Consider the following 57,671-nt stretch of genomic DNA (forward strand, 5'->3'; position numbering starts at 1 on the left):
TGGGGCTGGAATGCTCCAAATTTTGACTGCGCTCCATTTGCGTTCTTATTGCCTGTGTCTCGAATTTCTTGCCTTTCATTTTCTAAACTTTATTTGGTGGCTGAGCGTAGTCGAAGCCACATTATTTTTTCTCCTTATAATATTTAAAATTCGTCTCGTTTTTGCACTCGGACAAATTTGGTAGCGCATCAAAATCTCCAGTTATCAATGCTTTCTTTTTTGATCTGGAGCATCCTTGAATCTGCTTTTCACGTTCGAAAGCCGTTGCAATACTCAAATACTCCTCAACATATAACAACTTAACAGGTAACCTTTTTTTGGTATGGTTTGCTCCGCGACCATTTTGATGCTCATTTATACGCTTCTCCAAATCAATGGTACTGCCAGTATAGTAACTTCCATCTGAACATTCCAATATGTAGACAAAACCAATCATCCTTTACTTATAGTGGCTTCGACTACGCTCAGCCACCAAAATTCCAAATATGATAACTGGGCATGGTCGAAGTCATATCTTCTCTGCTATTCTTAAAATGTCACCAAATACACCTCTTGCGGTTACGGCGGCTCCTGCACCAGCTCCTTGAATCACCAAAGGATGTTCTCCGTAGGATTCTGTATAAATCTCAATAATGGAATCGGACCCTTTTACCTGTCCCAAAGCACTTTCTTTGGGCACGGAAACCAGTTTTACCTCCAAAATTCCTTTGTCTTGCTGCAAATCTCCATGCAAATCGCCCACATAGCGTAGCACGTGACCTGACTCTTGGTTCTCTTTAATTTCCTTGTAAATATCATCCATTTCCTCAATTCGTCCCATGAATTTTTCAAAATCCAAGGTTTGCAACTCTCCAGGAATCAGGTTGTGGACATCAATATCCGAAAATTCGTTCTGAAGATCCAATTCCCTGGCCAAAATCAATAGCTTCCTCCCTACATCGTTACCAGACAGATCTTCTCTTGGATCGGGTTCGGTAAAGCCACTTTCCATCGCTTCCTTTACAATTTCTGAAAAAGAAATATCCTTCTCCGAAAAGGTATTGAAAATATAGCTCAGCGATCCTGAAAACACTCCTTTGATCCGGGTAATGTTCTCCCCTGAAAGATGCAACAATTTGATAGTGTCAATAAGTGGAAGACCTGCTCCCACATTGGTTTCGTAGAGATATTGTTTTTGATTTTTATCCAAAAGTTTTCGTACCGATCTGTATTTCTCAAAACTCAACGTATTTGCAATTTTGTTTGATGAAACCAAATCAAAACCATGCTCGATCAATGGTTCGTATTGCTCTACAAATGTTTGGCTCGCCGTATTGTCCACCGCGATCAAGTTTTCTAGATGATGCTGTTTGGCAAATGCGGTAATATCCTCAATTTGATAGGGCCGTCCCTCCTTTTCCAAACGCTCTTTCCAATCAGGACCCACTCCCGAAGCATCCAGAAGTACTTTTCTTGAGTTTGCGACCGCAAACACTTTTAAATCGATACTTTTTCGCTCTTCAATGCTTTTTTCAGAGTCCAAAATCTGACTGATCAAGGTACCTCCCACATTACCATGACCGAACAATGCCAAATTGATTTTTTTGGCAATACCGAAGATTTGCCCATGAATCACATTAATGGCTTTGTGAAGATCGGATTTCTTCACCACCATGCTCACGTTCTTGCCCGTAACCGTGTTGTTGAAAAGCAAAGGAACTACCTGATTCTTGGCCAAAGCATTGAACGGCTTGTGAAAGCTGCTCAAGTCCATTCCCACAATGGATATAACCGAAACATCTTTCACCACAGTAATTTGGTTAATATCCTGTGAAGAGTAATCGGTCTCGAATTCCAGGTCGAGTACTTTTTTGGCCTTGTCCGCTTCAGATTCATCCACAACCAAACCGATACCTCGCTCGGATGAACCTTGAGAAACAATACCCACACTAATTCCGTTTTGACCAAGGGCTCTAAAAATTCGCATATCCACACCAACTTTACCGAGCAATCCCCTACCCTCCAAATTGATCAGGGCCATATTATCCAGTACCGATAAGGACTTTATGCCACCATTGTTGGTTTTTGGACCAATCAAGGTTCCTTCATTTTCATCGTTGAAGGTGTTACAAATGCGCAAAGGGATATTTTTCTCTATCAATGGTATTATGGTCTTGGCGTGCAAAATATTTGCTCCAAAATTGGCCAACTCGTTAGCCTCACTGTATGATATTATATCTATCACCTTGGCATCTTTCACCAAATCGGGATTGGCGGTAAAAATACCATCGACATGGGTGTAATTGATCAACTCGCCAGCATCCAAAAAGTTGGCCAACAAGGCAGCGGAATAGTTACTTCCATTTCTACCCAAGGTAGTGGTTGTACCGCCCCGGTTGGAACCAATAAACCCAGTAATTATTGGAATGGTATCCTTTTCCAGTTCATGGAAATACCGAAGCACATTTTCCTTGGATATGCCTTGATCTACTTCCGCATTGCTGAAATTATCATCTGTAGTGATCAATTTTCGAGAATCTAAAAGCTGTGCTTTTAATCCAGAGGCGTTAAGGGCAGCCGTCACATATTTAGCCGACAATAGTTCGCCAAAGGACAAGACCTCATCCTTGGTCTTAAGACTGTAATCGCCCGTTAAGGAAACCCCGCTCAATATTTTTTCAATGGCGGCCAGTTCTTCCTCAATATTCAAACCATCAAAATTATTTTTTTGATAGTCCACGAACTTCTTCAAGTCAGCTTTGAAGTCAGCCCCCTTGGCTGCCTTTTCCAATAAATTCTCCAGCTGGTCGGTAGCCTTGCCACGAGCAGAGACCACTACGGCAAAATGTTCTCCCTCTTCAAACCTTTTCTTGATGATGTTCAATACATGGTCAATACCTTCTCCGTTGGCCAAGGATTTTCCTCCGAACTTCAAAATTTTGATTCGTTCGGTATTCTTATGAAAAACAGTCTCCAACAATTTTTCCAATTGTTCAAACTCCATCAAAAAGGCATCATGTCCATGCACGGATTGCACCTCACCATAAGTTACGTTGGTGTTGGCCTGTGCCAATCTTTTAAAGGTTTCTTTATTCTCCTCAGCGGTAAAAAACAAATCGGAATTCACACCTATAATGTGAATCTTGGTATCACTTTCCTGCAATGCCTTGAAGGCTTCTTCCCCATTTCTAGTTATATCGATGGATTTAAGCAGTTGGTTCATCAACTTATAGGCCGAAAGCTGAAAACGCTCCTGCAATTTTTTACCGTGGTGCATCAACCAAGATTCCACATTAAAAACCTTGAGTTCCTCGTTGGTACTTCTTTTAAATCTTTCCTTGAACGATTCTGGCGTGCGGTAGCAAAGCATTGCATGCATACGCGCATCGTGTACGGGCTGTTTGGAATTGACCAAGAATTGTTCTTGAATCTGACAGTTGGCAATCAACCAATCTGTCGATTTCCAATCGGATGCGACGGGAATCAAATGCTCCGTAATATTTGGGTCGATAGCTGTCATTTCCCAAGCAATGCCACCTCCCAAAGAACCTCCAATAATGGCAAACAGTTTGTTGATCTCCAATTGCTCCAATCCCCAGAGAAATATTCTAGCGATATCCCCTGCAACAAAATCCTTGTAGTTTTCAATGATAAATCCATCAAAACCATTCCCTGGAATATTAAAGGATAAAATGGTATACTTCTCGGTATCGATGCATTTTCCGTCCCCGATCAAATCGGACCACCATCCATTTTCCCCTGCCACGTTGGAGTTACCCGTAAGCGCATGGTTCACCAAAATAATGGGCGCGGTGTGCAAGGGTTTTCCAAAAACTTGATACGACAATTTTATGTCCTGAACGGACCCGCTCAACGTTTTAAAATCCGATATGGCCAAATGCCTTAAATCCATATAAACAACTATAGACCCACAGCGGGTCAAAAATTAATAAATAGTAAATGTTATAAGAAAGAAGAGGGCAGAAACTACCTGAGATGTTATCTATTCCCAATGGGATAGAACGTAGCACCTTCTTGACATGCGCCAAGGGTTGCTAAGGCTTCATCGGGTCTATTCCCTCCACCTTTCTTGATAACTAACAATACGTGTTTGAACTTCGTGGGACAAATATACTGATGGAAAAGTTGATTTTCCTAATCTTTTGGAAAATTTTCATCAATAAGGATTGCCCCACGAACCCACATTATTTTATTTCAATACCGTGAATTCAATGTTGGAGTCGGTAAAAACGGTATGTGTCTGTGTTTTGAAATCCGATTCGTCCGCCTTAAAAATATTGTCCACATACGTTTGTGGATTCAAATCGATAAGTGGGAACCATGTACTTTGTATCTGAATCTGCAATTTGTGCCCTTTTTTAATAGTATGGAACACATCCTGAAGCTTGATGTCCACATCGGTCTTTTGGTTGGGCGTAAATGGTTCAGGTTCGGAAAAGCTATTTCTGAATCGACCACGAAGCACTTCACTACGGACCATTAAATGGTAATTGCTCATTTTAAGGTGGTCCTGCATTTCTTCGTTGGTCTCCGCGTCCCCTGGGTGTACATCAATTACTTTTACGATCCAATCGGCAGCTGTACCCGTGGTGGCCACTTTTAATTTGGCCATAATATCACCGGCCAATGTCAAATCTTCATCCATTACCTCGGTCTCAAAAATGAGCACATCAGAACGACGTGCTGCAAAACGTTGATCATCCGTCATATATTTTCTCGGGGTAAAAACGGTCTTTACATCTTCGGAATATGGAACGGGTTTCTTTACGTTACTAATAAACTGAATTCCTGTAATTGCTTTGGGTTCGGAAGTGAGTTCTTGGTCATCGGACAGGTACATAGTCTTCCTCACAGCATTTTCCGGAGGCCAGACATCATATTTTTTCCATTCTTTTTTACCTGTATCAAACACATAGGCTTCGGGCAACCCAGAATTCATATCACCCTCTTCTTTTAGGAAATGGTTAAAGAACTTGGTTTCAATATCCTTCTGGTAAAACAACGAAATGGAGTCCCCGAAATAGTAGTTGCCCACTACATTGCGTTCTTTGTCCCGCGCCCAACCGCCATGGTCCCAAGGTCCAAATACCATGGTATTGTAGTTGCCTTCATTGTATTTTTCGATGTTCTTATAGGTTTCCAGCGGTCCGTACAGGTCCTCGGCATCAAACCATCCGCCTACGATCATAGTCGCCACACTGCTCTTCACATTTTTCAAATGCTGAATGAGCCCTCTGCTCTGCCACATGGCATCATAGTTCGGATGTTCTTTGAGCTCGTTCCAAAAATAATCGTCGGTCACTCCCTCCGGACGCATGGTCGGGGTATCGGCCGTTTCGTATTCAAAAAAGTGGTCTAGATTTTCCAATGGTCCGGCATCCAAAAAGAATTGGTACTGGTCTTCCGTTGGTAAATTGGGCAAGGTATACCAAGCTGTATCAATAGGTGCATCTCCATTGGGACGCGGTGTTCCAAAAAGGGATGTTGCCCTGAAATAACTCAACAAATACGCCCCGTTATGGTGAAAATCATCAAAAAAGAAATCTCCGATACAAGCCTGGGGTGAGGCAGCTTTTAAGGCCGGATGTGCATCTATAGTAGCATAGGTGGCATAATGTCCAGGATAGGAAATACCCCATATTCCAACATTTCCATTATTATTCTCCACATTGTTTACCAACCATTCAATGGTATCGTAGGTGTCCGAACTTTCATCTACTTGTTCATCCGAGGTTTTATTGGGAATGTAGGCTCGCATATTAACGTAATGGCCTTCACTGAGCCATCTGCCCCTAACATCTTGGTAAACGATGATGTTTCCCTCCTTCATCAAATGTTCGTTCGGACCTATTTTGGTCCTGAAATTACCTTCACCATAAGGTCTGGAACTGTAGGGAGTACGCTGCATGATGATCGGATACTCTTTGGAAGTATCTTTGGGCGAATAAATAGTGGTGTGCAGTTTTATCCCATCGCGCATTTCAATATCCACCTCTTTTTTGGTGTAGTTGTCGGCCACATAGGTATCGACTTCCTTTACTTCTGTCTTGACGGTTTTTTTACAGCTGACGGTAACCGTCAACATTAAAATACTCAACAACAGGACTCTAACTGAACTTCTCATTTTTACTCTTTTTTGATACGCTAAAGCTACTAAAGTTCATGATAGTATACCAATAAAAAAAGGAGCTAAAAAGCTCCTTTTAAATCTGATTTATACCGATATGTTAAAGGCCAAAAGCTTCTTTCACTTGATCTACCATATCCAATTTTTCCCAAGTAAAAAGTTCCACTTCTTTTTCGATTCTTCCATTGTAGGGAGATTCAAAAACCTTGGTCATGGTTCTGGGCTCTTTGCCCAAATGGCCATAGGCTGCCGTTTCCAAATAAATAGGATTGCGCAGCTTCAGACGTTCCTCAATGGCAAATGGCCGCATATCGAAAAGTTCGGCCGCTTTTTGTGCAATCTCACCATCTGTCATGTTCACATTGGAAGATTTATAGGTATCCACAAAAATGGATGTGGGTTCCACCACCCCAATGGCGTAGCTTACCTGTACCAGAATCTCGCCCGCAACTCCTGCAGCCACCAAATTCTTGGCCATATGCCGAGCAGCATAAGCAGCACTTCGGTCCACCTTGCTAGGGTCTTTACCGCTAAAAGCACCTCCTCCGTGAGCACCTTTGCCCCCATAAGTATCGACTACAATTTTTCTCCCTGTTAGTCCTGCATCACCATGTGGTCCACCAATCACGAATTTTCCAGTTGGGTTAATGTGATATTTGATATGGTCCGTGAAGAGTTTTTGAATGCTCTCGGGCAATAACTTTTTCACTTCTGGAATCAATATATTGATGATATCATCCTTGATCTTGGCCAACATTGCCTCATCAGCATCAAATTCATCGTGCTGAGTGGAAACAACAATGGTATCAATCCGTTGTGGCACATTATCATCGGAATATTCAATCGTTACCTGGGCCTTTGCATCGGGACGTAAATATGGGATTCGTGTTCCCTCTCTTCGCAAATCGGCCAGTACTTCCAAAATCTTGTGCGAGATATCCAATGCCAAGGGCATATAATTCTCCGTCTCCGTGGTTGCATAGCCAAACATCATTCCTTGGTCGCCCGCACCTTGTTCTTCTTTGGTACCGCGATCGACCCCTTGGTTAATATCCTGCGATTGTTCGTGGATCAAAGAGATCACTCCACAGGAATCACCGCTAAACTTATATTCCCCTTTGGTGTAACCAATTTTGTTGATGACTTCCCTAGCAATACTTTGTAAATCCACATACGTATGACTTTTCACCTCTCCGGCCAACACAACCTGACCTGTGGTCACAAGGGTTTCGCAGGCTACTTTGCTCTCTGGGTCAAAAGCCAAAAAATTATCCAACAATGCATCACTGATTTGATCCGCGATTTTATCTGGATGTCCCTCACTAACGGATTCTGATGTAAACAAATACGCCATTTCTCTTTTTTAAAATGAAGATTTGACAAAAGCGCTAAGAAGTTCCAAACCCTTGGTGAAGAGATGCCGGCGTTAGCTGACAAGAACTGCTTTAGCATTTTTCGTATACCTTTTAAGGTAACCGAGGTTGCAATCAGTCAAATCTTTCCTCGTTTTGAAGCGCAAAAGTACATATTTGCAACATATTATAAAACTTTGTTCCAAGCTAATATTGGATAGGTCTTTTGAGCCGGTTTTTTTTCAATAAGTGGATATACTTTGTATATTGCGACGATTAGATTTCCCTGGTACAAACACTTAAAAACAATCACATCTTATGCATATTGCTGTGGCAGGCAACATTGGGGCCGGAAAGACGACGTTGACCAATTTACTTGCAAAACATTACAGGTGGGAGGCCCATTTTGAAGATGTGGTGGACAATCCCTATCTGGATGATTTTTATACACAAATGGAGCGTTGGAGTTTTAACCTCCAAATCTATTTTTTGAACAGCAGGTATCGCCAAATTTTAAAGATCAGGGAAAGTGGCAAAAATGTGATCCAGGACAGGACCATTTACGAGGACGCCCATATTTTTGCGCCCAACCTGCACGCCATGGGCTTAATGACCAATCGTGATTTTGAAAACTACAAAGGTCTTTTTGAGTTGATGGAGAGTTTGGTACAACCACCGGACCTATTGATTTATTTACGGAGTACCATTCCAAACCTGGTAAAGCAAATACATAAGCGTGGTCGCGATTATGAAAACTCCATTTCCATTGATTACCTAAGCCGCTTGAACGAACGCTATGAAGCCTGGGTGAACACATATGAAAAGGGTAAACTGCTCATTTTTGATGTGGACAATCTTGATTTTGTGGACAATCCGGAAGATTTGGGCGAAGTGATCAACCGCATCGATGGAGAAATCCACGGGTTGTTCGAATAATCCCGCTCAAGAACCCGTATTTTATTTTCAAGTTTTACATACTATAGTTTTTTTGGTTCAGCAATTGAACCCCGGAATTCCATTTCCCTCACTTAAACCGGCTTTTCACTCATTGGCGGTTTACTTCGGAGCTTTTTCAAGGTAGTTTAAGGTCGGGATAAGCCCACTACTATTAACTACACCTTTATAAAGGTGAAAAAACTTGAAAATTATGGAACCGAAAAAGAATCCACAACTGGATGTAAAGCGGAACAGCCTACTTTACTTTTTTGTAGGAATGACATTGGTATTGCTCATGGCCTATTTGGCATTGGAATGGAAAAGTTATTACCCATCAGCAGATTGGGAGACAAGTCAAGTTAACCCTGACCTTTTGATTGAAGAGGAGCCTCCAATTACATTTCAAAAGTTAGAGTTGCCCAAACCAAAAATTCAGACTCCACCCATTATTGATGTTGTGGAGGACGAAAAGGATATTGAAGAAACGGTAATAGAAGCATCGGAACCGGACCAAAATACTGAAATTGCACCCATTGAAAGTATTGATGTGGCTGAAGATGATGTACCCGATGAAATCCCTTTTGTACTTATTGAAAATGCCCCCGTATTTCCGGGGTGTGAAAATGAAAAAACGGAAGAGGACAAAAGAACTTGTTTTCAAGAGCAGATACTGAACCATATCCGTAAAAATTTCCGATATCCAGAAGTTGCCAAGGAGATGGGACTACAAGGCAGGGTCAGCGTTATTTTTACGGTACAAAAAGATGGCAGCATTGGCAATGTTAGGCTTAGAGGACCACATGAAAGTTTGGAAAAAGAAGCTGCCAGGATTATTTCGAAATTACCGAGACTAACACCTGGAAAACAAAGAGGCACGCCTGTTAAGGTCCCCTATTCCATTCCAATAACATTTAAATTGAACTAAGTACGCATCTCGACTGCACTCGATATGATATTTTATCCATCATAGAAATAAAAAAACCACGCCAATGGCGTGGTTTTTCCAGCTTTGCCTTAAAGCGAGAGCTAATTCTTTGCCTCAGCACTCTTATATTCTTGTATCTTTTTTTCCAATTCTTCTTTGGTATCGGCAGTAAACTCATCTGTTTCCTCTACTACCTCTCCATTGCTATTGGTACTGGATGTAACAATAGCTTTGTATGTTCCATCCGCTGTGTTACTGACCTCAACCCTAATTTGTTTTTCAACCGCCTTGGTTTCTTTCATTCCCTCTTCGGTAATGGTGATCATGGTACCATCTTGTTTCAACATTCCCATTTCATCCGCAGGAGCTAAACTCACTAAACTAGGCGCTATTACCAAAGCAACAACAGACATCAATTTAAGCAAAATATTTAAGGAAGGACCCGATGTATCCTTAAAAGGATCACCAACAGTATCCCCTACAACGGCGGCCTTATGGGCATCACTACCTTTACGACCTTCGCTTTCGATCGTTTTTTTGGCATTGTCCCATGCCCCACCAGCGTTGGATTGGAATATGGCCATCAGCACACCGGCTGTTGTAACGCCGGCCAAAAGGCCTCCTAACATTTCAGCGCCGCCAATAAATCCGACAGCAACTGGCACGGCGATAGCCAATAAACCCGGAAACACCATTTCTTTAATGGATGCTTGCGTGGAAATTTCCACACACTTTTCATACTCTGCTTTACCATCGGCAGCTTCAAAGATTTCCATATCCTCTTTACTGGCTTTGGAAAGGTCTGCATCGTGTTTACGCATGATTTCCAATGCAGCTTTTAGTTCAGGTATGTCTTTAAACTGACGACGTACTTCTTCAATCATGGACATTGCTGCCCTACCTACCGCATTCATTGAAAGTGCAGAGAATACAAAAGGAAGCATACCGCCTACCAAGAGCCCTGCCATAATATCTGGCTGGGAAACATCGATGGATTTAACACCAGCTGTTTTCATAAAGGCGGCAAATAACGCTAATGCCGTTAATGCAGCAGATGCAATGGCAAATCCCTTACCAATGGCTGCTGTAGTGTTTCCTACCGCATCCAATTTATCGGTTCTATCACGAACTTCTCCAGGCAATTCCGCCATTTCAGCAATACCACCTGCATTATCCGAAATAGGTCCGTAGGCATCAACGGCAAGTTGAATACCCGTATTGGCCAACATACCTACAGCGGCAATCGCAATTCCATACAAGCCAGCAAAATAATGGGAAACCAAAATAGCCGCAGCAATCAATATGATCGGTATAGCCGTGGACATCATTCCCACACCAAGCCCTGCAATAATGTTTGTTGCCGAACCTGTTTCGGACTGACGTACAATGGAGTTAACCGGTTTTGTACCTGTACCTGTATAATATTCCGTTACTTTTCCTACTAGCAATCCAGCTACCAGACCAGCAATAGTTGCCCAGAAAACACCCATGGCCGTAAATTCTTTTCCACCTTCTACCCAAGTTTCAGGTAACATGGCGTTGATTATAAAGTATGATGCAACCAACATTAAAGCTGCAGACCCAAATTCACCTATATTCAATGCGGTCTGTGGATTTCCACCATCTTTTACTCTTACAAAAAATGTTCCGATGATTGACATTATAATCCCTACGGCAGCCAATGCCAATGGTAGATATACAGCTCCAAGCCCATCAAAAGCAGCCTGAAACTCTGGTAAACCAGCAAAAACGGCACCTAAAACCATAGTACCTATTATGGATCCCACATAAGATTCGAAAAGGTCGGCCCCCATTCCTGCTACATCTCCTACGTTATCACCAACATTATCCGCAATGGTCGCTGGGTTCAATGGGTGATCCTCAGGAATTCCAGCTTCCACTTTACCCACCAAATCTGCTCCAACATCGGCAGCTTTCGTGTAGATACCACCGCCTACACGTGCAAAAAGTGCTATGGACGATGCTCCAAGTGAGAAACCTGAAAGCACATTGAGCACTTCGGCGATTTCCCAACCTTGTCCGCTATAAATCATGAAGAGTCCGCTCAATCCAAGAACACCTAAACCTACAACACCAAGCCCCATGACCGCTCCTCCGGCGAATGCAACTTCAAGTGCCTTACCCAAAGAAGTTCTGGCGGCATTGGTTGTTCTTACATTAGCCTTGGTTGCGACCTTCATTCCGATAAATCCGGCAAGGGCCGAACAAATGGCACCAACAACAAAAGATACGGCCACCATTCCATTTGAGCCAGCCTCATTACTTCCTTTGAAGAAAAGCAGTACGGCCACAGCAATAACAAAAATGCTCAGTATTTTATATTCAGCCTTTAAGAATGACATCGCACCATCTGCAATGTTCTTGGCAATCCTTGCCATTTTTTCGTCCCCGACCTCTTGTTTAGAAATCCATACGTTCTTAATGAATACATAGAGAAGGCCCAAGACACCAAATACGGGCAAAAATTTTACGATTAAATCCATAGATTAGATTGTTTAGAATTTTTTAATGCCCGCTAATGTAGTAAAATACGAAGTAATAAAAAAAATGCGCCTTTAATTATTAAAAGCGCATTTTTTTAAAGTTATTGTTGTGTAATCTATATAGTGTAGGCACGTCTCTTTTTATGATCACTTTCATCATAGCGTTTAACACACTCATGATAGATTTGGACCGCTTCATTAACGTCTCCCCAACCACCGGTATCTACTTTCTTCTCCTCCAGGTCTTTATATACCTGAAAGAAGTGTTCAATCTCTTTTAATCTATGTGGGTTCAACTCACTGATGTCATCCCTTTTACTCCAAATCGGGTCCGAAACAGGTACACAGATTATCTTTTCATCCGGACCTTTTTCATCGGTCATATGGAAAACGCCGACCGGTTTTACTTCCACTACCACCATTGGATAGGTTGGCTCGGTGCAAAGAACCAATACATCCAATGGATCTCCGTCCAAAGCCAAGGTTTCTGGAATAAAACCATAGTCCCCGGGATACATCATCGAAGAAAATAAGGTTCGGTCAAATCTAATTTTGTTAAGCGTAAAATCGTATTCGTACTTGTTTCTACTACCTTTGGGAATTTCTACTAGTACATCAAAGGTTATACGTGGTTTTTTAGACATGTTAGTGATATATTTATAATGCAAAAATAACCAGTATAACTGGAATAGGCCCCATAAATTGGAGGTTTCGTGTGAATTAAAAATTAAATCCGAAGGTTCCGGTTATCCCAAATGCCCTGGCATCTGGATTTTGAAGATAATTTCCTCTAAAATTGAAGTCTATCCGAAGTATTTTAAAAATGTTCCCTATACCAAAAGAATATTCCCAATACACCTGATCTTCTGGTGCCATGAGGGGAATATTGGTAGGGGTACTCAAAGCGATATTTTCTTCGGACAATTGCCCCCATGCCCCTCTTAAACCTACAATTTCCCTAAGGTTGAGTTTACGCAACAATGGAATTCGAGAAAATAACCTCCCATTAAAGTTGTGCTCCAAGTGAACCGTAGCATATGTATCGGTAACGAATTCATAAAAATCCAGATTTGGAAATACATTGTAAAGCGAGAACAGTGTTTGGTTTCCGGGAACAACACTCAAGAGCCCCAATGGCACGGTTCCAAAAGTTTTACCCAATTCAACACTGCTCGTCAATCTACCAAAACCACCGATTTGCCATGGTTGTTGGTACGAAAACTGGATTTTCTCATAATCAAAATCACTCTCTAAAAATCCATCTACACCTTTGGTGTATTTAAGTACCAGGGTGCTGTAATCATCGTTGATATTGGAGCGCTCCACGCCATATCCAATGGTACGTTTGCCCGGGGTATACACCACTGTGGTATTGAGGTCGAACTGTCTTATTTCTGATGAAATACCGGATGGTGATGCAGGATCTACATAATCCAAACTGAAAGCTTCCGGCAATGCCGAGCTCAAGGTACGGAACGAGCCACCTACATTGATCTTAAGGTTTTTTACCGGTTCCATTTCCACGTTTAGGGTAGAGAGATTAATATTGGTCAAACGATTGTTGGAGCCCACGGTAACCAAAGAAGATGAGGCGATGCTCCTGCCCATCACATCATTGGTACTGGTAAGGCTCAGCCCCAATTGTTCAATATCCCGACGATTTCCTCCAGAGATGATCAAGCGGTTTTTTCGATCCAATAAAAATCTACCTGAAAACCCATGCTTGAACTTCCTATCATCAAAACCATAGGCCATATAACCCTCCAAACGCCACATATCATTCTGACCATAATAAGTTCTTGCGCCAGCTCTTAATCGAATGCCTTCGGCATCGTTATAACCAAAAGTACTGTAGATATCCCCAATGTCGATATTCCACTTATCGATTTCGACATAGCCCGAGCCCAAAATACTGACAATATCGTAGTAGGTCCTGAACTTGGGAACGGTCTTTAAGGTATCCAACAGCTTAAAGATCCCCGATTCATCCTCATTCAAGCTTTCCAATCTTGCATTTTTCCAGAAAACACTGTCTTGCGAGAACACTCTGGGATCGTATGGATCTGCTACCGCTTTATAAAAATCTTCAGAACGCGGATTGTCAAAATTATAATTATCAAAAACCGTGGTTCGTTTGCCATACACTCCCCGGGAATCTTCCTTTTTGGAGAAACTGAAATCGCTTAACATATAGTCCCGCTTCAACAAAAAGACCGAATCGCTGACCACATCAAAATCCTGTTCAATATAAATTTCCTTTACCCAGTTGATGTTGGCACTCTTAGTGACCTGCATGTTGATTTTTTTGATGGCAAAGGTGGTATCGTTTACCCAAAAGTCACCTTTAAAGGTGAGCTCGTTCTTTCTCCTTGGGTAATAAATGATATTATAGCACCATTTGTTGTCAATAAATGTACTGTCGGACAGTACATAATTGTATACATCTACCCCTGTTTTGGACAATGGACTTGTAAAACTCTTATCAAAAAACTTGAGGTAATTATCGTAAATGTTGTAATCTGAATATAGATCTTCCACAAATGCAGTGATTGACTGATTCCCGCTAAATCCTGAATTTTTGTTACCTAGGACATCCTCTTTCTCCTTATCCAGCACATTATCGCCGTAAACTTTGGAAAAGGTTTCGTTCAGAAACATGGGCAAATAGGTCTTCCCCGTGATTCTTGAGGTATCGAGGTCCTCGAACATAAATTCCAGCCCCTTAAAGAGTTTACTTTTAATCAGCGCACTATCTATGGTATTTAGATCAAACTCGATTTTTTCATACTTATCATATTGGTACTGTTTGAACTTGCGCACCCCGTTCTCCCGCTTTTTAGCCCATATTTTCCGTAAAATATCTATGGCCGGATTATTCCTTTTGGATTGTTTCCCTGTATATATGACCACTTCCTGAAGCTGCTCGGCAGATTCCGTCAACACGATTTCCATACCGTAGGTCACCTTTTGTTCCAATGGGATTTCCTTGGTTTCATAGCCAATGAAGGATACTTTTATAGCATCATAGGTTTCATCCGACTCCAGATAAAAATGTCCATTGTCGTTGGTTATGGTACCCTCAGCGGAGTTTGCAAAAATTATGTTGGCAAAAGCGATGGGCATACCTGTATCATCGGTAACCACGCCTTCGATTTTGGTTTGTGCAGTTACACTAACAATAAAGAATAGAAAAAAAACAGAAAAGATTCTTTTCATAGGCAGGTATATGGGACAATGGGCAAGTCTTAAAAGTTCACCCACTAAACTTAGGTCAAATTTGGTTCAAAGTAATTTCTAATCAAAAAATATTCCCTAAAAAAAAGCCCCATCAACAAAGTTGACAGGGCTAATATACCTTACAAATGTGGTTTTATAGCTTATATAACACTTTCTTAACAGCCTTGATAACATCTTCATGATTTGGCAACCACTCTGCCAAAAGCACCGGTGAGTAGGGTGCAGGGGTATCTGCAGTGTTCAATTTTACAATAGGGGCATCCAAATAATCGAATGCTTTATCCTGAACGTGGTAAATAATTTCAGTGGCCACATTGCCAAAAGGCCATGCTTCTTCCAAAATCACCATTCTATTGGTTTTCTTCACGGAAGCCAAAATAGTGTCGTGATCCATTGGACGAACTGTTCTCAAATCAATGATTTCACAGCTAATTCCATCTTTCTCCAATTCATCGGCAGCCTTGTAGGCTTCTTTGATGATTTTTCCGAAAGAAACTATGGTCACATCCGTACCTTCTCTTTTAATATCGGCAACACCTAGTGGAATAGTGTATTCCCCTTCAGGAACTTCTCCTTTGTCTCCGTACATCTGCTCAGATTCCATGAAGATTACGGGATCGTCATCACGAATGGCGGATTTCAATAATCCTTTTGCGTCGGCTGGGTTTGATGGAACCACAACCTTAAGACCGGGAGTATTGGCATACCAGCTTTCAAAAGCTTGAGAGTGGGTTGCGGCCAATTGTCCTGCAGAAGCTGTAGGGCCTCGAAATACAATAGGACAGTTGAACTGTCCACCGGACATTTGTCGAATTTTGGCAGCATTGTTTATGATTTGGTCAATTCCAACCAAAGAAAAGTTGAAGGTCATAAATTCTATGATAGGCCTATTGCCGTTCATTGCAGAACCAACACCAATACCGGCAAAACCAAGTTCTGAAATCGGGGTATCGATCACCCGCTCTGGCCCGAATTCATCCAACATACCTTTGGACGCCTTGTAAGCACCGTTGTACTCAGCTACTTCCTCGCCCATTAAATAAATGGTATCATCTCTTCGCATTTCTTCGGACATAGCCTCAGCTATTGCCTCCCTAAACTGTAATGTTTTCATTAAATCGTACTAAATATTTATAGTCTGCTTAAAAACGCAAGCAAAAATAGCAAAAACTACCCGAAAATAGCTTGGGGGAAATCCAAAAAAAGAACAAAATTTATTATGCATGCATAATAAATTTCGGATTTTATAACTATATTTGGGCACATAAAGCTTAAGTATATATGAAGATTTTAGTTTGCATAAGCAACGTACCGGATACTACTTCCAAAATCAATTTTACGGAAGGCGATACCCAGTTTGACACAAACGGGGTCCAATTTGTTATTAATCCAAACGACGAGTTTGGGTTGACACGTGCCATGTGGTTCAAGGAAAAACAAGGAGCTACCGTCCATGTGGTTACCGTAGGAGGCCAACAAACCGAGCCGACCATTAGAAAAGCGTTGGCCATTGGAGCCGATGAAGCCATTCGGGTAAATGCAGAACCAACCGATGGATTTTTCGTAGCCCAACAATTGGCCGAGGTGGTCAAAAGCGGTGATTATGACCTTGTGATTGCCGGACGGGAATCCATAGACTACAATGGTGGAATGGTTCCAGGAATTTTAGCCACGCTGCTGGACATGAACTTTGTGAACACCTGCATTGGGCTGGAAATCGATGGAGACACGGCAACCGCAGTTCGCGAAATTGATGGAGGTAAAGAAACCATAAGTACATCGCTTCCATTGGTAATTGGCGGACAAAAAGGATTGGTAGAGGAAAGTGACCTTCGCATTCCCAATATGAGAGGTATTATGATGGCTCGTAAAAAAGCATTGAACGTGGTTGAACCAGTTGATGCCGTACAGCCCACACAAGACCAAAAGTTTGAAAAACCCGCGGCCAAAGGTCCCGTTAAGTTAGTGGATGCCGGAAATGTTGGGGAATTGGTCGAATTACTGCACAACGAAGCAAAAGTCATCTAAACAAGATTAAAAAATTATGTCAGTACTAGTATATACAGAATCCCTCAAGGGAAAATTCAAAAAAAATACTTTCGAAGTGGCCTCTTATGCACATAAAGTGGCCCAAAATCTAGGCACCACCGTTACAGCGGTATCTTTTAACGCCGAGGACGATGCCTCACTGGGAACCTATGGGGTTTCCAAAGTTTTGAAGGTATCGGATGACTCGTTGGCCACCTTTAATGCCAAGGCCTATGCCAGTGTATTGGAACAGGCTGCCAAAGCAGAGGACGCCAAAGTAATTATATTGAGTTCCAGCGCGGACAGTAAGTTTTTAGCCCCTATTTTAACAGCTAAATTAGCCGCTGGATATGTACCCAATGTAGTAGCTGCTCCAGAAAGCACTTCTCCTTTTGTGGTAAAGCGAACAGCTTTCAGTAATAAAGGGTTTGCCATGACCGAGATTTCGGCAGACATCAAAATCATCGGTGTTTCCAACAATGCTTTTGGAGTAGTGGAAAACAATGTATCCGCTGCAGTTGAAGATTTCAGCCCATCGTTGGGTGATGATGCATTTACCACCAAATCAGTGGAAGTGGACAGGGTAGCCGGAAAAGTAACCATTGCCGATGCCGATATCGTGGTTTCTGGAGGACGTGGACTTAAAGGACCGGAAAACTGGGGCATGATCGAAGAGTTGGCCGATGTATTGGGAGCCGCAACCGCATGTTCCAAGCCAGTTTCCGATATGGGATGGCGCCCACATAGCGAACACGTGGGCCAAACGGGAAAACCCGTGGCCAGTAATCTATACATTGCCATAGGTATCTCGGGAGCCATTCAACATTTGGCAGGAATCAATGCTTCCAAAGTAAAAGTGGTCATCAACAACGACCCCGAAGCACCTTTTTTTAAGGCAGCAGATTATGGAATTGTCGGAGATGCCTTCGAAGTAGTGCCCGAACTCATCGAAAAATTAAAGGAATTTAAAGCACAAAACGCTTAAATTTTGTTAATTTGCCCATTGCAAGGGGCTGTTCAGATAACTGGTAAAGCCACTTATTTGAATGGCCCTTTTGCTTTAGGAAGAGATTATGAGTTTAGTACGATTAAAAATAAAGGGAATATCATACAGCCAAACACAAAATGGCGCGTACGCCCTTATTTTAAATGAAGAGGAGGGAGACAGAAAACTTCCCATTGTTATCGGTGCATTTGAAGCACAGTCCATTGCCATTGCCTTGGAAAAAGAAATAAAACCGCCCAGACCTTTGACCCACGATTTGTTCAAAAATTTTGCGGACAGATTTAAAATTGTGGTCAAACAGGTCATCATCCATAAATTGGTCGATGGGGTATTTTATTCCAGTATTATCTGTGAGCGTGAAAATGAAGAAGAAATCATAGATGCCCGAACCAGCGATGCCATTGCCCTTGCTCTTAGGTTCAACGCTCCCATTTTTACCTACAAGACCATTTTGGACAAAGCAGGTATCTTTCTAAAATTCTCTTCCAAAGAAAAGGAGGAAGATGACGATGATAGCATTATGGTCGATGAAATCCTTCAAGAAGGTGAAGCAGTGGAAATAGAATCCGGTTCTGACACACATGGGTACCGGGAAATGTCCCTGCAAGAGCTTCACAAAGAATTAGACAAGGCAGTAGCCAGCGAAGACTACGAAAAGGCTGCCAAGTTGAGGGATGAAATTTCCAAGCGCAAATAAACAACCACTTACATGGCGAAAAAGACCCAAAGTTTACTGATACTTTTATTCATTTGTTCGGTCGCTTTCGGCCAAAGTTCATTGCCCGCAGATTCCCTTAACGTAGCCATTGGCTCCACTATCACAGATACCATTCCACAACAGGAAGTGGCAGAGATAATACCCAACCAGGGGTTTTCCATCACTACATTGTTACGCGGGGCTTTGGGAATGGCAATTCTTATATTGATATCATTTTTGTTCAGTTCCAATAGAAAAGCCATCAACTGGAAAACTGTGGGAATTGGAATATCCTTACAGGTTTTGATAGCCATCGGAGTGCTCAAGGTTCCCTTTGTGCAATATATTTTTGAGCAAGTCGGGAGCATTTTTGTCAGCATCTTGGACTTTACCCGTGCGGGGAGTCAGTTCCTATTCGAAGGACTTGTGGTGGACATGGACACCTTCGGCTATATTTTTGCTTTTCAAGTACTGCCTACCATTATATTTTTCTCAGCACTTACCTCCGTACTTTATTATTTAGGAGTGATTCAAGTAGTGGTAAGGTGGATGGCATGGCTGCTCTCCAAAACATTGGGAATTTCCGGGGCGGAAAGCCTTTCGGTGGCCGGTAATATATTTTTGGGCCAAACGGAAGCTCCATTGCTGATAAAGGCCTACTTGGAAAAAATGAACAAATCGGAGATCCTATTGGTGATGATCGGTGGGATGGCCACAGTAGCAGGAGCTGTTTTGGCAGCTTACATTGGGTTTTTGGGAGGCGATGATCCCGAACTGCGATTGATATTTGCCAAGCACCTTTTGGCTGCTTCCGTAATGGCTGCTCCCGGTGCTATCGTAATTTCTAAAATATTATATCCACAGACAGAGAAGGTCAACACCGATGTGGAGGTGTCCTCCGAAAAAATAGGTGCCAATATTTTGGATGCCATTGCCAACGGAACTACCGAAGGTCTTAAACTTGCGTTGAACGTGGGGGCCATGCTACTTGTTTTTGTTGCCTTTATCGCCATGATCAACGGAATTTTGGGCTGGTTTGGTGATGTAACCACCTTCAATAGCTGGATAGCCGCCAACTCTCCGTATCAAGAGTTTTCATTGGAAGCTATCCTGGGAACTGTTTTTGCCCCGCTTATGTGGCTCATTGGTGTCGCCAACGAAGATATTATGCTGATGGGGCAATTACTTGGAATTAAATTGGCCGCGAGTGAATTTATTGGATACATTCAATTGGCCGATCTTAAAAATGTGGCGAGCGGCGTACATTTCACTTACAATAAATCGGTAATCATGGCCACGTATATGCTTTGTGGTTTTGCCAACTTTGCTTCCATCGGCATTCAGATTGGCGGTATCGGCTCCTTGGCGCCCGGTCAACGTAAGGTTTTATCTTCTTTCGGAATGAAAGCCGTATTAGGTGGGTCTTTGGCCTCATTGCTGTCCGCAACCATTGCGGGGATGATTTTGGGGTAGACGGTTGATTGGTTAAAGGATAAAAAATTAAAGGTGAAAGGTGAAGGTTAAAAGGTGAAAGGATAAAAGGCAAATGGTTGAGGGCAAGGCATGAATACCGTGTCCTGAAATCCAAAAAGTAAATTATCAAAAAGTCAACCTCGAAATTTTAAACATATATTATTTTGAGAAATTTTCGAGAGTTGAACGTCTGGAAAGACGGACGCATTTTGGTCAAAGATATTTACGGACTTACCAAACTATTGCCGGAATCTGAAAAATTTGGGCTGACTCCCCAAATACAAAGAAGTGCCATTTCCATTCCTGCCAACATCGCCGAAGGTTGCAGTAAATATTCCCAAAAAGATTTTGTTCGATTTCTTCAAATAAGTTTGGGGTCGGCATACGAACTTGAAACCCATCTTATTCTTTGTCAGGACCTGAATTTCCTTTCCCCAGATATTTCAAAAGTCACCATCAAAAATATTCAGAAGCTTCAAAGAAGAATTACGTCGTTAATAAAATATAATAAGTCAAACCAGTGACCTATTGTCCTTTTAAGCATAACCATTTACCTTTAACCCCATTATGAAACAGTACCACGACCTTCTTAAACACGTATTGGAGCACGGCAACCAAAAAGGGGACCGTACGGGAACAGGAACCTTGAGCGTTTTTGGCTACCAAATGCGATTCGACCTCTCCGAGGGCTTTCCGATGGTGACCACCAAAAAGCTGCACCTTAAATCCATCATCCATGAGTTATTATGGTTTTTAAAAGGGGACACCAATATTGCCTACCTCCAAGAGAACGGTGTGCGTATTTGGAACGAATGGGCCGATGAAAACGGTGACCTTGGTCCTGTTTATGGTCATCAATGGCGAAATTGGAACAGCGAGGAAATCGATCAGATCAAAGAAGTGGTGGATACGCTAAAAAACAATCCGAATAGTCGTAGAATGTTGGTTTCTGCATGGAATCCCAGCGTTTTGCCGGACACTTCGGTTTCATTTGCTGAAAATGTGGCCAATGGTAAGGCCGCACTCCCACCCTGCCATGCCTTTTTCCAGTTTTATGTGGCCGATGGCAAACTTTCTTGCCAATTGTACCAACGTAGTGCCGATATCTTTTTGGGTGTGCCCTTTAATATTGCTTCCTATGCCTTGTTCACATTAATGATGGCCCAAGTTTGTGGCTATCAACCCGGGGAGTTTATCCACACCTTTGGTGATGCCCATATCTACAACAACCATATGGAGCAAGTGGAACTGCAATTGAGCCGTGACCCACGCCCCTTGCCCACTATAAAACTAAACCCCGAAGTAAAGGACATTTTCTCTTTTACCTTTGATGATTTTGAGCTTTTGAACTACGACCCACATCCGCATATTAAAGGGGTGGTTGCTGTATAATATTGTCAGGTTTTCAACTTTAAGACCAATCTAGTTAGTCAACTTTTATTTTCAAACACAAACTTGAATCCTATGAAAAATATTGCCATTACCCTTTTCGCAGCTTTATTATTTGCCAGCTGTGGGAACCCAACCAAAAAAGAAACCACCGAAAAAGAGGAAGTTACCGTGGGAAAAACAGTAGAAGAAACAGGTCCACAATTGCGTCATGTGGTGTTGTTCAAGTTCAAAGAAACGTCCAGCGATGAGGATGTCAAACAAGTGGAGGAGGCATTCAACGCCTTGCCATCAAAAATTTCCGAAATAAAAGGGTACGAATGGGGGATGAACAACAGTCCGGAAAACCTGAACAAAGGGCTTACCCATTGTTATTTATTGACATTCAACAGCGAAGCCGACCGTGACACCTACCTAACCCACCCAGACCACGTTGCTTTTGGCGATGTTGCAGGACCACACATAGACGATGTATTGGTGGTGGATTATTGGACGAAATAGGTTCCAGGTAAAGTAAACCACCATCGGCATGGAGATCCGATGGTGGCTAAAAAAATTTACACTTCCAATACCGCATTTTCTGCACCGGCATAATCGTTCCATTGGAAACCATCAGCCTCGGCATCATTGGTATAGTTGCCATCGATCAAATATCTGAACTCGTAGCTATTCGCTACAGGTAGATCGAACGTTCCTTTAAAGGTTCCGTTCTTCAATTTCTTCAAAGTGCTCTTCTTGGGATTCCACTTATTGAAATCTCCAACTACAGCCACTGTTTTTGCCTCATCCGCAGGAACGGTAAAAGTAACCTTGCAAACAGGCTTGCTCTTTAAGTATTGCTTTTTAATTGCCATGGTACCGAAAATTTTAATTTCAGGACAAAACAATACATAAAACTATTTATTTACAACATGTTAGAATCGATTTATCAATTTGATAAAATCCACCTAACTACATGATTGTTTTTATCAAATAAGATTGCCGTTTTTTATCATTTATTACTTTGACGACCAACGTTTTAGAAGTGTTGCAACAACATCTATTTCTTCTTCTGTATTATAAAAATGAAAACTCAATCGAATACCACCGCCCCTCGGTGATGCCACCACATTTTCCTCCGTTAATTTAGTAAAGAGTTTTTCATCTCCCTTAATATTAAAAATGGTACTGTGTTGCTTTCTTTTGACAACGGCCGGTTCCAACAGATCCAATTCCGAAAAAGCCGACATGGCTCTTTTGGACAATCTTTGAAGTTGGGCCTCTACATTTTCCAACCCTATTTCATCCAAAAAATTGAGTGCAAATTCCAAACTTCCAAAATTGAAAGAGTCCAAATGACCTGGTTCCAAAAACTTACAGAAGGTGATGCTGTTGCGTTTGGATGCATCGTTATCCACCGAGCCGTTACCGATACCCTTTAGCTCAAATTGGTCCATTACCCCATCCTTTACAAGATAAAATCCGTTACCGTAACCTGCCAAGAGCCATTTGTAAGCACTGGTTCCCAAAATATCGATTCCAGAATCTTCAAAATCAAAAGGCTCCGTGCCACAGTATTGGGTCCCATCTGCCATGATCATCAGGTTGGGAAAATCTTTTTTTAATTTTTTCAGAAAATCAAAATCAATACGAACCCCATTTACCCACTGCACCAGACTGAGGGCCAAAATGTCGACACCTCCACTTTTTACCTTGGCATGGATGTTTTCTTCCATGTGCTCATCGGCATCCACATAATCCCGGTCAAAGCCCCGGGTTTCGAATGGCCAGTTGACACTTGGGTAATCTTTATTGACCAGCAGCACTTTTTTGTCCTTAGGCAAGCCCTCGAGCAACAAGTTGAATCCCAAGCTAAAATTGGGCACCAACGCTACATTCTCTGGCTTGCAATTAAAAAACTTCCCCACTGTTTTTTTTATTTCGGGCATGTGTGCAAAGCCTTTGTTTTTCATTTCGCTCCCACCAATTAGATAATCGAGGTCGTGCCCTTGGCGCCACTCCATCAAATCCTCGCTCAGCAAGCCAGCAGAGGCGGTATTGGCATAAATACATTGATTAAGAACAGGGAATTTTTTTCTTAGGTTTTGCATGTCGGGATTTTTGGATACAATTCAATTATATTTGTTCATAAAGATAGCCATTCCATGTCGTCATTTGGTAAAAAGAAAAAACAGGAAATAGATTTGGAGCAGCACGAACTTTTGGAGCATGCCCATAAACGCATCAAACAAAAGAAAAGGTTGTACTACCACTTAGTGATTTTTTTGATTGGCAGTATTTTTCTGATTCTCGCCAACAAAGTCCTAAAGTATGGTGAAGCCTATGATTGGTCCATCTGGATTGTTTTGGTCTGGACCTTTTTAATCGCGCTGCACACCTATACTGTTTTTGTGACCAACAAATTCATGGGACAGAATTGGGAGCGTGAACAACGTGAGCGATTGGTGAATCTTCAAAAAAAACGTATCGACGAAATCCAAAAAGAAATAGAAACGGATTTCCCACTTTCCAAAATCAATAAAAAAAAAGATCAATGAGAAAATTGGTCATTATTGCCGCGGCGGCGGAAAACAATGCCTTGGGAAAGGACAACGAGCTGGTATGGCACTTACCCGATGATTTTAAGCGTTTTAAAAGTTTGACCTCGGGGCATAAGATCATTATGGGCCGAAAAACCTTGGAAAGCTTTCCCAAACCTTTGCCCAACCGTACCCACATCGCAATTACAAGAGATGAGGATTATACACCAAAGTTCCCTTGTACCATAGTGCACTCTTTGGCAGAGGCCATAGCTTTGGTAAAGGAAGATGAGACGGCCTTTATAATTGGTGGGGGCGAAATTTACAAGCAGTCCATGGACCGTGCCACGGATATTGAACTTACAAGGGTTCACGGCACTTTTGATGCAGATGCCTTTTTTCCTGAGATTGATGAAGAGCTTTGGGAGCTGGTAAAGGAGGAATATCATCCAAAGGATGATAAGCACAAATATGATTTTTCTTATCTCTCTTACAAAAGAAAGTAACAACTAAAAGTCCAGAAAGGATACTTGAGCACTTGTCCGGTCGATCAACTCCTTGATCACCGAAACATCCGTATTGGTATAAAACATATACTTGGGATTCCCCTGCCCCTTTTCAAGTAAATGGTTACGTTCCAAGACCGCCTTGGTCTGACGCGCCACAGCCTCGCCTGAATCTATAATATTGATATTGCTGGGCAGCATCTCCTTCAACACAGGGATCAGATATGGGTAATGGGTGCAGCCCAACACCAAACAATCGATATCCTGATCGAGCATAGGCTGTAAAAAGCTGTTCAACAGCGTTTTCATCTCTTTGGATCTTATCTTACCCGCTTCAATGAGCTCCACCAATCCTTTTCCTTCTTGCTCCAGAACAGTTATCCCTTCAGCATAGAGTTTTGAGGTATTATGGAACAAACTACTGGAAAGGGTTCCCTTGGTGGCCAAGACACCGACTTTTTTTGTTCGGGTATGTAGTGCTGCAGGTTTGATCGCCGGTTCGATGCCGATAAACGGAACATCGTAATGTGACCTAAGATAATCTATGGCATTGGTAGTAGCGGTATTACAGGCCACAAGAATTATTTTACAACCTTTATCGAGCAACAGCTCCGTGTTTTTGATGCTCAACCGCAAAATTTCTTCTTCGGATTTTTCGCCATAAGGGGCATTGGCGCTATCGGCCAAATAGATGGTGTTTTCATAGGGGAGCATTTTCACGACTTCTTTCCAAATGGAAGTACCCCCAACGCCTGAATCAAAAATTCCGATTGGTTTTGCCATACCTAAAAATAGCTCCTTAAATTTTTAATGCATAAAAAAAACCGCTTTTAAATAAAAGCGGTTTTTCAAATATTGTAAAATCACGGTTTAGAAACCAAGCTCCTGCTTAACTGCTGGCAAAAGATCTTTTCCTTTGGCCACGATCAAGCTCAATCCAGGGCTAGCATCGATCACATAATCGTACCCTTCCGCAGCCGCTACTTTTTCGATGGCAGCTTTTGCTTTTTCGGAAATAGGTGCAAACAACTCTTGTTGCTTTTTCTGCATTTCCTGCATGGCAGCTTGCTCAGCTTCCTGAATGTTTTTTTCGAACCCTTGAAGCTCTACCGCTCTTTGTTCGTTCTCTTCCCTTGTTTTGGAAGTAGCTTCATTTTGGTATTGTGTATACTTGTTTTGAAGCTCTGTCATGGAGCTTTGGATGTCCGCTCTGTAAGTTTCTTGTAATTTCTTCAATTCAGCCTGTGCAGCCTTCATCTCCGGCATTTCAGACAATAGTTGCTGTACATTGATGTGTGCAACCTTGCTCTGCGCGTTTACAAAACCCGTAGCCGCAACAAACAATACTAGGGCTACAGCAATCCTTTTTACATTTTTCATGATTCTCAACGTTACTTTTTTACTTTAAATTTAGTGTTTCAATATAATCTATCCTATTGAATCCTTTTGTTGTTCTTGCGCTTTTTTTCGTTCTTCCAATTTGGCTTTTCTCTTGGCTTCGCGCTCTTCCAATAATTTTTTTCTTCTTTCTTCGTATGCTTTTTTACGCTCTTCGCGTTCCTTTAACTTTTTTGCTCTGGTTTCCTCGGCTGCCTTTTCCCTTTCTTCCAAGGCTTCTGCAGCTTGCTCCTGTCTTTCCCTGAGCGCATCGCTAATTTGGTCTTCCTCTTCTTTAAACTGCTCCAGGCGACTTTGTTCCTGTTGTTTTTTATTGGATGCACTGATTTTTCTGGTGCGTCCTATCTCTCTTAAGACCAAGTCACTGATATCGTGTCTTTTTTCGGAGTACAACATTACAACATCTGCGGATTTATCAAAAATAAAATCGTATCTTTTATTGGCTCCGATTTTTTGTACCTCGTTGAAAACTTGGTCTTGAATTGGCTGCATCAACAACTGTTTTTGCAACACCAAATCTCCCTGTGGTCCAAAACGATCTTGCTGGTAGTCCAACATTTCCTTTTCAAGAATTTGGATTTCCTCTTCCCTCTCCAAAATAAGCTCATCGGTCAAAAGCACCTTTTCTGCCATCAAATCTTTTTTCATTTGATCAATGACACTTTGCTTTAGCTCAATTTCCTGTTTCCACTTTTGAGCCTTGACATTCAATTGTTCAGTGGCGTCACGATACTCTTCAACATTTTCGAGAATGTACTCCATATCCACATATCCAATGCGCACCCCCCTTTGGGAAAACCCATAAAGGGAAGACATTACAACAACTAATGATAAAAGAACTTTGGTATTCATCTTTGATTCCGCATTTTACATAGAAAATATCGTGCCAAAATTACTAATTAATTTAAAATGAACTGTTTACAAATTAACCGTGCACGTTTTTTCCATTAATTAAAACTGCTGCCCGATGATGAAGTGCGTTTGCCAGCCACTTGGTCCGACAGATCCTGGACGGGCATCGGTATCGAAGCCATAACCAAAATCAATCCCCAAAAGTCCGAATGCCGGCATAAATATACGTAGCCCCACTCCGGCAGATCTTTTTAATTGAAACGGATTATAGTTGTTAAAATTGTTGAAAGCGTTACCAGCTTCCAAAAATGATAGTGCATAAATAGAGGCTGATGGCTTTAGAGTAAGCGGATATCGCAGTTCCAAAGAGAATTTATTGTAGATGGTTCCCCCATCCTGTTCCAACCTGTTGGTAATTGGGTTGGTGCTATAAGGTGTGAGTGATTGGTTCTCATAACCACGTAGCTGTACCACATCCCTACCATCCAAAGTAAAGTTTCCTAGACCATCGCCACCTACATAAAACCGTTCAAAAGGCACATCGCCTATATCGTGATTATATGCACCTAAAAATCCAAATTCAGCATTGGTCCTTAAAGTCAGTTTACCTACTATGGACTGGTACCAATCCCCTTTAAATTTTATCTTGTAATACTCCAACAACTTGAATCGTTCCTCCTCCAAGCGCTCCAATTCATCGCTCAGTTGGGCAAACTCAAGTTCCTCCTCTGCAGATCCAGGCTCACCAATCTCAAAGAGGTCGCGGGTTATGCCGTCAATATCGTCCTTAAGTTGTCCGTAATCCTTGTTGCTGAACAAAGAATAGGGCGGTGTGAACTTGGCCGTCAATTCAAAGTTGGAACCAGAAGTTGGAAATATTCTGTTGGGTCCTTGGGAACTTCTTGAGATGCCCAAGGTGTAACTCAACGAATTGGAACTTCCGTTACCAAAATTGAACAGTCCACTGTTATAATCGTTAAAATCATATAGCTGGTAACTCAATGAATGCGAAATCGTAAAAAAATCGTCGGGCCATTGCACCCTTTTGGCCAAACCTGCAGAAACTCCCGTTATGGCAAAACCACGGGATTTATCCACATCCAATCTACCGTTTCGGCCGTAGCCAGTAGCAAATTGTTGTGTTCTGGAAAGGGACAGATTAAACCTAACAGGTTTTTTACCGCCCAACCAGGGTTCTGAAAAATTCAAGCTATAAACCCGGAAAGTCCTACTGGCCTGCAAACGTAATGCAAATGTTTGACCATCTCCCATAGGAACCGGCTTGTAAGCTTCTTTATTAAAAATATTCTTAAGTGAGAAGTTACTGAAAGAAAGTCCCAGGGTTCCAATGAAGCCTCCTCCACCAAAACCACCTTGTAGTTCAATTTGACTGGAACCTGATTCCACAAGACTGTAGTTTATATCCACAGTCCCAGCATTAGGATCAGGGTTTTGTATATCAGGAACGATCTGCTCTGCATCAAAAAATCCTAGTTGACCCAATTCCCGTATGGTCCTGACAATATTGGATTTACTATATTTTTGTCCGGGTCTTGTTCGAAGTTCCCTAAAAATGACATGGTCGTTGGTCTTGTCATTACCCGAAACGGTTATATGGTCCAAGAAGGTCTCCTTACCTTCAATTATTCGTATTTCGAAATCGATAGTGTCATTTACAGCAGAAACCTCAACGGGATTGATGCTTGAGAACAGATAACCATTGTTCTGATACAAATTCGTCAAATCTAGTGCATCTGGATCGGAATCGTCTGCGATTCGCTCTTTAAGCAAAACACCGTTATAGGTATCTCCTTTTTTGATTCCAAGATATTGGCTCAACATCCTGTCGGTATAAACAGAATTACCAACAAAATCGATGTCACCGAAATAGTACCTATCGCCTTCTTCTACCTTTATAAAGAGTTCAATGTTTTTCTCATCCAATTTCACAAAACTATCGGACAGCACCCTTGCATCCCTGTATCCCCTTTCTGCATAGGCGTCCACCAAATTGGAAAGATCTTCCTCAAAGTCTGCTTCAATATATTTGGACTTTTTCCAAAAACGATAAAACTTTTTCTTTTTGGTATTCTTCAGGGACTTCCTGAGTCTTTTGTTCGACAACTTTTCGTTACCGATAAAGTTGATGTTCTTTATTTTTACTTTATCGCCTTTGCTCACATTAATGACCATGTTTTGAACATTGGCACCTGTTGTATCCGCAGCTGTTGCGATACTTACCTTGGCATTGAGGAAGCCCTGCTTTTTATACTTGTTCTGAAGATAGTTTTTGGTGTTCGCAATTAAACTTTCGGTGATTTTCTTGCCCTTTTTAAGGTCGGTATCATCTATAATATCCTCTACCTTACGTTTTTTAACCCCGTAAACCGTTACATTGTTCAAGGTGGGACGTTCTGTAATATTGAGTTCTAAAAATATCTTGTCATCCTCAATCTTGGTGTAATACATTTCCACATTACTGAACAAATCAAGGTTCCACAACTTTTTGATCACCGCACTTATTTCATCACCTGGCACCCTAATAGGCTGACCAACACGCAAACCTGTATAACTCTTTACAGTTTGTTCGTTATAGCTTTGCAGGCCGGTAACGGTTAATCCACCCAATATATACTGCTTGCCCTCCTCAAAAGAGGTTTCTTGGGCAATACCCTGGACTGAAAATAATAATAAGGGGATAATAAGGGCTGAAAGTATGTAGTTTGTGATACCCTTAGTTAAGTTGTTCGCTCGTTTTTCCAAATCGTCGTTCTCTATTTTGGTAACTTAATATGGCCTCTACCAAATGGTTTTCTCTAAAGTCGGGCCAAAATACATCAATAAAATATAATTCGGCGTATGCTATCTGCCAAAGTAAAAAATTACTTATCCTACATTCGCCACTAGTGCGAATAAGTAGGTCTACATCCGGCAAAAAGTGCGCATAAAGATGTGTATTTATAACTGTTTCATCAATATTTTCGGGGGAAATTATGTTATTTTTAACTTTGGTCGCTATCTCTTGAACCGCTGTTTTTATCTCTTCTCGGGAGCCATAGCTCAATGCCAGCGTAAGGGTCATCCCCGAATTATTCTCAGTTTTGGACATCACCTCGGTAAGTTCTTTGTACACTTTTTTGGGCAGTGTATCTATCCTACCTATGGCCCTCAACCTAATATTATGTTTGTTCAAGGTCTTCAATTCCCGTTTAAGGGCATTCACCAAAAGCCTCATTAAAGTATCTATCTCGGTCTTGGGACGATTCCAGTTTTCTGTGGAAAAAGCATAAAGGGTTAAAAATGGTATCTGGAGTTTTGCACAGCTCTCAACAGTTTGGTTTACGGATTCCACCCCGTTCTCATGTCCGAACATACGTATTTTACCGCGCTGTTTGGCCCATCTGCCATTACCGTCCATAATAATGGCCACGTGCTGTGGTAGTTTTTCTTTGTCTACGTCCTCTAGTGTGTGCATTTTACTGAAAACAATCCTGGCAGGGCTTACGTCCAAAGGTATACGTTAATGTTATACCTGAAAAAACGTACCAGTCATCGCTCAATATGTTCCCGAATCGGAATTGCTCAAAATTGGAACCTTCTGGGTTACTTGCGTCCAAATTGTCCGTAAAAGTATATCTGGCCCCAATTTCGGCACCAAGAATCAAGAATTGATTTAAACGATACTTAGCCCCAACCGTCATTGGAATTGCAAAACTACCTTCTTTTTGGTTAATATCCTGCATCTGAAGGGCATCAATATAATTAAAATCGTATCTAAAGTAGGTTACACCCGTGTATAAGTAAGGCGTGAAGGCGGGTCCGAGCTTATGAAGATTATATTCAACAAAGTTAATTTCCAGTCCAGCGGAGAACTCAAGGATTGAATTATCCACCAAATACCCCCTTTGTTGTCTGGATTGCATATGCGATTTGGTATCATCCGCGGTTACTTGGCCATAAAGAACGCTGGCCCTCCACGCATAGCGTTTTCCCTTGTTCCATTTAAATATTCCACCAAAGGCCGGGCCCGAAGGTAAAATGTAGTTGGTTCTTCCCACATCGCCTATCATATTGGCTCCACCGGCGAAAACCCCTATCTCGTAGGTCTGTGCACTTACCTTAATCACACAGCATAGAAAAACAGCCAAAACTATTCGCATACTTTCCAAAAAGTTTCAAGAATTAAGAGTAAAGGAAGGTCTATAGATTTATATTTAAAGTTGCTCTCCCTTGTTAAACAGTTTTTCACCCCTTTTATTGTTTTTGACGGCATCAATTGCGCCTATCTTCTCCCCAAAGCAATTTGTTGCGCAAGGTTTTCAAGAAGCTTTCAGATTTATACTCGATCATTTTGATGGTAAAGTCCGCTTTTTTGATCCTGATTTCCTTATCGTTCGGAATATCGGCTATTCGCGAATCCAAGGATACCAAATGGGTTTGTTCCCGACCTGAAACCTTTAGTCTAATTTGGGTATTATCGGAAATCACCAAGGGGCGTGCATTTAGGTTATGCGGCGCAATGGGAGTGAGCACCAATGATTTTGCCGAAGGAGCAATGACCGGACCACCACAGCTCAACGAATATCCCGTTGAACCGGTGGGGGTGGAAACAATTAATCCATCGGACCAGTAAGAAGTTAAATATTCATCGTCAAGCCAAGTTTCCACGGTAATCATGGAGGTTGTATCCTTTCGGCTAACAGTGATTTCGTTCAAAGCAAAGTTGAGTCCGTTGAATTCGTCCAGTTCGGAATTGAGCTCTACCTCCACTAAGGTTCGTTCTTCAATGGTATAGTGACCGGCTTCGAACTCTGTGACCAACTTACGGACATTTTCCTTTTTAAAAGTGGATAAAAAACCTAAACGACCAGTATTGACACCAACTATGGGTATACCGTAGTCCTTGATATAAGTTACGGCCCGCAACATAGTGCCATCGCCACCAAAGCTTACGAACATATCAAAAGAAGCGTCCAATCCTTCGGATTGGGTAAATGTTCCCTTTACCTGTTCTTTGGTAATTTGAGCGACGAGTTTATTAAAGTTCTCCTCTACATAAACCTCGGCATCCAACTTCTTCAATTCGTCCAAAAGCTCCTCTACACAAAGCTGGTCCTCCTTCTGAAAAGATTGACCGTATATGGCTACCTTCATACTAAACGTTAAGATATTTTTCTAGATAGTCGGAACGTTGCTTCAAATCTTCCAAGAACTGATCGTCGCTGTTACCGAACACAATGGTGTAGTTGTACCTCCGAAAAGTCTGGGCCACCTCGTTCAAGCTCTGCGTTCCTACCTTTAAGGTAATCTCCACAATATCGTTCTGCGAATCTGTAATGAATGCTCCCAATAAACGAGCATTGTTACCCTCCACAATTTGCGCGATTTCGCTAAAAGAGTAATCCTTTATTCCAATGGAAACCACTAAAATAGCTCCTGGCTCCCTAAAGAAAGGTGTATCGATGAATACATCCACTATGTCTTCAAGGTCGTAATATCCAATAATCAACCGGTCTTCATCCAAAACGGGCAGCACATTGGCCTCATTCCTGGAGAACATTTCCAGCACATCCAACCAAGCAGTTTCTTTGGTCACAAAAAAGTCCTCCATTTCAAACCTGAAATCGTCGACCTTTTTTTCAGGTTCAAAACAAGCTAGATCATTCTCGGAAAGCAATCCCACGTATGTACCGTTCTCGGTAACTCCAACATGGGAAAATGTAGTTTCTTCAAAAAATGTAATCACATCTTTCAAAGTTTCCGACACTTCAAAAACGGGAACTGTATTGATTATTTTGTCTTGAATCTGCATAACACTCCTATTAGGTGCAAAATACTAATTTAAAATGGCAAAAGGCATGCCGAATTCTTATTTTTGACAATCTAAAAAAGAACTCCATGACAAAGTTGAGTGTCAACATAAATAAACTGGCAACTTTAAGAAATTCCAGAGGCGGTAACGTACCCAACCTGATCACTTCCACCAAGGACATCGAATCTTTTGGTGCGCAGGGCATTACCATTCACCCACGACCAGACGAAAGGCACATTCGCTACCAAGATGCACGGGACCTCAAAAAAGTGGTGACCACAGAATTCAATATCGAGGGCAATCCCATACCCAAATTCGTTGACCTGGTACTCGAAGTAAAGCCCACGCAGGTTACTTTGGTGCCCGATGCCGAAGATGCCATTACCTCCAACGCTGGTTGGGACACCATAAAGCACAAGGATTTTTTGGTGGAGGTCATCAAAACCTTTAAGGAAAATGGCATCCGCACCTCTATTTTTGTGGACCCCGACGTAGAAATGGTCAAAGGGGCCGCGGCAACAGGAACCGACCGCGTGGAACTCTATACCGAAAGTTTTGCCGATGAATTTGCCAAAGGCAACAAAAAAGGCAGCATTGCCCCATTTGTCGAGGCGGCCAAAATGGCACACGAAGTTGGCCTTGGCCTCAATGCAGGACACGATCTTAGTCTGGACAATATCAAGTTTTTTAAAGAACACATTCCGCACTTATTGGAGGTTTCCATTGGACACGCCCTAATTTGCGAATCCATTTATCTGGGCCTCGAAAATGTGGTGAACATGTACTTACATCGATTAAAATAATGGAGATACTGCATTCAAAAATATTGGGCGAAGGACAACCCTTTATCATACTTCATGGTTTTTTGGGCATGTCCGACAATTGGAAAACCCTAGGCACCCAATATGCTGAAAATGGCTTTCAAGTTCATCTGATAGATCAGCGTAACCACGGAAAAAGTTTTCATTCCGATGAGTTCAATTATGATGTATTGAGTGATGATGTCATCAACTACATGAATCATCATAATATAGATTCCGCCTATGTCATGGGACACTCCATGGGAGGGAAAACAGCCATGCAATTGGCAACTTCACACCCAAGCAGAGTAAAAAAACTGATTATCGCGGACATCGCTCCAAAATATTATCCCCCGCATCACGATTTTATCTTCAACGGTCTTTCCCATTTGGATTTTAACCAAATTTCGGACAGGCGTGAGGCTGACGATGAATTGGCCAAACATATAAAGGACAGGGGAATTCGACAGTTTTTGCTCAAAAACCTCTATTGGGTAGAAAAAGAAAAATTAGGATTTCGCTTTAATTTTGATGTGCTCAAAAACCGTATGGAGGAAATCGGTGAAAACATATTCCCCAATGCCATTTATGATGGTCCCGCCCTATTTTTACGTGGTGACCGTTCGGAGTATATACAACCCAATGACTTTGCTGAAATTAAAAGACATTTTCCAAATGCTGAGATCGAAACCATTGATAAAGCAGGGCATTGGTTGCACGCGGAGAACCCGAAACAGTTCTACGAGAAGAGCTTTACGTTTCTGAATTCTTAAAATTCACCCCTTTTTATTATGCATGCATAATTTTTTTACCCTTTTAATTGTCTGTATGATAAATTTGATATAGATTTGATTCATTCCGGTTTACCATAAAAATTAACATAGACTAACTGAAACAGATTATTTGATATGAAAAAGTTTTATGCCTTACTTCCATTTTTAGGCTTATTCTTGATTGCATGCGAAGATGACACCCCAATAGTTGAAACTCCCGAACCAACTCCCGAATACACAGCCGGCTCTGCGGATTTCAGCAAATATGTGGCTGTGGGTAGCTCTCTTACTGCAGGGTACTCCGACAATGCTCTTTTTATTGCAGGCCAGGAAGCATCATTTCCCAATATGTTGGCCAGTAATTTCGCACTAGTTGGCGGAGGGGATTTTTCGATTCCTTTTATGGCGGACAATTTGGGCGGCATGACATTGGGAGGAAACCAAATTACAGACAATAGATTAATTCTGTCTTTTCTTGGTGAAAGCCCTGCTCCCGTACCAGTTTCAGGAACACCGACCACTGAGGTCTCCAACAAATTATCTGGCCCTTTTAACAATATGGGAGTGCCAGGCACAAAAAGTTATGAATTATTGGCACCGGGATATGGAAGCGTGGCCGGCGTTGCAATGGGCACAGCCAACCCTTATTTCGCTAGGTTTTCATCATCTGAATCTACTAGAATAGTTGATGATGCTGCATCACAAGGTGCTACTTTTTTCACTTTATGGGCAGGCTCCAATGACATCCTACTTTATGCTGTAGGAGGAGGCACCGGCGTTAATCAAGAAGGAAACCCTGACGCAACCACCTATGCTAGGGAAGATATCACAGACCCAACCCTTTTTGCAGGTGCAATCAACGGCGTATTGGGTGCTATGACCGCTAATGGAGCCAAAGGTGTTATTGCCAATCTACCCAATTTAACAGATTTACCTTATTTCACAACGGTACCACACAACCCAATTCCTTTGGATGAAGCAACTGCAGCCTATTTAAACAGCATGGAAGCCTATGGTGCCTACAATGCAGGTTTGATGCAATTGCAGGGACTTGGCCTTATTTCAGAGGAGGAAGTGGCAAAACGAACTATCTCTTTTTCTGCTGGTGAGGGAAATGCTGTTGTGATTTTGGACGAAGACCTTACGGACTTAAGCGCTTATGGATTGGATAATATGAGACAAGCTACGGCAGATGACCTTTTGGTACTTACAGCTAGCTCTTTTATAGGAACCTTGGCCGACCCCAATAACCCAGCTTCGGTCAATGGAGTTGGTGTCCCGTTGGCTGACCAATGGATATTGACACCGGAAGAACAAGCCATTGTAGAAACCGCATTGAATACCTTTAATCAAACCATCGCTGGTTTGGCTACCTCTTACGACCTTGCATTTGTTGATGCCAATGCATTGTTGAGTAACCTGAACACCAATGGCGTACAACTAAGTGACGGTAGTGTTGTTACCGCAGAATTTGCTACTGGAGGAGGATTTTCCTTAGATGGTGTTCACCCAGCACCAAGAGGTTATGCTATTGTCGCCAATGCTTTCATTGATGCCATCAATGCAAAATACAATTCGAATTTGCCCGGCGTTAATCCATTGGATTACACCGGACTCTATATTGACTAAACAAACATTATTTTTCTTTATCTTAAAGGCACCGAAACTCGGTGCCTTTTTTTATTCATAAAACCTAAAACATACCCATGAAACTTATTATAAGATTATTGTTAAATGCACTCGCTGTTGTCATACTTTCCTATGTATTACCGGGAGTAGGTGTAGATTCAATGCTAACCGCAATAATAGTTGCCATCGTGCTTAGTGTACTCAACTTTTTGGTAAAACCCATTTTGGTGATTCTAACCCTACCCATTACCGTACTCACCTTGGGTCTTTTTCTTTTGGTGATCAATGCCATTATAATTCTGTTGGCCGCAAACCTCATTGACGGGTTTTATGTGAGTGGTTTTTGGTGGGCCATAATTTTCAGTCTACTATTGGCATTTTTGCAAGCCATTTTGCACTCCATTTTAAAAGAAGACCAATAGAAATCATTTTGTTTGAAAGTCAACGGTTTAAAAACTTGTCAGCAACACAAAAAAGAGTTACTTTTGCATCCCATTTTTAGAAAGCAAATTAGGTAGGAAATGAATATAACCAAAGAGCAGATTGACGATCTTAATGCAGTTGTAAAGGTTGCCATAAGCAAAGAAGACTATCAGGACAAGGTAGAGAAAATCCTAAAGGATTACAGAAAGCAGGCGAACATTCCTGGTTTTAGAAAAGGACAGGTTCCCATGGGGCTTATCAAAAAGCAGTATGGCAAAGCTGTTCTGGTAGATGAGGTGAATAAATTGCTACAAGACAATCTAAACAAATACCTTACAGAAGAAAAATTGGATGTTTTGGGCAATCCGCTTCCAAAACAACAAGACGATTTTGATTGGGAGAAAGAGAATCTTGATTTCGAATTTGAATTGGGCTTGGCTCCAAGTTTCGACGTAAACCTGAAGACCAAAAAAGCGGTGACCCAATACAAGATTGTAGCCGATAAAAAAATGATCGAGGAGCAAGTAGAGCGTATTCAAAAGCAATACGGAAAATTGATCTCCAAGAATGAAGTTGGCAAAAAGGATGAAGTTACCGGTTTCTTTGCCAATGAAGAGGAAGAGATCGACCACAAGGCAACCATTGAAATGCACAAAATCAAGAGCAAAAAGGCTGTTGATGCCCTTGTTGGAAAAAAAGTAGGTGACACTGTTACCCTTGCCACAAAAGGTCTTTTCAAAGAAGATTACTTGCTTCCTGCCGCTTTGGGCATTGCAAAAGATAAAGCAGATGGTCTTAAAATCGATGTTACCTTTACCATTGAAGAAATCAATGAAAGGGAACCAGCTGCTTTGGACCAAGAACTTTTTGACAAATTGTTCGGTGAAGGTAAAGTAACTTCGGAAAAGGAATTAAAGGACAAGATCAAAGAAGATTCGGAGAAACAGTTTGAGCAGCAAGCCGATCAAAAATTGTTGAACGACATCACCGAAAAATTAATCGATGAGACCAAATTCGAGCTTCCTTCCGAGTTTTTGAAAAAGTGGATTCAAATCAGTGGTGAAAATCCATTGACAGAAGATGAAGCCAAAGAAGAGTTCGAAAAATCAGAAAAGGGGCTTCGTTACCAATTGATCGAAGGTAAGATCATCCAAGAAAACAATCTTCAGGTTCAGTTTGATGAATTGAAGGAATTCGCCAAAGGATTTATAAAATCCCAAATGGCACAGTACGGCCATATGGATCCAAAAGAAGAAGAACTGGAAAGTGTTGCCGCCAGAGTGATGAGCAATCAGGACGAAGTAAAAAGATTGTCCGAACAGTTGATGAGCCAAAAACTTTTGGACCTTTATAAAGAAAAGGCCAACCTAAAGGTGAAGGAAGTCTCTTATGACGACTTCATCAAGGAAGCATACAGCTAAGGCTTCGCTAAAAGAAAATTAAGTATCTTTACGGTGCCGGAACGCTAGTTTTTCGGCACCTTTTTTTTAAGATAAATCGAGTCAAATCCTATGGATTACGGAAAAGAATTTAAAAAATACGCTACCCAACATCATGGTATCAACAGTATGTACTATGACAAGATCATGAGTACCATGTATCCCATGAACATGACCCCGAACATTATCGAGGAAAGGCAACTGAATGCCGTTGCCATGGATGTTTTCTCCAGATTGATGATGGACAGAATTATTTTTATGGGAACCGGGATCAACGATCAGGTAGCCAATATTGTACAGGCACAGTTACTTTTCTTGGAAAGTGCCGATGCCTCCAAAGACATTCAAATATACATTAACTCCCCAGGGGGAAGTGTATATGCCGGATTGGGCATTTACGACACCATGCAATTTATAAAGCCTGATGTAGCGACCATTTGTACGGGTATAGCTGCATCCATGGCAGCCGTATTACTGTGTGCTGGACACGAAGGTAAACGAAGTGGGTTACCTCATTCAAGAGTAATGATCCATCAACCACTTTCTGGAGCGCAGGGTCAGGCCAGTGATATTGAAATTGCAGCCCAAGAAGTGCTCAAGATCAAAGACGAACTTTATCAAATAATTTCCAAGCATACGGGGCAAACTTTCGACAAAGTCTACGAAGACAGTGATCGTGATTTTTGGATGAGGGCGCCAGAAGCCAAAGAATATGGTATGATTGACGAAATATTGATCAGAGAAAAGTAAGGATTACCACAATTGATTAAAAAACAACCACTTAACACAGAACAAATCCATTTTTTTTACGTTATTGTTGGTTGAAGATTAAAATTTTATGGCAAAGGAAAATTTGGAATGTTCTTTTTGTGGAAGGAAAAAACCGGAAACCAATTTATTGATCGCCGGTCTGGATGCGCACATTTGTGATAGATGTATAGAACAAGCCCATAGCATTGTAGCAGAGGAGTCCAAACAAACAAAAAATCAGGACCTATCTTCAGAATTGGTTTTGAAAAAACCTATGGAAATCCACGATTTCCTCGACACTTTTGTGATTGGACAGGAAAGAACCAAAAAAGTAATGTCCGTTGCAGTATACAACCACTATAAAAGATTGTTGCAGCCCAAGGGCAAGGATGATGATATAGAAATCCAGAAGAGCAACATTGTTATGGTGGGGCAAACCGGTACAGGTAAAACACTTATTGCCAAGACCATTGCCAAAATGCTCAATGTACCCTTGGCCATTGTGGATGCTACCGTTTTAACAGAAGCCGGTTACGTAGGTGAAGATGTGGAAAGCATTCTGACACGTTTGCTTCAAGCTGCGGATTACAATTTGGAAAAAGCAGAGCGAGGTATAGTTTTTATTGATGAAATCGACAAGATTGCCCGTAAAAGTGACAATCCTTCCATTACTCGCGATGTTTCGGGAGAGGGTGTTCAGCAAGGATTATTGAAACTTTTGGAAGGGACAACGGTAAACGTTCCACCTAAAGGTGGACGCAAACACCCAGACCAGAAGTTCATCGAGGTAAATACCGAGAACATTTTATTTGTAGCGGGAGGCGCTTTTGATGGTATTGAACGTATCATTACCAAACGCTTGAATATGCAAGCTGTTGGGTATAGTGCTTCCAAGGCGGAAGAAAACCTGGACCAAGAAAATATTCTTCAGTACATTATACCAAAAGATCTAAAGGAATTTGGGCTTATTCCAGAAATTATCGGGAGACTCCCTGTGCTTACCCACATGAATCCTTTGGATGCAAAAACGCTCCGTGCCATTTTAACCGAACCCAAGAATGCCATCATAAAACAATATGAAAAACTGTTTGCCATGGATGACATTAAGTTTACCATTACCGATCAGGCATTGGATTATATTGTTGAAAAAGCGGTAGAGTATAAACTTGGGGCACGTGGTTTACGCTCGTTGTGCGAAGCCGTATTTACCGATGCCATGTTCTCATTACCAAGTAGTGATGAAACAGAGTTCAAGGTAACCAAAGACTACGCAGAGAAAAAACTCTCCTACGAAACGGTCAAAAAGTTAAAAGCAGTTTCTTAAATCACCTTTTTGGTGATGTTTTCCAGTAGTTCTAAACTTATTTCCGAGATAATTTTTTCGTCGGAGTATAACGTATGTCCAAAATTGGGGACAATTTTAAGATTGGCTCCTACACGTTGGGCCCATTTTAAACTGGGTTTTGATTTATCGCACTCGCCATAAATCAATTGTATGTCCGAAACTGCTGTTTCTTCCTCCGTATCTATCCCCGTAGCAGAAATTGCAGTTATGGATTTGGCCGGCAATCCCTTTAAAGATGCCTTGTAAGCAACCGTTGCACCAGCTCCGAATGCCAAATAATGGGCTTTTTGTGTTTCTTTTTTAATTAGGTTCGAAACAGCTCTGTCAATGCCTTTTTTTTGAAAGGCCTTATCAATGTTTTCTTCCGAAGAGATGGTAACATCCACATTCCCCAATTGCTGACAATCGTGGAATACGATATCATAATATTGCTGTAAATAGCCAAAATATGAGGCTATCCAAAGTCCCTTTTTAGCTCCCCACTTATCTGAAATAACAACAAGTTTCTCTGCCATGATTTTTTAATGGTTTGGTGTTTATTAAAATTTGATAGGGGGAATTTCATCAATAAACGTTGCAAATCCATTTTTATTTGTTCAAAAGAAACGTTTTTACGACGAACGGGATCCATTTACGAAAACGTTTTCGTAAACTTTCGATGAACATCAATTTTTTAGGATATACTGCTTTATCAAACATTCATTTGGAGTAGTTCCTCAATGCAATCACGCTCATTGGACAGTCTTGGTATTTTGTGCTGTCCACCTAATTTGTTCTTGGATTTTAGCCAGTTATGAAACAAATTTTCTCGGGCTATGTGCACTTTTGGCATTTTTAAAGTAATGTTATTGTAGCGCTTTGCTTCGTAATCGGAATTCAAGGATTTAAGCGCATTGTCCAACATTTCAGTGAAGTATGCAATATCATCAGGTGGTTTCCTAAACTCAATGATCCATTCGTGTGCTCCCTTTTCCTTTCCGGTCATAAAAATAGGAGCTGCTGTGTAATCCATGATCTCCGCCTCGGTTTTTAGGCATACTTGCTTAAGGGCTTCTTCCGCATTTTCAATAATCAATTCTTCACCAAACACATTAATATGATGCTTGGTCCGTCCAGTAATTTTAATACGATATGGATTTTTGGATGTGAATCGGATGGTATCGCCGATTTTGTATCGCCATAGGCCGGCATTCGTGGTAATGACCATGGCATAGTTTGTCCCTAACTGGACTTCCCAAAGAGGAATTGCGTGGTCGCCTTCCCCATTTACATCAATCGGGATAAATTCATAAAAAATACCATAGTCCAACATAAGCAATAGCTCATCGGAATTATTTTGGTCTTGGATTCCAAAAAATCCTTCAGAGGCATTATACGTTTCGTAGTAGTTGAACTTTTTACGGGGCAACAGTTTTTTGTACTGATTTTTATATGGCGTAAAACTGACTCCTCCATGGAAATACACCTCCAGATTCTCCCAAACCTCAAACAAATGGTTCTTTCCTGTTTTCTCCAAAACCTGGTTGAGCAAAACCAACATCCATGATGGAACACCGGCCAAACTTGTAACGTTCTCACGTATACTTTCCTCAATAATGGCCTCCAATTTGGATTCCCATTCGGTCATTAGCGACACCTTATTGCTGGGCGTACTGCTATATTCAGCCCATAAGGGCATATTATCGATCAATATAGCGGAGAGATCGCCAAAAAAGGTTCCATTGTCTTCATAGAGTTCCTTGCTTCCGCCCAATCTAAGACTTTTACCTGTGAACAATTGGGAATTCTCATTGTTGTTCAAGTACAAACACAACAAATCCTTACTGGATTTATAATGGCAATCCTCCAATGCCTCGGTACTTACGGGAATAAATTTGCTCTTTGCATTGGTGGTACCGCTACTCTTGGCAAACCACTTTATGGAAGTTGGCCAAAACAAGTTCTGCTCTCCCCTACGCGTTCGCTCGATCAGCGGGGCAATATCCTCATAGGTTACAATGGGCACCCTGTTCCGGAATTCATCATACTTTGGAAGGTCCTGAAATCCGTACTGTTTCCCGATCATGGTATCTTTGGAAAAGTCCACAAGCTGGCGCAATACCTCATCCTGCACATCCAAAGGATACTTTAAAAAAAGCTCTATTTGATGGTAGCGCTTTCTTAATAACCAAGAAGCAATGGAGTTGAATAATGGTATTGGCATTTTAGGTATCTTTAACCAAAGAAATTTAGGTTGGCGTAACTGCTAAAATAGCTTTTCTAACACTCATTTTCAAATAAGATAAATACATTCATTTTAATATGTTATACGAAGGAGTCCTGAGAAAGATGCGAACGGAAATAGGAAACCCCATTCAATATTTTTTGGTTTTCGAGAACGATTTTATCAATATGAACCAAGGGCTGGACAAGGAGCTTCAGATAGATTTCATAAAATACCAATGTTTGAACTGCGGAGAGGATAAACCCATATACCGACAAGGGTTTTGTAAATCCTGTTTTTTTGAAACGCCCCGGGCCGGCGACTGGATCATGAAACCTGAACTGAGCACTGCCCATTTGGGCAAAGAGGACCGCGACCTTGAGTTTGAAAAAAAGATGCAGCTACAACCACACATTGTATATTTGGCGAATTCCAGCAATATAAAAGTGGGTGTTACCCGTAAAGCGCAAATACCTACACGTTGGATAGACCAAGGAGCGCATGAAGCCATCGAAATAGTGGAAGTGCCCAACCGTTATTTAGCAGGTATTACCGAAGTAGCCTTAAAAGAACACGTAAGCGATAAGACCAGTTGGCAAAAAATGCTTAAAAATGATCTGGAGGATGTGGATCTAGTGGAATGGCGAAACAGGTTGAAATCAAGCATTCCTGACGAGGCCATAGATTATTATTTGAATGATAAGGAAGAAACCCATTTGGAATTTCCCGTATTGCGCTATCCTGATAAGGTAAAGAGCCTCAATTTGGACAAAACGCCAAGTTACAAAGGTGTACTTAAGGGTATTAAAGGGCAGTATCTTATTTTTGAGGACAACACCGTATTTAATGTAAGAGGAAGTGAAGGATATTATGTAGGGATAAATTTTAGCTGAGTTCTGAGATTCCCGCATATTAACCCTTTAACCTGGACAAACACAGTGCATGAGCAAAAAAATCAAACTTACCGAAGCGATTTCCATTGGAATTGGCGGCATGGTGGGTGGCGGTATTTTTGCCGTATTAGGGTTGGCTGTGACTCTCTCCAAAGGTGGAACACCCTTAGCCTTTCTTTTTGCGGGCATATTGGCCCTGATCACCTCTTATAGCTACGTAAAGCTTTCAAAAAAATATGCCGACAGGGGCGGAACGGTAAAATTCATCAACCAAGGGTTTGGAAGAACTGTATTTAGTGGTGGTATAAATAATTTGCTTTGGGTCAGTTATATCATTATGCTGTCGCTGTATGCTTCAGCCTTTGGCTCCTATGCGCCAAACTTGGCCCCAATAACCGGTAACGAACTGGATTTTCATATCTATGCAAGCGCCATCATTGTACTGGCTTCCATTATCAATTATTATAGCATCAAGGTAGTGGGCATGATAGAGTCCTATGCGGTAATTATTAAATTGGTTATACTGATTTCCTTTATCGGTGTCGGTTTGTACGGTTTGATGGGCAACCCCAACCTGGAACAATTATCCCCCGAAAACTGGGAAGCTCCCTTGCAGCTATTGACCGGAGGCATGGTGATTTTTGTGGCCTATGAAGGTTTTGAACTCATTGCCAATTCAGCTCCGGACATCGAAAATCCACAGAAAAATATTCCCCGAGCATACTATATTTCCATCATTTTCGTGGTGCTTTTGTACATCATTATAGCAGTGGTCACTGTGGGGTCACTTCCTTTTGATACCATCAAAACTGCGGAAGATTATGTTTTGGCGGAAGCTGCCAAACCCATGTTAGGGCAAACTGGCTTTACCATTATCACCATTGCCGCCCTCATTTCTACTTTCTCTGCCATTAACGCTTCCATTTATGGCGGAAGCCGGGTAAGTTATGAAATTGCAGAGGAAGATGAACTTCCGCACCAATTCACCTACCAATTATGGAACCAACCCATTGGGCTGCTTATAACAGCGATGCTAACACTTGCCCTGACCAACACATTGGAACTGGAAAGTATATCAACAGCGGGGAGTGTTGGTTTCCTATTGGTCTTTGCTATGGTCAACTATGTTGGCTTTAAGCTTTCAAAGGAGACTAAAGGCTTTAAATCCATTCCCATCGCCGGCTTTGTACTATGCCTGATTGCTATGATAGTATTACTACAGCAACAGTTTTCATCAAACAGAATGGGTGTTATGGTTGCCATTGCCATTATCGGAAGCTGTTTTTTTATGGAGTACATCTATAAGAAGATGAAAAAGAACGAGGGGTGATCTTCTCCGATTTTTTTTGCGACGACAACTCAATAAAAAAGCTTATTTTCAGTGAGTTATCTGTTTTTACGACCACCAAACCTCTAAAACCAGCCTTACATGAAAAATTTTCCGAATGCTTTCGTCATACTTCTTGGGGTTATAGCTGTTTCTTGGATGCTCACATATTTAATCCCTCAAGGCTCCTACGAAAGATTACTCGATGAAGAAACTGGCCTTACAAGGGTGGTCAAGGATTCTTACCAACAAATAGATACTGAGAGTCCTTCATTTCTGGACCTACTTGTTTCCATTCCCCAAGGAATTTCCGGGAGAGCGGACCTGATCATTCTAATACTTTTGATCGGAGGTTGTTTTTACCTGATTGAAAAAACAGAAGCCTTTAACCAAGGATTGGTGAAATTAGTTTCTTCTTTAAAGGGAAAGGAAAGTCTGGCACTACTACTTCTGGCGGTACTTTTTTTATCTGGGGGAGCCACCATTGGTCTTCAAGAAGAAGTGGTCGCCATGACCCCTGTTCTTCTATTATTCGGCAAGAGTTTGGGATACAATGGCCTTACCATGCTATTTGCCAGTTATGGCTCAACGGTGGTTGGGAGTTCCTTTAGCGCTTCCAATCCCTTTGGAGTTCTCTTGGCACAGAAAGAGGCTGCACTCCCCTTACTTTCCGGTAGTTCCTTGCGACTTATTGTGCTATTGATAGCTTCGATAGCTTGGATACTTTATCTTCTTTATTATGCCAAGAACAATAGGATAGAAAAAGTGAAAATGCCTTCACAAGGCACCTCATTAAGCCAAAGCAGCAAAATAATCCTACTGCTCCTAGGCGTAACTTTTTCCATTGTAATTTTTGGAATTATTCAGTTTGGATGGGGCTTTAGTGAAATGTCCGGTTGCTTTTTTGTTCTGGGTATTGTATGCGGACTGGTCGCAAAAATGGGCTGGAACAAAACTGGCGAAACCTATATTGCAGGGATGAAAGAAATGGTGTTTGCCAGCATCGTAATCGGTTTGGCCAATAGCATTTCGATTTTGTTGACCAAAGGTATGGTAATGGACAGCATTGTTTATGGCCTCTTTGGTCCACTACAAAATTTCCCCCCAGCGGTATCCGGAGTACTTATGATGGTTTCACACACCCTACTGCATTTTCCTGTACCCAGCTATTCCGGACAGGCAGTTTTGACGCTTCCCATATTGGTCCCTTTATCCGATTTAATCGGATTATCCCGTCAAATCTGTGTATTGGCCTATCAATATGGAGCTATAATGGCAGATATGATCGTTCCCACCAATGGGGCATTAATGGCTGTAATTGCCCTGGCAAAAATTCCCTATAACAAATGGTTCAAATTTGCGCTAAAACCAACCTTGCTCATGCTGTTGATTGGGGCATTCACCATTATATTTGCCATAGCCACCGGCTATAACTAGTATTTTTTAGGTTGAACCATATCCGAATAACCGACCATGCTCAAGTTTTTTAGAAAAGTCAGAAAAGATTTGATTGCCGATAAAAAAGTCAGCAATTACATTTTATACGCTATAGGGGAAATTGTATTGGTAGTCATCGGCATCCTGATTGCCTTGGCCATCGACAATGCCAATGATCAAAGCATCAAAAGGGAAAAAGAACAGATTTATCTTATGGGCCTCAGGGATGAGTTCAGAACCAGTAAAATCAAATTGAAAGAACTCATTACATTCAACAAGCAAAGCTATGAGGATTCCAAAAAAATTGTGGCCTACATGGAAAACCCGGATGCTTTACCCAATGAACAGGAACTTGCCAACTTATTGTACAATGCTTTTGCCTTTGACATTTCTTTCAATCCGAACAACTCCTTATTGGAAGAAATGATCAATTCAGGAAGTTTGAAGGATATTTCCAATCCCCGATTACGGATTTTGTTGACCAATTGGATCTCGAATATAGAAGACATTTCCAAACAGGAAACCATGTTGGACAAAGAAAGGAATAAGATTATTGATATGTTTCGCACAGAAAAAAACAGCATTAAAACCATCTACGACCTAACAGGGGTTTCCAAGGAACTAGGACTTCCAGTGAGTTCGGAAAGCGCAGGCAATCGCGACATTTTATTATCAAAAGAATTTGAGAACAATATGCTCATGTTCATCTTGACCAGCATAAAAACAGAAACAGCGCATTATAATCCCTTAATGCAAAGCGTGGAAGAAATTCTGAAAACCATTGATGGGGAAATCAAGGAATAAAAAAGGGCGATTTTAAAATCGCCCTTACTTTTTTAGTTTACGGTATCTTTTTTCTTCTTCCCGAGCAGTCCGCCCAATATGGATTTAGCTGCATTTTCAACCTCATCCTTTTCTGTTTTGCTCGTATCCGTTGTTACGGTGTCCTTCTTTCCTCCCAGTATATTGCCGATGGCTTCCTTTACCCCGCTCGATTTGGTCTTGGTGGTATCGGTCTCATCCTTTTTAAAGACATCCGATAAAAGATCTTTGGCTTTATCCTTGCCTTGGTTCACCAATTTGTTCTTTTGCATTTCCACCAATTTGGAAGTCAAGGTCTTCACACTTGATGTTAGGTCGGTACTAACGGAAGGATTTGTAAAACTCCCCCCAATATTGGCCGTCACCGGAACGGTTACTTCTCCCAAGCTTTGGTCGTTCATTTGGGCAATCAATTTGTTTACTTCCGCACCCAAATATTTGGCCGGAACATCCAAGGTTGCCTTGTATTGCATTTGTTTGTCGAAAGTATGGCTACCATCCACATTAATATTGATATCCTTGTACTTTAAAGTGAAGGGTTTCACCTTTACCGTTCCATTATCAAAAGTCAATGCCGTTTTGAGCCCGTCCAAATTAATTTGCTTGGTGTCCAAAAAGTTCAGTTTACTGTCCAAAGAAGAAACCAATGGTGCTTTTTGAGCATCTAATTTTGGGGACAATAGTTCCGCTAACAAGTTCCCGGATATAGTGGCCAGGTTGGGCGTAAAATCATCTTTAAGGTTACCTGCAATCTTAATATCGGAATTTAGTTTACCCTGTAACGCACTGGCCAAAGGCGTTAATACCTTGAACAATTCCAAACCTGCAAAGGATTCACCTATATTAAAATTGTTCATCCCAAGATTAAGGTCGAATGTGGAATTCTCTTGCTTGGTGGATACGGCTCCCGATAATCCCAAGGTACCCCCGAACAAGTCCGAGGTGAGATTTTTTACAGTAGCCGTTTCATCTTTAATGATCAAGGTTCCCTTTACGTTTTTTAGGTTAAGGTTATCATATACGACCGTATTGGCAGTAGCTTCCACAGTGCAATCCAAAAACGAAGGGATTTTTATGCGCTCCTCCCCTTGTGTGGTGGAACCTGTTTCTTCTTCAGTTGTTTTGGATGCTTCTTCGGTTTCCTCGACCATAAAATCATTCAATGCAAATTGATTCGAGTTCAATGTGAAATTCCCTTCAATATTTTCGTCATTGAACATAAAGCCCAGCAGATTGGTGAGCGTACCCTTGGCATCAAAATCAGTGCTTCCCGTTTTCCCTTTGAAGGAATCCAGGGTTACGGTGTTCGGGTTAAATGTAACGGCTGCCGCGTTGATGGCCACAGGATTTTTAAGCTCTTCCGAAGCATACTCGAAACCGGAAACGGATGCCTTTCCGCTGGTCTTGGTATTCTGATATTGCTTTTTCTCCAAGGAAGCCATATCAAAGGCCGTGGTTACGTCGGCATTCAAAATCCCTTTAAGATTATAGTCGTCCGGCACAGGATAGGCTTTTGAAATATTTGCCAAGTTGATCCTGCCGTCCATATGGGCGTTTACCTTGGTGTTGCCCATCAATTCCCTGATCTTGGCATTCAGGTTGAACTTATCCTCATCGATAAGAAAAGAGAGCCTGTTGATGTTGACGTAGGTGTCTTCTGTAATGCCCGTTTCGTTATTGATTTCCGTATCGATATACACATTACGCACCGATTTGGGCAAATCAGGATATTTGAAGGATGCATTTTCAGAGTTGATGGCGATTTTGAAGGTTGGGATATGTTCGTCATCGACCACGCCCTTGAACTCCCCTTTCACTTCAAAATTTCCGGTTGTTTCCACGTTCTCTATGTTGGAGGCGTAGGCTTCGGGAATCACGGCCAAAAAGTTTTTAAAATCGGAAGATGGTGTTTTAAATGTAATGTCCACTTCCTGATTGTCCTCGTTTACTTTTACAAAACCATCAAATACCAACGGCAATTGGTTAACAAGGGCTTTGTTTTCCAAAAAGGTGTATTTATTCTCGCTCAAATCAATGCCAATTAGAGCATCCAAATTGATTTTGTTCTTGTTCAAGTATTGGGTACTGTCCATCTCAAAAGATACTAGAGCATCGGTCAGTGTTTTTAATTCCGATTTCTCCAAAGACAGGTCACCCGTTCCAGAATGATTCATCTCGGATATGTCCAAAAGCATCCCGCTGCCCAAATCTTCGTAAATAATTGTTGAATTGGTAATGGCATACGAATCCATGTTCAAGGTGAAGTTTTCACTGGATTCTTCAGATGGTGTTGAAGTTGATGCTTCACTTTCCTTTGCAATATCGTAATTGGCATTCCCCTCTGCGTCCGCCTTTATGTGCAGCTTAGCACCATCAATGTTCAAGGTTTTGATGACAATCGGCTCATCCGCGGATTTGAACAATTCCTTAATGGCCAATGACAACTCTATGGTTGAAGAGACGAACAATGTATCTCCTTCAAAAGGGGACTTGTTGACCAACGAAAGCTTGGTCAGTTCCACGTTTGCATTTGGAAAACTTCTGAGAAGACTAAGGTCTGCTTCTTCAAAATCGAAAGTGGCATTGATGCTATTGTTCACTTTGGTCTTGATGATATCTTCAATTTTACCTTGAAGAAATAGAGGGACGGCAATTATAATTGCTAGTAGGATAAGTAGGGTTATTCCGGTAATTTTCAGGACTTTTTTCTTCATACTTGTATGTTTTACAACAAATTAAAGAAGAAGTTGTTAATCCAAAGAAATTTCTTCCTCTATTTTTAAGTTAAATCTTTTTCGCATTAGATATACGAAGAAGTAGAGCAAAGGGGTGTCAAGAAGCGCTATCATTATCTTAAAAATCACACCGCTGATCAATAATCCGTAGAATTTGTCCCAAGGCAGCACTCCAAAAATACATAAGAGTCCCACCACCGTAAAAGTATCTATAAACTGTGACGAAAAAGTCGAAAAATTATTCCTGAGCCATAGCATCCTTCCCTTGGTCATCCTTTTCCAAAAGTGATAAATCGTGATATCGATATACTGGGCTCCCAAATAAGCCAACATGGAGGCCAAAACTCCCAAAGGTGACAAACCAAACACGGTTGTGAAGGTAGCGTCATCTACAGGTGATGTGGGGATAGCACTGGAATAGTTGGCGATCAAAATGATGCCCATCGAGAAAAATGAGGCGAAAATCCCAGCGGTAACGACCTGATTGGCTTTTTTCTGGCCATAGATTTCAGAGACCAAATCAGTAATCAAAAAAGTTATGGGATAAGGCAGAATACCCACAGAAAGTTCAAAAAGAGGGGCTCCAAATACAGTAACATCCCCAAAAGGGTTCCAAGAGAAAAACTTTTGAAAGATGAGATTGGACACCACCAAAGAGGTAATGAACAATGCCCCGAGATACAGATATATGGAAAATGCTAACTTCTTGTCCTTTTGCGTCATATGTGTCTTAAAAGTCCCTAGCAAGGAACTATTATGGCGATCTATTTAATAGTTAAACTAAAGGGCATTTTGGCCTGGACCCCCTCTTGTTTGGTAAATTGTTTGAACTCCTTTAAAACCTCATAGGCCTCGGTTCCTATCTCCTCTTGGATAATGGATTTCCCAATTTTGGCCTTAATCGACCCAAAGTCTTCCATAAACCGTTCAAAATCGGATTTGTACTTGGGATATTTTCTAATCCCATAATCTTCCACTCCGGCCATTTCTGCTGCCGCTGCAATGGCATCATCCAAGGTGCCCAATTCGTCCACCAGACCAAGTGCTTGGGCATCGACCCCGCTCCAAACCCTACCTTGGGCCACTTCATTAACACGTTCGACCGACATGTTCCGGCCTTGGGCCACTCGATCCAAAAAGGTTTCGTAGGTTTCCTCGATACTCTCCTGCATTACGCTTCGGAAGGAATCGGTCATGGGTTCAAAAAATGAATAATCCACCGAGTTTTGGTTGGTACCCACCTGTTCGGCATTTATGCCAATATCAGCTGCCAATTGGTTCACGTTCGGAATAGTTCCAAAAACCCCTATGGAACCAGTTATGGTAGTAGGCTCTGCGAAAATCCTATCGCCCCCTACCCCAATATAATAACCGCCTGAGGCCGCCACATTACCAAAAGAAACCACCAAGGGCTTTTCTTCTTTGGCCAATTGCATTTCCCTCCAAATAATATCAGAGACCAAAGCACTGCCCCCCGGAGAATTCACCCGAAGTACAATGGCTTTTACACGCTCATTGTCCAAAGCTTTGTGCAATGCATCCACAATAAGGCCTTGTCCTATATAATTTTTTCCACCTTCACCGCCCAAAATTTCTCCTTGGGCATAAATGACAGCGATTTTATCGGAGCCTTTATGGATTTTTCTTTTGTTGGCCTTTTGCACATAGTCCATAAATCCAACATAATTCAATTCGTCATCTTCGCCCAACCCGATTTTTTCCTTGAGCAAGTTCTCATATTGATCAAAATATAAGGTACCATCCAATAGACCTGAAGCAACCGCATACGCTGGAGTTCTTCCCCCAAGGGTATCTGCAATTATGTTCAAGTTCTGGGGCGTAATGTTTCTGGATTCGGAAATATCATCCACGATAACGCTCCAGATAGAAGAAATCAATTCCTTTATTTGGGTCCGGTTCTCCTCGCTCATGGTATCGGAAAGAAAGGGCTCAACAGCACTTTTGTACTTCCCATGGCGAATGACCTCCATTTTTATCCCGGATTTTTCCTGAAGCTCTTTATAAAAAAGCACTTCCGTAGCCAATCCCTTAAAATCCAAAACGCCAACAGGGTTAACATACACCTCGTCTGCTGCACTGGCCAAATAATAATCCCTTTGTGCATAGACATCGGCGTGGGCCAAGACAAATTTGCCTGTAGATTTAAAATCCAACAAAGCTTTTCGTATCTCGCGTGTCTGTGCAACTCCCGCCTGTAAAAACCCCGTTGTAAGACTAATACCTTCAATATTATCATCGTTCTTTGCTACTTCAATAGCGTGCAAAATTTCATCCAGACCGAGTTCAACACCCCCAAAGGCAGCAAAAGGGTCAGTTTCATCTTTTCCTGTGTAATCCAGAATAGGTGCGACAAAACTAAGTTCCAACACAGAGTTCTTCTTAACCACAACACCATCATCTGCACTACCAATTAGGGCCATAAATATGAAGAACATGCCTACGACTATCATAAATGCCACTAGGCTCCCCAAAATTGAGGCAAGTAGGTTTCTTAAAAACTTCATTCAATAAAATTTATTACACTTCAAATATAACCAATGTAGTATTGTTTTGTTTACTTTGTTTCTTCGATTATGGTCACAAAACAAAAGGTATATCTTTCTTTGGGCAGCAATTTGGGAAATCGTCTTGCGAACCTCCAAAAAGCCATTTTTCGTTTACAGGAAAAAGCAGGAAAAATCTTGGATATTTCCTCGGTGTACGAAACCCCCGCCCTAGGTTTTGAAGGAGATCAGTTCCTAAATATCGTTGTTTCTGTTTTAACTCCACTTGCCCCGTTGGAATTACTCGGAACCATTTTACAGATTGAACGGGATTTAGGTAGAATCCGTTCTGTAGATGGCGGGTACACATCCCGTACCCTGGACATTGATATCATTTATTATGGCAATGAAATTATCAATAATGATGATTTGGTAATTCCTCACCCAAACATGCAACACAGAAAGTTTGTTTTAAAGCCACTGAGCGATATTGCCCCTCAATTTTACCATCCTGTACTGCATAAGGACACCCGTAACCTTTTACAGGAATGCAGGGACAAAAGCCACCTTACCAAAACAAAGCACAAACTGTTCAAGGATAGGTCCGGGCTATTCTCCCAGTTACAATTGATTGCCATAGAAGGGAATATTGGTGCAGGAAAAACCACCCTATCCAAAATGATCGCCAGTGATTTTAATGCCAAATTGGTATTGGAACGTTTTGCGGACAACCCCTTTCTACCCAAATTCTATGAGGACCAGGCACGCTATGCATTTCCTTTGGAAATGTCCTTTTTGGCCGATAGGTATCAGCAATTTATGGACGATACCTCACAGTTTGACCTTTTCAAGAATTTTATGGTAAGTGATTATGACATTTTTAAATCACTGGTATTTGCCAAGGTAACGCTGCAGAAAGAAGAGTACAATCTATACCGAAAGGTCTTTAGCTTTATGTACAAAGAGGTGAAAAAGCCCGAGATTTACCTGTATCTCTATCAAAATACCGAACGGTTATTGGCCAATATAAAAAAAAGGGGACGTGATTATGAGCAGAACATCGACCCTGTTTACTTGGAAAAAATCAATCGGGGCTATTTGGATTTCATCAAGAGCAACCCCAATCAAAACAGTATAATCCTGGATATGGGCGAACTCGATTTTGTAAATAATCCGGCCGATTACGAATTCATTTTAGAAAAGCTCGAAGACAATATACTTTCATCAAACATTTAAGAGAATTTTTGGAAAATGTTTGGATATAACGAATGGTTTTATTTTATTAGCAGCCTCAATTCGAGAAACTAACTAACTCAGACTTTATATATGGCCCTGTTTTTTCAGGGCCTTTTTATTTTTCAGCGTTTTGTTTCGACCAAACATCCCACACTACTATCCCCGTACTTACTGAAATATTCAAGGAATGCTTGGTGCCGAATTGGGGAATCTCCAAAACAGTATCACTGGCAGTGACCACCTCTTGCGATACCCCTTTTACCTCGTTACCAAAAACCAAAGCAATGGTTGTTTCCGAATTAATTTGGAAATCATTCAACATCACTGCGTTTTCTGCCTGTTCAACAGATACGATTTGAATACCCTTTTCTTTTAATTCCTCTACCAATTCCAAAGTATCCTTGCGGTATTCCCAATCCACACTTTCGGTGGCACCCAAAGCTGTTTTACGGATATCTTTATGAGGAGGAGTGGCCGTAATGCCACAGAGGTAAATTTTCTGAATCAAAAAAGCATCAGCGGTCCGGAACACGGAGCCAATATTGTTCAAACTGCGAACATTGTCCAAAATAATGATGATCGGTGATTTTTTGGCCTCCTTAAAACCGGTTACATCCAATCGGTCCAGCTCGCTATTTTCAAGTTTTCGACTCATTTTTTAAACATTGGGGTGAAAATATCAACAAAAATTTTTGATGGTCGATGAAAACAATATATTCGTTTTCATCCCAATTTTGGGCAAAAGTAACAGAATTAAATCGCTTTGGCAGCCAAGAAAAAGAATAAGAAAGTCACCCCGTTGATGCAACAGTACAATGCCATTAAGGTAAAACATCCTGATGCCTTGTTGCTGTTCCGCGTTGGGGACTTTTACGAGACCTTTGGAGAGGATGCGGTGAAGGCCGCCAAAATATTGGGCATCATCCTTACCCATAGGAACAATGGAGGCGACAAAACCGAATTGGCAGGGTTTCCGCACCATTCTTTGAACACCTATTTGCCCAAATTGGTAAAGGCCGGGCAACGGGTGGCCATTTGCGATCAGCTGGAAGACCCCAAACAGACGAAAAGCATTGTAAAACGGGGCGTAACAGAATTGGTGACACCGGGCGTTGCCCTAAACGATGATATACTTACTGCCAAGAGCAATAATTTTTTGTGTGCCGTACATTTTGGACGTAACAAATTGGGGATTTCCTTTTTGGATATTTCCACAGGGGAATATTTGACCTCGGAAGGCTCAGTGGAACAGTTGGACAAACTGCTACAGAATTTTTCACCGAACGAAGTCTTGGTGTCCAAAAACCATAAAAAGGATTTTGTGGAGTGCTTCGGCAACCAGTTCCACAGTTTCTTTTTGGAGGATTGGATTTTTCAGGAGGATTATGCCCATGAGAGTTTAAACCATCATTTTGGGACCACCACCCTAAAAGGATTTGGAATAGATCATCTCAACCACGGAATCATTGCTTCGGGAGCCGTACTGCACTATCTCTCCGAAACACAGCATAGCCGATTACAGCACATCAATAAAATTAAGCGTATTGCCGAGGAGGAATATGTGTGGATGGACCGTTTTACCATCAGAAATCTAGAGCTTTACCATTCCTCGCACCAAAATGCGGTCACCCTGTTGGACATCATTGACAAGACCATTTCCCCAATGGGCGGACGATTGCTGAAAAGGTGGTTGGCACTTCCCTTAAAAAATGTGGAAAAAATTCATCAACGACATCAGGTGGTGTCTTATTTAAAAGATGAAGATGAGCAACTGAACAAGATTCAGGGGCACATCAAACAAATGGGCGACCTGGAACGGTTGATCTCCAAGTTGGCCACCGGGAAAATCAATCCCAAAGAAGTGGTTCAACTTAAAAATTCATTGGAAGCTATTGTTCCCATCAAACAACTGGCACATAACAGCACCAACGATTCCTTACAGGATATTGGGGAGCGCTTGAACGATTGTGATGCACTCCGCTCAAAAATAAAAGAAGTCCTTAAGGAGGAGGCTCCTGTCAACATTGCCAAAGGCAACACCATTGCAGAGGGCTATTCCGAAGAATTGGACGAATTGCGCGGACTCGCTTTTTCCAGCAAGGACTATCTGGACAAAATGCTGGAAAGGGAAACCAAAGAAACTGGGATCACGTCCTTAAAAATTGCTTCGAACAATGTATTTGGTTATTACATTGAGGTAAGGAACACCCATAAGGACAAGGTTCCTGAAAGCTGGATACGCAAACAGACCTTGGTCAACGCAGAGCGATACATTACAGAAGAATTAAAGGAATACGAATCCAAGATTTTGGGTGCCGAAGAACGGATTTACCAACTGGAACAACAGCTTTTCGAACAATTGCTCGTCTGGATGCAGGAATATATTGCCCCCGTACAGCTCAATGCATACCTCATCGCCCAATTGGACTGCCTTTCTGGGTTTGCACAATTGGCCAAGGAGAACAACTATGTTGCACCAGAGGTGAATGATTCCACCACGATCGACATTAAGGAAGGTAGACATCCCGTTATTGAAAAGCAATTGCCCATTGGCGATGCCTATGTGACCAATGATGTACTCTTAAACCGAGAGGAACAACAAATCATTATGATTACGGGGCCCAATATGAGCGGTAAGTCAGCCTTATTACGACAAACCGCACTTATTGTGTTAATGGCTCAAATGGGAAGTTTTGTTCCTGCGGAAGAGGCCAGTTTAGGTGTAGTCGACAAAATATTCACAAGGGTCGGGGCGAGTGACAACATTTCCATGGGTGAGTCGACCTTTATGGTGGAAATGAACGAGACAGCCTCTATTTTGAACAATCTTTCAGAGCGCAGTTTGGTGCTATTGGATGAAATTGGCCGTGGAACCAGTACCTATGATGGGATTTCGATTGCCTGGGCCATATCGGAATATCTGCACGAACATCCTGCCAAGGCAAAAACATTGTTCGCAACGCACTACCACGAACTCAATGATATGACCAATACATTTTCCCGTATCAAAAACTACAACGTTTCGGTAAAAGAGTTGGAGGACAATGTGCTTTTCTTGCGAAAATTGGTGCCTGGAGGTAGCGAACACAGTTTTGGAATACACGTGGCGAAAATGGCAGGAATGCCCCAACAGGTGATTCAAAAAGCAAACAAAATCCTTAAAAAACTTGAAAAATCACATGCCAGTGAGGAGGTAAGCGACAAGCTACAGGCCACCCAGAATGAAATGCAGTTAAGTTTTTTCAATTTGGACGATCCTTTATTGGAAGAAATCAAGGAGGAAATTTTACACTTGGACATTGATACTCTGACTCCTGTGGAGGCGTTGATGAAATTAAACGAGATCAAGCGATTGCTTGGAAAAAAGAAAAAGGCTTCTTCCTAAAAAAATTCTTTTATTTTAATAGAAATGTTATAAATTTGCATCCGCGCTTGGGAAAAGTGTAGCGTTCTTTAATATGCGAAAATAGCTCAGCTGGTAGAGCATCACCTTGCCAAGGTGGAGGTCGCGGGTTCGAATCCCGTTTTTCGCTCGACTTTGACTCCGCTCAGACACCACGGGTGGAGTTTTTTTTTTACATACAAGTCCTGCTCGAGTGGTGGAATTGGTAGACACGCCGGACTTAAAATCCTGTGGGCATTATTGCCCGTGCGGGTTCAAGTCCCGCCTCGAGTACAGAAAAACCCTGTAGACAAATTGTTTACAGGGTTTTTTGTTTTAATAAATTCAGTTATCAGTTTCCCCTTTACCATGAAAGCAATAATGATTTAATTATTACAGATATTCGTAAAGTCTCATTTTTAAATTTTATACTTTTCACGTATAAAATCAACCCCATGCTAAAGAGGTTAACCTTAGCAATACTATTACTGATATACCATTGTGTTGCATTCTCCCAAAACAGTGAAATCAGTTTAATATCATGGAATATCAAAGATTTTGGGCGAACCAAGAACACTGAAGAACTCAACGAAATAGCGGAAATTGTAAGAGATGCCGATATTCTAGCCATTCAAGAAGTGGTGGCTGGGTACGGAGGTGCCCAAGCCGTTGCTAAACTATCTGACATATTGAATAGAAAAGGTGCCAAATGGGACTATGTAATAAGCAATCCGACAAATAGCCCAAAATATGTCACTGAGCGATATGCTATCATTTGGAAGACAAAACACATAAAAATCAAAAATCGTGGCTGGTTGATTTCCGAGTTGGATTCATTAATTGACAGGGAACCCTTTTTATTGGACTTTTATACCCAGGGAAGAAACTTCACTTTAATAAACTTTCATTCCAGACCCTATAATAAAGACCCTGAAAGTGAAATTAAAGCGCTGTCCAATTTTACTATTGACTCCCTGAACACTGTTCCCTTAATTGTTGCCGGTGATTTTAATGTTGATGAAAAAATGCCCGTTTTCAATCGATTAAAAAACTCCGGATATAAATCTGCTATCACCAATCAAAAGACAACATTAAAATGGGAGTGTGATAAAAATGAATACCTCAATTATCCGATTGACAACGTTTTTTATTCAAGGGACATTCAAAAAATAAAAGGTGATGTAATTGATTTTGTAAGGTTCTGCGAAAATT

Annotated in this window: 50 protein-coding genes, 2 tRNA genes and 1 riboswitch (2 of these 53 only partly in view); of the genes, 27 read left to right on the forward strand and 25 right to left on the reverse strand. The window is 41.5% G+C overall.

Features of this window, described 5'->3' with window-relative positions; translation table 11 throughout:
• From J0654_RS14970 to metK, 5 genes are all read right to left on the reverse strand, one after another.
• Positions 1 to 79, reverse strand: partial view of a trans-sulfuration enzyme family protein gene (locus J0654_RS14970; RefSeq protein WP_207029919.1) — the beginning only. 1,088 nt of this gene lie to the left of the window's left edge; 79 of the gene's 1,167 nt are visible here — the first part of the coding sequence; it begins with the start codon at positions 77 to 79; its stop codon lies beyond the left edge, outside the window.
• 42 nt (positions 80 to 121) lie between these two features.
• Positions 122 to 436 carry a GIY-YIG nuclease family protein gene (locus tag J0654_RS14975; protein ID WP_207029920.1) on the reverse strand — a complete coding sequence of 105 codons (315 nt, stop codon included), beginning with the start codon at positions 434 to 436 and terminating at the stop codon, positions 122 to 124.
• Positions 437 to 508: 72 nt separating this feature from the next.
• Positions 509 to 3,892, reverse strand: a complete 3,384-nt coding sequence (thrA, locus tag J0654_RS14980; RefSeq protein ID WP_207029921.1) for a bifunctional aspartate kinase/homoserine dehydrogenase I — start codon at positions 3,890 to 3,892, stop codon at positions 509 to 511.
• A gap of 83 nt (positions 3,893 to 3,975) precedes the next feature.
• Positions 3,976 to 4,079, reverse strand: a riboswitch (SAM riboswitch).
• 110 nt (positions 4,080 to 4,189) lie between these two features.
• Complete coding sequence (locus J0654_RS14985) at positions 4,190 to 6,124, reverse strand: CocE/NonD family hydrolase (protein WP_207029922.1); 1,935 nt, start codon at positions 6,122 to 6,124, stop codon at positions 4,190 to 4,192.
• A gap of 103 nt (positions 6,125 to 6,227) precedes the next feature.
• The gene (gene metK, locus J0654_RS14990; RefSeq protein WP_207029923.1) at positions 6,228 to 7,481 is read right to left on the reverse strand and encodes a methionine adenosyltransferase; all 1,254 of its coding nucleotides are present in this window, start codon (positions 7,479 to 7,481) and stop codon (positions 6,228 to 6,230) included.
• 316 nt (positions 7,482 to 7,797) lie between these two features.
• Between metK and J0654_RS14995 the strand changes: the two genes are divergently transcribed.
• Together J0654_RS14995 and J0654_RS15000 are read left to right on the forward strand one after the other, a co-directional pair.
• Positions 7,798 to 8,415, forward strand: a complete 618-nt coding sequence (locus J0654_RS14995; protein WP_207029924.1) for a deoxynucleoside kinase — start codon at positions 7,798 to 7,800, stop codon at positions 8,413 to 8,415.
• A 211-nt stretch (positions 8,416 to 8,626) separates the two neighbouring features.
• Positions 8,627 to 9,340 carry an energy transducer TonB gene (locus J0654_RS15000; RefSeq protein WP_207029925.1) on the forward strand — a complete coding sequence of 238 codons (714 nt, stop codon included), beginning with the start codon at positions 8,627 to 8,629 and terminating at the stop codon, positions 9,338 to 9,340.
• Between the two features lie 101 nt (positions 9,341 to 9,441).
• On the opposite strand, the gene J0654_RS15005 is transcribed toward J0654_RS15000, so the two are convergent.
• The 4 genes from J0654_RS15005 to J0654_RS15020 all read right to left on the reverse strand — a co-directional run bounded on the left by J0654_RS15005 (position 9,442) and on the right by J0654_RS15020 (position 16,195).
• Positions 9,442 to 11,844: a sodium-translocating pyrophosphatase gene (locus J0654_RS15005; RefSeq protein ID WP_207029926.1), complete on the reverse strand. Its 2,403-nt coding sequence runs from the start codon at positions 11,842 to 11,844 to the stop codon at positions 9,442 to 9,444.
• A 116-nt stretch (positions 11,845 to 11,960) separates the two neighbouring features.
• Complete coding sequence (locus J0654_RS15010; RefSeq protein WP_207029927.1) at positions 11,961 to 12,488, reverse strand: inorganic diphosphatase; 528 nt, start codon at positions 12,486 to 12,488, stop codon at positions 11,961 to 11,963.
• Positions 12,489 to 12,564: 76 nt separating this feature from the next.
• A complete protein-coding gene (locus J0654_RS15015; protein WP_207029928.1) occupies positions 12,565 to 15,060 on the reverse strand; it encodes a DUF5686 family protein in 2,496 nt (831 codons plus the stop codon).
• Between the two features lie 154 nt (positions 15,061 to 15,214).
• Entirely contained in the window at positions 15,215 to 16,195 is a 981-nt protein-coding gene (locus J0654_RS15020; protein ID WP_207029929.1) for a pyruvate dehydrogenase complex E1 component subunit beta, read from the reverse strand.
• Between the two features lie 167 nt (positions 16,196 to 16,362).
• Between J0654_RS15020 and J0654_RS15025 the strand changes: the two genes are divergently transcribed.
• The 7 genes from J0654_RS15025 to J0654_RS15055 all read left to right on the forward strand — a co-directional run bounded on the left by J0654_RS15025 (position 16,363) and on the right by J0654_RS15055 (position 22,175).
• Positions 16,363 to 17,109: an electron transfer flavoprotein subunit beta/FixA family protein gene (locus J0654_RS15025; RefSeq protein WP_207029930.1), complete on the forward strand. Its 747-nt coding sequence runs from the start codon at positions 16,363 to 16,365 to the stop codon at positions 17,107 to 17,109.
• A gap of 16 nt (positions 17,110 to 17,125) precedes the next feature.
• On the forward strand, positions 17,126 to 18,094 hold the full coding sequence (locus J0654_RS15030; RefSeq protein ID WP_207029931.1) for an electron transfer flavoprotein subunit alpha/FixB family protein: 969 nt from the start codon (positions 17,126 to 17,128) through the stop codon (positions 18,092 to 18,094).
• A gap of 88 nt (positions 18,095 to 18,182) precedes the next feature.
• Positions 18,183 to 18,812: a bifunctional nuclease family protein gene (locus tag J0654_RS15035; protein ID WP_207029932.1), complete on the forward strand. Its 630-nt coding sequence runs from the start codon at positions 18,183 to 18,185 to the stop codon at positions 18,810 to 18,812.
• A 12-nt stretch (positions 18,813 to 18,824) separates the two neighbouring features.
• The gene (locus J0654_RS15040) at positions 18,825 to 20,285 is read left to right on the forward strand and encodes a NupC/NupG family nucleoside CNT transporter (RefSeq protein WP_207029933.1); all 1,461 of its coding nucleotides are present in this window, start codon (positions 18,825 to 18,827) and stop codon (positions 20,283 to 20,285) included.
• 164 nt (positions 20,286 to 20,449) lie between these two features.
• Positions 20,450 to 20,809, forward strand: a complete 360-nt coding sequence (locus J0654_RS15045) for a four helix bundle protein (protein WP_207029934.1) — start codon at positions 20,450 to 20,452, stop codon at positions 20,807 to 20,809.
• 43 nt (positions 20,810 to 20,852) lie between these two features.
• Entirely contained in the window at positions 20,853 to 21,677 is an 825-nt protein-coding gene (locus tag J0654_RS15050) for a thymidylate synthase (protein WP_207029935.1), read from the forward strand.
• 72 nt (positions 21,678 to 21,749) lie between these two features.
• Positions 21,750 to 22,175, forward strand: a complete 426-nt coding sequence (locus J0654_RS15055) for a Dabb family protein (protein WP_207029936.1) — start codon at positions 21,750 to 21,752, stop codon at positions 22,173 to 22,175.
• 56 nt (positions 22,176 to 22,231) lie between these two features.
• On the opposite strand, the gene J0654_RS15060 is transcribed toward J0654_RS15055, so the two are convergent.
• Positions 22,232 to 22,528: an isoamylase early set domain-containing protein gene (locus J0654_RS15060; protein ID WP_207029937.1), complete on the reverse strand. Its 297-nt coding sequence runs from the start codon at positions 22,526 to 22,528 to the stop codon at positions 22,232 to 22,234.
• A 144-nt stretch (positions 22,529 to 22,672) separates the two neighbouring features.
• Entirely contained in the window at positions 22,673 to 23,764 is a 1,092-nt protein-coding gene (locus tag J0654_RS15065) for an aminotransferase class V-fold PLP-dependent enzyme (RefSeq protein ID WP_207029938.1), read from the reverse strand.
• A 54-nt stretch (positions 23,765 to 23,818) separates the two neighbouring features.
• On the opposite strand from J0654_RS15065, the gene J0654_RS15070 reads away from it, so the two are divergent.
• Positions 23,819 to 24,211: a 2TM domain-containing protein gene (locus tag J0654_RS15070; protein WP_207029939.1), complete on the forward strand. Its 393-nt coding sequence runs from the start codon at positions 23,819 to 23,821 to the stop codon at positions 24,209 to 24,211.
• Positions 24,208 to 24,699 carry a dihydrofolate reductase gene (locus J0654_RS15075; protein WP_207029940.1) on the forward strand — a complete coding sequence of 164 codons (492 nt, stop codon included), beginning with the start codon at positions 24,208 to 24,210 and terminating at the stop codon, positions 24,697 to 24,699. The genes J0654_RS15070 and J0654_RS15075 overlap by 4 nt, the downstream gene beginning before the upstream one ends.
• Before the next feature lie 3 nt (positions 24,700 to 24,702).
• Here J0654_RS15075 and murI read toward each other — a convergent pair whose 3' ends face one another.
• The 8 genes from murI to J0654_RS15115 all read right to left on the reverse strand — a co-directional run bounded on the left by murI (position 24,703) and on the right by J0654_RS15115 (position 32,761).
• Positions 24,703 to 25,482, reverse strand: a complete 780-nt coding sequence (gene murI, locus J0654_RS15080; protein ID WP_207029941.1) for a glutamate racemase — start codon at positions 25,480 to 25,482, stop codon at positions 24,703 to 24,705.
• Between the two features lie 87 nt (positions 25,483 to 25,569).
• Positions 25,570 to 26,079, reverse strand: coding sequence for an OmpH/Skp family outer membrane protein (locus J0654_RS15085; protein WP_207029942.1), 510 nt, complete (start codon positions 26,077 to 26,079; stop codon positions 25,570 to 25,572).
• A 48-nt stretch (positions 26,080 to 26,127) separates the two neighbouring features.
• Positions 26,128 to 26,949, reverse strand: a complete 822-nt coding sequence (locus J0654_RS15090) for an OmpH/Skp family outer membrane protein (protein ID WP_207029943.1) — start codon at positions 26,947 to 26,949, stop codon at positions 26,128 to 26,130.
• A gap of 99 nt (positions 26,950 to 27,048) precedes the next feature.
• Positions 27,049 to 29,712 carry a BamA/OMP85 family outer membrane protein gene (locus J0654_RS15095; RefSeq protein WP_207029944.1) on the reverse strand — a complete coding sequence of 888 codons (2,664 nt, stop codon included), beginning with the start codon at positions 29,710 to 29,712 and terminating at the stop codon, positions 27,049 to 27,051.
• Positions 29,684 to 30,424 carry an isoprenyl transferase gene (locus tag J0654_RS15100; protein WP_207029945.1) on the reverse strand — a complete coding sequence of 247 codons (741 nt, stop codon included), beginning with the start codon at positions 30,422 to 30,424 and terminating at the stop codon, positions 29,684 to 29,686. The genes J0654_RS15095 and J0654_RS15100 overlap by 29 nt, the downstream gene beginning before the upstream one ends.
• 1 nt (position 30,425) lies before the next feature.
• Positions 30,426 to 31,109, reverse strand: a complete 684-nt coding sequence (gene porG / locus J0654_RS15105) for a type IX secretion system protein PorG (RefSeq protein WP_207029946.1) — start codon at positions 31,107 to 31,109, stop codon at positions 30,426 to 30,428.
• A gap of 112 nt (positions 31,110 to 31,221) precedes the next feature.
• Positions 31,222 to 32,103 (reverse strand): NAD kinase, encoded by an 882-nt coding sequence (locus J0654_RS15110; protein WP_207029947.1) that lies wholly within the window; start codon positions 32,101 to 32,103, stop codon positions 31,222 to 31,224.
• A 1-nt stretch (position 32,104) separates the two neighbouring features.
• The gene (locus J0654_RS15115; RefSeq protein WP_207029948.1) at positions 32,105 to 32,761 is read right to left on the reverse strand and encodes a CBS domain-containing protein; all 657 of its coding nucleotides are present in this window, start codon (positions 32,759 to 32,761) and stop codon (positions 32,105 to 32,107) included.
• 86 nt (positions 32,762 to 32,847) lie between these two features.
• Here J0654_RS15115 and J0654_RS15120 point away from each other — a divergent pair, with 86 nt between their 5' ends.
• From J0654_RS15120 to clpX, 7 genes are all read left to right on the forward strand, one after another.
• On the forward strand, positions 32,848 to 33,564 hold the full coding sequence (locus J0654_RS15120; RefSeq protein ID WP_207029949.1) for a pyridoxine 5'-phosphate synthase: 717 nt from the start codon (positions 32,848 to 32,850) through the stop codon (positions 33,562 to 33,564).
• Positions 33,564 to 34,334 (forward strand): alpha/beta fold hydrolase, encoded by a 771-nt coding sequence (locus J0654_RS15125; RefSeq protein WP_207029950.1) that lies wholly within the window; start codon positions 33,564 to 33,566, stop codon positions 34,332 to 34,334. Before J0654_RS15120 ends, J0654_RS15125 begins: the two co-directional genes overlap by 1 nt.
• A gap of 135 nt (positions 34,335 to 34,469) precedes the next feature.
• Positions 34,470 to 35,963 carry an SGNH/GDSL hydrolase family protein gene (locus J0654_RS15130; RefSeq protein WP_207029951.1) on the forward strand — a complete coding sequence of 498 codons (1,494 nt, stop codon included), beginning with the start codon at positions 34,470 to 34,472 and terminating at the stop codon, positions 35,961 to 35,963.
• Between the two features lie 77 nt (positions 35,964 to 36,040).
• Positions 36,041 to 36,385 carry a phage holin family protein gene (locus J0654_RS15135; protein WP_100817295.1) on the forward strand — a complete coding sequence of 115 codons (345 nt, stop codon included), beginning with the start codon at positions 36,041 to 36,043 and terminating at the stop codon, positions 36,383 to 36,385.
• A 99-nt stretch (positions 36,386 to 36,484) separates the two neighbouring features.
• The gene (tig, locus tag J0654_RS15140) at positions 36,485 to 37,807 is read left to right on the forward strand and encodes a trigger factor (protein WP_207029952.1); all 1,323 of its coding nucleotides are present in this window, start codon (positions 36,485 to 36,487) and stop codon (positions 37,805 to 37,807) included.
• 90 nt (positions 37,808 to 37,897) lie between these two features.
• Positions 37,898 to 38,575 (forward strand): ATP-dependent Clp endopeptidase proteolytic subunit ClpP, encoded by a 678-nt coding sequence (clpP, locus tag J0654_RS15145; protein ID WP_207029953.1) that lies wholly within the window; start codon positions 37,898 to 37,900, stop codon positions 38,573 to 38,575.
• An 88-nt stretch (positions 38,576 to 38,663) separates the two neighbouring features.
• Positions 38,664 to 39,899, forward strand: a complete 1,236-nt coding sequence (gene clpX / locus J0654_RS15150; RefSeq protein WP_207029954.1) for an ATP-dependent Clp protease ATP-binding subunit ClpX — start codon at positions 38,664 to 38,666, stop codon at positions 39,897 to 39,899.
• On the opposite strand, the gene J0654_RS15155 is transcribed toward clpX, so the two are convergent.
• On the reverse strand, positions 39,896 to 40,435 hold the full coding sequence (locus tag J0654_RS15155; protein ID WP_237686016.1) for a hypothetical protein: 540 nt from the start codon (positions 40,433 to 40,435) through the stop codon (positions 39,896 to 39,898). The two genes, clpX and J0654_RS15155, sit on opposite strands and share 4 nt — an antisense overlap.
• A gap of 176 nt (positions 40,436 to 40,611) precedes the next feature.
• Positions 40,612 to 42,123 (reverse strand): GH3 auxin-responsive promoter family protein, encoded by a 1,512-nt coding sequence (locus J0654_RS15160; protein WP_207029955.1) that lies wholly within the window; start codon positions 42,121 to 42,123, stop codon positions 40,612 to 40,614.
• A 98-nt stretch (positions 42,124 to 42,221) separates the two neighbouring features.
• Here J0654_RS15160 and J0654_RS15165 point away from each other — a divergent pair, with 98 nt between their 5' ends.
• The 4 genes from J0654_RS15165 to J0654_RS15180 all read left to right on the forward strand — a co-directional run bounded on the left by J0654_RS15165 (position 42,222) and on the right by J0654_RS15180 (position 46,584).
• Complete coding sequence (locus tag J0654_RS15165; RefSeq protein WP_207029956.1) at positions 42,222 to 43,016, forward strand: DUF2797 domain-containing protein; 795 nt, start codon at positions 42,222 to 42,224, stop codon at positions 43,014 to 43,016.
• A 49-nt stretch (positions 43,017 to 43,065) separates the two neighbouring features.
• Complete coding sequence (locus tag J0654_RS15170; RefSeq protein ID WP_207029957.1) at positions 43,066 to 44,346, forward strand: APC family permease; 1,281 nt, start codon at positions 43,066 to 43,068, stop codon at positions 44,344 to 44,346.
• Positions 44,347 to 44,445: 99 nt separating this feature from the next.
• Positions 44,446 to 45,780, forward strand: coding sequence for a YfcC family protein (locus J0654_RS15175; RefSeq protein WP_207029958.1), 1,335 nt, complete (start codon positions 44,446 to 44,448; stop codon positions 45,778 to 45,780).
• A 36-nt stretch (positions 45,781 to 45,816) separates the two neighbouring features.
• Positions 45,817 to 46,584 (forward strand): DUF6090 family protein, encoded by a 768-nt coding sequence (locus J0654_RS15180; protein WP_207029959.1) that lies wholly within the window; start codon positions 45,817 to 45,819, stop codon positions 46,582 to 46,584.
• Between the two features lie 32 nt (positions 46,585 to 46,616).
• Here J0654_RS15180 and J0654_RS15185 read toward each other — a convergent pair whose 3' ends face one another.
• From J0654_RS15185 to sppA, 3 genes are read right to left on the reverse strand one after another with little or no spacing between them, the layout of a single operon-like run.
• Positions 46,617 to 49,316 carry an AsmA family protein gene (locus tag J0654_RS15185; RefSeq protein ID WP_207029960.1) on the reverse strand — a complete coding sequence of 900 codons (2,700 nt, stop codon included), beginning with the start codon at positions 49,314 to 49,316 and terminating at the stop codon, positions 46,617 to 46,619.
• 36 nt (positions 49,317 to 49,352) lie between these two features.
• Positions 49,353 to 50,060, reverse strand: a complete 708-nt coding sequence (locus J0654_RS15190) for a queuosine precursor transporter (RefSeq protein WP_207029961.1) — start codon at positions 50,058 to 50,060, stop codon at positions 49,353 to 49,355.
• Between the two features lie 41 nt (positions 50,061 to 50,101).
• Positions 50,102 to 51,862: a signal peptide peptidase SppA gene (gene sppA / locus J0654_RS15195; RefSeq protein ID WP_207029962.1), complete on the reverse strand. Its 1,761-nt coding sequence runs from the start codon at positions 51,860 to 51,862 to the stop codon at positions 50,102 to 50,104.
• A 69-nt stretch (positions 51,863 to 51,931) separates the two neighbouring features.
• On the opposite strand from sppA, the gene folK reads away from it, so the two are divergent.
• Positions 51,932 to 53,077 carry a 2-amino-4-hydroxy-6-hydroxymethyldihydropteridine diphosphokinase gene (gene folK / locus J0654_RS15200; RefSeq protein WP_207029963.1) on the forward strand — a complete coding sequence of 382 codons (1,146 nt, stop codon included), beginning with the start codon at positions 51,932 to 51,934 and terminating at the stop codon, positions 53,075 to 53,077.
• Positions 53,078 to 53,192: 115 nt separating this feature from the next.
• Here the strand turns inward: folK and J0654_RS15205 are convergent, their stop codons facing one another.
• Positions 53,193 to 53,732: an RNA methyltransferase gene (locus J0654_RS15205; RefSeq protein WP_207029964.1), complete on the reverse strand. Its 540-nt coding sequence runs from the start codon at positions 53,730 to 53,732 to the stop codon at positions 53,193 to 53,195.
• A gap of 147 nt (positions 53,733 to 53,879) precedes the next feature.
• Here J0654_RS15205 and mutS point away from each other — a divergent pair, with 147 nt between their 5' ends.
• The 4 genes from mutS to J0654_RS15225 form a co-directional block, all read left to right on the forward strand.
• Complete coding sequence (mutS, locus tag J0654_RS15210) at positions 53,880 to 56,462, forward strand: DNA mismatch repair protein MutS (RefSeq protein ID WP_207029999.1); 2,583 nt, start codon at positions 53,880 to 53,882, stop codon at positions 56,460 to 56,462.
• A gap of 75 nt (positions 56,463 to 56,537) precedes the next feature.
• Positions 56,538 to 56,610: transfer RNA gene (locus J0654_RS15215), tRNA-Gly, on the forward strand.
• A 57-nt stretch (positions 56,611 to 56,667) separates the two neighbouring features.
• A tRNA-Leu gene (locus tag J0654_RS15220) sits at positions 56,668 to 56,753 on the forward strand.
• A 161-nt stretch (positions 56,754 to 56,914) separates the two neighbouring features.
• Positions 56,915 to 57,671, forward strand: the 5' portion of a protein-coding gene (locus J0654_RS15225) for an endonuclease/exonuclease/phosphatase family protein (RefSeq protein WP_207029965.1). The gene runs 62 nt beyond the window's last position; the window shows 757 of its 819 coding nt (coding positions 1–757); it begins with the start codon at positions 56,915 to 56,917; the stop codon falls past the right edge of the window.

Origin of the sequence: Flagellimonas profundi (assembly GCF_017313275.1) — a bacterium.
GTDB classification, from domain to species: Bacteria; Bacteroidota; Bacteroidia; order Flavobacteriales; family Flavobacteriaceae; genus Flagellimonas; species Flagellimonas profundi.

Coding starts and splice junctions, on each gene's coding strand:
- J0654_RS14975 (WP_207029920.1), bottom strand. CDS start 436: ATGATTGGTTTTGTCTACATATTGGAATGTTCAGATGGAAGTTACTAT.
- thrA (WP_207029921.1), bottom strand. CDS start 3,892: ATGGATTTAAGGCATTTGGCCATATCGGATTTTAAAACGTTGAGCGGG.
- J0654_RS14985 (WP_207029922.1), bottom strand. CDS start 6,124: ATGAGAAGTTCAGTTAGAGTCCTGTTGTTGAGTATTTTAATGTTGACG.
- metK (WP_207029923.1), bottom strand. CDS start 7,481: ATGGCGTATTTGTTTACATCAGAATCCGTTAGTGAGGGACATCCAGAT.
- J0654_RS14995 (WP_207029924.1), top strand. CDS start 7,798: ATGCATATTGCTGTGGCAGGCAACATTGGGGCCGGAAAGACGACGTTG.
- J0654_RS15000 (WP_207029925.1), top strand. CDS start 8,627: ATGGAACCGAAAAAGAATCCACAACTGGATGTAAAGCGGAACAGCCTA.
- J0654_RS15005 (WP_207029926.1), bottom strand. CDS start 11,844: ATGGATTTAATCGTAAAATTTTTGCCCGTATTTGGTGTCTTGGGCCTT.
- J0654_RS15010 (WP_207029927.1), bottom strand. CDS start 12,488: ATGTCTAAAAAACCACGTATAACCTTTGATGTACTAGTAGAAATTCCC.
- J0654_RS15015 (WP_207029928.1), bottom strand. CDS start 15,060: ATGAAAAGAATCTTTTCTGTTTTTTTTCTATTCTTTATTGTTAGTGTA.
- J0654_RS15020 (WP_207029929.1), bottom strand. CDS start 16,195: ATGAAAACATTACAGTTTAGGGAGGCAATAGCTGAGGCTATGTCCGAA.
- J0654_RS15025 (WP_207029930.1), top strand. CDS start 16,363: ATGAAGATTTTAGTTTGCATAAGCAACGTACCGGATACTACTTCCAAA.
- J0654_RS15030 (WP_207029931.1), top strand. CDS start 17,126: ATGTCAGTACTAGTATATACAGAATCCCTCAAGGGAAAATTCAAAAAA.
- J0654_RS15035 (WP_207029932.1), top strand. CDS start 18,183: ATGAGTTTAGTACGATTAAAAATAAAGGGAATATCATACAGCCAAACA.
- J0654_RS15040 (WP_207029933.1), top strand. CDS start 18,825: ATGGCGAAAAAGACCCAAAGTTTACTGATACTTTTATTCATTTGTTCG.
- J0654_RS15050 (WP_207029935.1), top strand. CDS start 20,853: ATGAAACAGTACCACGACCTTCTTAAACACGTATTGGAGCACGGCAAC.
- J0654_RS15055 (WP_207029936.1), top strand. CDS start 21,750: ATGAAAAATATTGCCATTACCCTTTTCGCAGCTTTATTATTTGCCAGC.
- J0654_RS15060 (WP_207029937.1), bottom strand. CDS start 22,528: ATGGCAATTAAAAAGCAATACTTAAAGAGCAAGCCTGTTTGCAAGGTT.
- J0654_RS15065 (WP_207029938.1), bottom strand. CDS start 23,764: ATGCAAAACCTAAGAAAAAAATTCCCTGTTCTTAATCAATGTATTTAT.
- J0654_RS15070 (WP_207029939.1), top strand. CDS start 23,819: ATGTCGTCATTTGGTAAAAAGAAAAAACAGGAAATAGATTTGGAGCAG.
- J0654_RS15075 (WP_207029940.1), top strand. CDS start 24,208: ATGAGAAAATTGGTCATTATTGCCGCGGCGGCGGAAAACAATGCCTTG.
- murI (WP_207029941.1), bottom strand. CDS start 25,482: ATGGCAAAACCAATCGGAATTTTTGATTCAGGCGTTGGGGGTACTTCC.
- J0654_RS15085 (WP_207029942.1), bottom strand. CDS start 26,079: ATGAAAAATGTAAAAAGGATTGCTGTAGCCCTAGTATTGTTTGTTGCG.
- J0654_RS15090 (WP_207029943.1), bottom strand. CDS start 26,949: ATGAATACCAAAGTTCTTTTATCATTAGTTGTTGTAATGTCTTCCCTT.
- J0654_RS15100 (WP_207029945.1), bottom strand. CDS start 30,424: ATGCACACACTAGAGGACGTAGACAAAGAAAAACTACCACAGCACGTG.
- porG (WP_207029946.1), bottom strand. CDS start 31,109: ATGCGAATAGTTTTGGCTGTTTTTCTATGCTGTGTGATTAAGGTAAGT.
- J0654_RS15110 (WP_207029947.1), bottom strand. CDS start 32,103: ATGAAGGTAGCCATATACGGTCAATCTTTTCAGAAGGAGGACCAGCTT.
- J0654_RS15115 (WP_207029948.1), bottom strand. CDS start 32,761: ATGCAGATTCAAGACAAAATAATCAATACAGTTCCCGTTTTTGAAGTG.
- J0654_RS15120 (WP_207029949.1), top strand. CDS start 32,848: ATGACAAAGTTGAGTGTCAACATAAATAAACTGGCAACTTTAAGAAAT.
- J0654_RS15125 (WP_207029950.1), top strand. CDS start 33,564: ATGGAGATACTGCATTCAAAAATATTGGGCGAAGGACAACCCTTTATC.
- J0654_RS15130 (WP_207029951.1), top strand. CDS start 34,470: ATGAAAAAGTTTTATGCCTTACTTCCATTTTTAGGCTTATTCTTGATT.
- J0654_RS15135 (WP_100817295.1), top strand. CDS start 36,041: ATGAAACTTATTATAAGATTATTGTTAAATGCACTCGCTGTTGTCATA.
- tig (WP_207029952.1), top strand. CDS start 36,485: ATGAATATAACCAAAGAGCAGATTGACGATCTTAATGCAGTTGTAAAG.
- clpP (WP_207029953.1), top strand. CDS start 37,898: ATGGATTACGGAAAAGAATTTAAAAAATACGCTACCCAACATCATGGT.
- clpX (WP_207029954.1), top strand. CDS start 38,664: ATGGCAAAGGAAAATTTGGAATGTTCTTTTTGTGGAAGGAAAAAACCG.
- J0654_RS15155 (WP_237686016.1), bottom strand. CDS start 40,435: ATGGCAGAGAAACTTGTTGTTATTTCAGATAAGTGGGGAGCTAAAAAG.
- J0654_RS15160 (WP_207029955.1), bottom strand. CDS start 42,123: ATGCCAATACCATTATTCAACTCCATTGCTTCTTGGTTATTAAGAAAG.
- J0654_RS15165 (WP_207029956.1), top strand. CDS start 42,222: ATGTTATACGAAGGAGTCCTGAGAAAGATGCGAACGGAAATAGGAAAC.
- J0654_RS15170 (WP_207029957.1), top strand. CDS start 43,066: ATGAGCAAAAAAATCAAACTTACCGAAGCGATTTCCATTGGAATTGGC.
- J0654_RS15175 (WP_207029958.1), top strand. CDS start 44,446: ATGAAAAATTTTCCGAATGCTTTCGTCATACTTCTTGGGGTTATAGCT.
- J0654_RS15180 (WP_207029959.1), top strand. CDS start 45,817: ATGCTCAAGTTTTTTAGAAAAGTCAGAAAAGATTTGATTGCCGATAAA.
- J0654_RS15185 (WP_207029960.1), bottom strand. CDS start 49,316: ATGAAGAAAAAAGTCCTGAAAATTACCGGAATAACCCTACTTATCCTA.
- J0654_RS15190 (WP_207029961.1), bottom strand. CDS start 50,060: ATGACGCAAAAGGACAAGAAGTTAGCATTTTCCATATATCTGTATCTC.
- sppA (WP_207029962.1), bottom strand. CDS start 51,862: ATGAAGTTTTTAAGAAACCTACTTGCCTCAATTTTGGGGAGCCTAGTG.
- folK (WP_207029963.1), top strand. CDS start 51,932: ATGGTCACAAAACAAAAGGTATATCTTTCTTTGGGCAGCAATTTGGGA.
- J0654_RS15205 (WP_207029964.1), bottom strand. CDS start 53,732: ATGAGTCGAAAACTTGAAAATAGCGAGCTGGACCGATTGGATGTAACC.
- mutS (WP_207029999.1), top strand. CDS start 53,880: ATGCAACAGTACAATGCCATTAAGGTAAAACATCCTGATGCCTTGTTG.